A 55886-nucleotide genomic window follows, 5' to 3' on the forward strand; every position below is an offset into this window, starting at 1 on the left:
ATGGTAGTGTGGGGTCTCCCCATGCGAGAGTAGGGAACTGCCAGGCATCAAATTAGTAAAGAACGTGTTCCTTTTCCCCTGACAAGGAAAATAACAGGAACAAACAGGCATCAGCCGGTTGCTGATGCGTGTGAAAGAACCGGTGGAGCGGTAGTTCAGTTGGTTAGAATACCTGCCTGTCACGCAGGGGGTCGCGGGTTCGAGCCCCGTCCGTTCCGCCAATTATTGCATAGTCCCTGAATCGAAAGGTTCAGGGACTTTTTGCATTTGTATCCTGGTGAAAATGCCAATAAAACCTCTTATCTTTCTGGGATATATTTTATTATCTCACGGATTCACGTTTATCTGATCTGCGCTCCTTTCAGGATTTAATTCTGAGAGAGTAATTAATATTAGAAGTATTATATTTTACTTAATATGATGACTGATTGTTTGAATCCGACAGGAAATAAGGCTGGCCGGATATCGAAAAAATACTTCGTATCAACTTGAAAAATTTCGCTTTTCAGATAACTCTCCATGTATCCAAAAAACTCATAATAAACCAGCACTAAAATTCTTAATGAAGTTTACTAAGTTGTCAGATTACAGATGCAAGTTTCAATAAAATATCATAAAGTCTCAATTTGGCAGAATCACTAAGATAATCATTATGAAATTCTCACTGGATATAGTGGACTGGCGGGCTGTGGCTCCGGGAGTCGATAGTTGTGAGCACTGGATCCAGTGGGCTCGGTGCTCAGACATAAATACATTTTCCGGCGCAAACCCTAAAAGCCAGCAAATTCCCATGATGTCTGCACGACGAATGAGTATCGGCAGTCGTTTTGCTGTGGATTCCGGGCTTGCGTTGCTCGTCAATAACAACGTAGATGCTGCAATTTTTACCAGTCGTCATGGTGAACTGGAGAAAACGGGGCGAATTTTGCATTCCCTGGCCGGGGGAGAGGCTTTATCTCCGACTGAATTCTCCATGTCAGTACATAATACCGCCGCGGGTTGGCTTACCATTATTAGCAAAAATCCGTTACCGGTAACCTCGTTAACGGCCGGTAAAGACAGCTTTCATCAGGGAATGCTGGAAGCTCAGGCAATGCTGGCAACGGGGGCTTCCCGCGTTATGTTGGTTGATTTTGATGGTGAAATTCCTGATATATACAACGAATCGGTAAATTCTGAGTTTCTCCCTTACGCCGTAGCAATAATATTAACTGCTGGCGATACCTTGAAGTGTCAGCGTATTTCGTTGTCGGGTGAGGATATGAATCCAGAACTTCCGCAGAGTTTGCAATTTCTGCGTGGCTATCTTTCCTCCTCTCCTTTATTCCATATCAGTGTAGATAATCGCCATAGCTGGCAGTGGGTTCGTAATCTGTGATGAGAGAAACGTTAGTGCCCGAAGAAAAGTCTTCCGCAGCTAATTGTATCTGGCGGTGGTTAGCAACCGGATTCTTTTTCGCACTTTTCGGAATTGGCGGGCTGTTGCTTTCTATTATCTGGTTTAATCTGTTGCGACTTATCATCCGGCAACCTGAAAGATTGCACAGAATGACACTCAACAGCATTCGTAATAGTTTCAGGTTCTTCCTGAGTGGATTACGGAGGGTGGGAGTGATGGATTACCGGTTTATCGGTGATGAGAAATTTCAGCAAGATGCCGGCTGTCTGATAGTGGCGAATCATCCCAGTCTGCTTGATTATGTGATTCTGGCGTCGCGTATGCCTCGTTGTGACTGCATCGTCAAACAAGCTTTGCTGCAAAACCCATTCTTAAGCGGAGTGATAAAAGCGGCGGGTTACCTGATTAACACTGGCTCTGATGCTTTGTTGCAGGCCTGTGAAACCCGTTTGCAAGCAGGCGGTACGCTGTTAGTTTTCCCGGAAGGGACGCGTTCCTTGCCTGGAAAACCGATGATACTGCAGCGTGGTGCCGCTAACATTGCGCTGAGGGCAGGATGTGATGTCAGGATTGTCCATATTTCATGTCAGCCGCCAATGCTGACAAAAAAGGGGAAATGGTACGAAATTCCCCGGGTAAAACCTCAGTTTGTGATTACCGTTGCCGATAAGGTAAAGGCTGAAGACTTTTTAGATGAAAGCGATCTTTCACCTGCCCTGGCTGCACGGCGATTGACACAGCATTTGTGCACTGAGTTGATGCGCAGTAATACGCAAAATAACGAGAAATAAGTCATGGATTCATTAAGTAACGACATAAAAGTACTTATCATTGAGACGCTAAATCTGGAGGGGATGGCGCCAGATGAGATAGAGACACAGGCTCCGCTTTTTGGTGACGGATTAGGGCTGGATTCTATTGATGCCCTAGAGCTTGGTCTGGCGTTAAAGAAGCAATACGGTGTGATCCTTTCGGCGGAAAGTCAGGAAATGCGTGAGCATTTTTATTCTGTTGAAAGTCTGGCCAGATTTATATCAGCACAGCGTGGTTAAAGAGATTCCTATGCAGAAGCAAGAAATTTACCAGCAGATTAGCGCGTTATTAATCAAGCTATTTGAAATCAATGAAGATGATATCCGGCCGGATGCAAAGCTCTACGAGGATCTGGAATTAGACAGCATTGATGCTGTTGATCTGGTGGTTCACTTGCAGAAAATCACTGGCAGAAAAATTAAGCCTGAAATGTTTAAATCTGTTCGTACCGTTCAGGATGTCGTTGATGCCATAGATGAATTACTTAATTCCCCCGCTTCCTAATATGGGCGGATATCTTTTTTATGGATAAAACCCGGCGCTTCTCATTTCCTCTGGTTACGAAGATGGCCAGTTGGGCGATGCCAGTGGCGGTGATTGCTTATCCGCTGGTTGTATGGTGCGGTTTAAAAACGTGGGGAATTCGCATCCTGGCGCCCGTACTGATGGCGATCTTTATTCTGCGTTTACTGACTTTTCGCGGGAAGTTATCCCAGTTAACTTTTTTCGGAAAAGCGATTGCAGTTGCAGGGATTGTACTGGTCGGCACCAGCATTTTATTACGCGAAACATCGATGCTGTTGTATTACCCCGTCGCGGTAAATCTTTTATTGCTCGGATTATTTTTCAGTTCATTACGCGCCAGCCAAACGCTGGTTGAGCGTATTGCACGGCTGGATGAACCCGATTTACCGCCGGAAGGGGTGGTTTACACACGTCGTGTGACCCAGGCCTGGTGCATTTTCTTTGTGTGTAACGGAGCATTGGCTTTATATACCTGCCTGAAAGGCGATATGGCTTTATGGGCTCTTTATAACGGCGGGATCAGTTATCTGCTGATTGGCTTATTAATGGGTATTGAATGGATAGTCAGAAAGCGTCTGCGACACCCATGACGCAGCGAATGTGCGAATGGCTAAGCGCGGGAAGAGCAGACGAACATCTGGTTGCCTGGAGCGAAAGCCGGGAGTGGTGTCAGCGTGATTTCCGGCATGATGTCTTATCTCTGCTGACTCATATCAGCGCGACATCGCATTCCCGCTGGGCATTGTGCCTTGAAGATAACTATTCATTTGCCGTGGCACTGCTGGCGGTGCTTTACAGCGGTCATACACCCGTTTTACCCGGTCATTTTCGGCCCGCTGTTCTGGCCGGGCAACGTGATGAGTTCGATGCGTTAATCACCGATCTTCCTTTGCAGATTGATTGCCCTATTCTTCGTTTTCCCTTCTCAGCAGATCAACCGTTAACAGCTTTGCCCGAATGGCCGGAAAACGCCGTACTGATTTTATTCACCTCCGGTTCGACCGGTAAATCGCAAAAAATAATCAAGCCGGTTTCTTGTCTGGAACTGGAGAGTCAGTGGCTTTGCACACACTGGGGGGAGCAATGCGCAGATGCACGCTTTGTCGCCACCGTGGCGCCGCATCATATGTATGGTCTCAGTTTCGCTTTCATGTTGCCCCTGACTCTTGGGCGACCTTTTGCGGCGAAAAGGGTGGAGTATCACGAACAGTTACACTCGCTTGCCAGAGAGAATGCCTTGGTTCTGACCAGCAGCCCGGCCTTTCTTAAACGACTTGATATGGCTTTGGAGCCCGCAAATCTCCGGCATGTCTTTTCTGCCGGAGGCCCGCTGAGTCATGACACCGCGTTACGGGTGGAAAATATTTGTGGCTGCCGGCCGACTGAAATCTATGGCACGACTGAAAGCGGCATCGTCGCCTTCCGTACGCAACATCAGCCGGAAGCAGCCTGGACTCTTTTTGATAATCTCGAATTCTCACCACTGGCTGATGGCAATATCGCCCTGATTTCTCCGCTGATCCCGCAACCGGATGGCATGATCCTCAGTGATAAAATTCAGCTGTTGAATGCCGATCAACGTCAGTTTCTTCTTTTAGGCCGTAAGGATCGGATCGTTAAAATTGCAGAGCAGCGGATCTCACTGACTGAAATTGAGCAACGTTTGTGTGCGATGGATCTGTTAAGCGACGCCAGCGTACTGACGCTTGAAAAACAGGGGCGACTTTATGTTGCAGCCGTGCTGGTTTTAAGTCAGGTCGGCGAGCAGTTATTCCAGGTGCAGGGGCAGGCCGTACTGCTTGGGCAGATCCGCGGGATCTTGCGTGACTGGCTATCTCCGGTTTCTATGCCGCGATACTGGCGCTTTGCACCTGCGATTCCTCTTAACCAGCAAGGCAAACGCGCGACTGCTGAATTACAGGAAATGTTTTTATGATCCTGCCTGACATGCTGCATCGGCAACGCGCCAGCGACACCAGTCTGCTTCTCACGCTCCGGTTACCTGCGGATTTATTCTGGTTCAAAGGCCATTTCCCGTCGTCTCCGATTTTGCCTGGCGTGACACAGGTCAATTGGGTCATGGGTTACGCTGAAGAACTTCTTAGTCTGGATAAAGCATTTTCCGGCATGGAAGTGGTGAAATTCCAGCGACCGCTGTTGCCTGAAGAAATTGTGAATTTGCAGATCGACTGGCTTAAAGAAAAACAACGGCTGGTATTTCGTTACAGTGTGGGTCAGGCGATCGCCAGCAGCGGGAAAATCACCTTATGTCCATGACGCCGTCAGCCTCTTTTTCTCCCTGTCTGATTATTCCCTGTTACAACCATGGACCGATGATGGCGGGTGTGCTGGAAAGTCTCCGGCCATTCGGTTTGCCCTGCATTGTGGTTGATGACGGCAGTGACCTGCAGACAGCAGAAGAGTTGCAGCATCTGGAGAGTCTGACGCCGTGGATGAGCCTGACGCGGCTCACTGTAAACCAGGGGAAAGGCGGGGCTGTGATGGCGGCGCTGCGGCTGGCCGCCGGAAAGGGGTTTACGCACGCCTTACAGGTGGATGCCGACGGACAGCATCAGCTTTCAGACGTTCCTGCGATGCTGGCTGAAGCCAGAAGTTATCCGGATTGCCTGATCTCCGGACAGCCGGTTTACGATGACAGTGTGCCGAAATCACGCCTTTATGGCCGCTATATCACCCATTTCTGGGTGTGGATCGAGACACTGTCATTTTCAGTAAAAGACAGTATGTGTGGATTCCGCGTCTATCCCCTCAGACCCTGCCTGCAACTGATGGCAAAAAAAAACCTGGGTTTGCGGATGGATTTCGATACGGAAATTATGGTGCGTCTTTACTGGCAAGGCACACGCAGCCGCTTCCTGCCCACGCGGGTGACTTATCCTGAAGATGGCCTCTCGCATTTTGATGCCGTGAAGGACAACCTGCAGATTTCGTGGATGCACACGCGGCTGTTTTTTGGCATGTTGCGACGCATTCCTTATTTGCTGAAGCAGCGGAAAAATCGTCCCGAACACTGGTCCTCGACGCAGGAACGTAAAGGGTTGTGGGGCATTCGCCTGATGTTATCGGTTTACCGGACGCTGGGATACAACGCCTTTCGTCTGTTGCTTTATCCGGTCATCACCTATTTTTGGCTCACCGGCCACAAACAGCGCAATGCCTCTGCCCGCTGGCTGGAGCGTGTGCGCGTGACGGCTGCACATCGCCATATTCCCCTGCCTTATCCGCTGAGCACTTTCCGGCATTTCATGCGGTTTGGTGAATCTATGCTGAGCAAACTGGCGAGCTGGCAGGGCGATAAAACACTGACTGATGCGGTACTGGTCAATCCCGACATTTGCGAATCTCATATTACCTCCGGGCGAGGCACGCTGATCCTTGCCTCACATTTAGGTGACATCGAATCATGTCGGGCAATAGGTTCACTCAGTCATCGCATCACCGTAAATGCGCTGGTCTTTACAGAACATGCCGAGCGGTTCAATCAGGTAATGAAAGAGATTAATCCGCAGGCCGTGGTGAATCTGATCCAGGTTAACCAGATGGGGCCGGAGACCGCGATTTTATTGCAGGAAAAACTTGATGCCGGTGAGTGGGTGGCGATTGTCGGCGACCGCACCTCTGCCAGTCATCATCAGCGTGGTGAACATTCCCGCATGATTTACAGCGAGTTTATGGGCAAAACTGCCGCATTCCCGCAGGGACCCTTTATTCTGGCTGCTGCGCTACGCGCACCCGTTATGCTGATGTTTGGCATCATGCAGCAAAAGCGGTTGCATATTTATTGTGAGTCTTTTGCCGATCCTCTGATCCTGCCGCGTGCCAACCGCCTGCCTGCGTTACAGGCCGCAGTCGATCATTATGCCGCACGGCTTGAGCATTACAGCCTGCTGGCACCTCACGACTGGTTCAATTTTTATGATTTCTGGCAGCATCCCGCAGATGTCGCCTCTGACAGGAAACCTGAATGATATGACTTCCAAACTTGATCCGCGTTTTAACGATCCGCGATTTTCTACCTGCGTTGAAATCACGGTTCCTTTCCACGACGCAGATGCCATGGGCGTGGTCTGGCATGGCAACTATTTCCGTTATCTGGAAATTGCGCGCGAGCAGCTACTCAAGCAATTTGATTACGGTTATCGTCAGATGCAAGCATCAGGTTATGTCTGGCCGATTGTTGATACCCGCGTGAAATATATTGCGCCGCTGCTCTTTGAACAGCGTATTGCCGTTCATGCACAGCTGGAGGAAATCGAAAACCGTCTGCGCATCGGCTATCAGATTTACGATATCGAAAGCGGTAAACGTACAACGACAGGCTATACGTTGCAGGTCGCAGTGGACGCTGTCTCCAAAGAAATGTGTTTTGTCTCGCCGCAGGTTCTTTTCGATAAAACAGGAGTCAGCCTGTGAAGGTCTTACTGCTACTGGCTCTGACGATTTTCAGCGTCACAGCTAACGCTGTGACGCTGGAGGAATTACAACAGCGCTTCAGCCAGGTGCCGGTACTCCGTGCTGAGTTTGCGCAGCAAAGAACCATCAGCGGGATGGCACAACCGCTCAATTCCAGCGGGAATCTGCTGATTGCCCGGCAGCAAGGGCTGTGGTGGCAACAGGAAAAACCGTTCACCCTGACATTATTGCTGACTGAAAACCGCATGGTGCAAATCATGGCGGGGCAATCTCCGCAGGTGGTTACGGCGGACACCAATCCGCAGATGTTCCAGTTTAATTCATTGCTTAGCGCACTGTTTCACGCTGACCAACGGGCGCTCGGACAGAACTTCTCGCTTAATTTTACTGATCTGGGTAAAGGCGCCTGGACGCTTGTTCTGACACCAAAGGTCTCACCGCTGAACCGTCTGTTCCGCAGCATTACGCTCAGTGGCGAAACCTTCCTGAACAATATCGATATTAATGATATGCAGGGCGATGCCACGCATATTCGTTTCTTCAATCAGAAGACCACACCCGCCACGCTGACTGATGCAGAGAAACGCCATTTTGCCTCCTGATCTTCATCGAAAACTGGCGCAAAGCTGGCTGCTGATTATTGCGCTGCTGGTTGCAGCGCTGTTCTGGTTGTTACCACGCAGCCAGATTAACAGCAGCGTGCTGGCGCTGTTGCCGCAGCAACAGGAAACCCCTATTCCACAGGCATTGTCTGACGGCTTTACTCAGCGGCTGGATCGCCAGCTGATGTGGCTGGTCAGCCCTCCGCCGGGTGCCGGTATTCAGCCCGCCGCTGACTGGCTGAAGCAGTTGCAGGCGCTGCCAGAACTGAGTCAGGTGCAGGGACCGATGGACGTTCAGCGTCAGCAGGAGTGGGGGACTTTCTTCTTCAGGCATCGTAACGCCTTGCTTGATGATGCCACCCGTCAGCGTCTGACGGCAGGCGCGGAGACACAAAGTCAGTGGATCCTCGGTCAGGTGTATTCCGCCTTTTCCGGCGTCAGCGGCAAAGAGCTGGCGAATGATCCGTTATTGCTGGTTCGTGCCTCGCAGATGGCACAGCAGCAGAACAGCGGCGGCATGATGCTGGAACAAGGTTGGCTGATGGCCCGCGATCAACATGGCCGTAACTGGTTCATGGTACATGGCGAGCTGAAAGCATCTTCCTATGACATCACGTCGGCTAAACAAACCGTGGCGGCTCTTGGTGCGGCGAAAGAGGCTTTTGAAGCACGCTGGCCGGGTGCAAAAGTGCTTGAGCGCGGCACGATTTTCTACAGCAATTATGCCAGCCAGCAGGCTGAGCACGATCTTTCCACGATTGGTGCGGCGTCAGTCACCGGCGTGTTTATACTGATCTTACTGATGTTCCGTTCGGTCCTGCCGATGCTGCTCAGTTTACTTTCAATCGCCATCGGTGCACTGTCAGGCACGGTATTGACCCTGTGGGTATTTGGTGAAATCCACGTGATGACACTGGTGCTCAGCACCAGCATTGTCGGTATTTCTGCAGACTACACACTTTACTTCCTGACCGAACGTCGGGTGCATGGCGACTCCTGCACACCGCTGGAAAGTCTGAAAAAACTGTTCCCTGCATTATCAATGGCGCTGCTTACCACGGTGGTGGCCTATCTGATGTTACTGATTGCACCATTTCCGGGTTTGCAACAGCTGGCAGTTTTTGCCGCTGCCGGGTTGAGCGCCGCCTGTATCACCGTGATGTGCTGGTATCCGTATCTGTCGAAGCGTTTACCGGTCGGCCCCGCACCTGGGCTGGCGATTATCATGCGCTGGTTGCTGGCATGGCGCAGCCGCAAAGCGGTACGCATCGGTCTGCCATTACTGATATTAGTGCTGGTAGCGGCCGGAATTTCACGGCTGAAAATCAACGATGACATTGCGGATCTTCAATCTCTTCCGGCCGGTTTACAACAGCAGGAACAGCAGATTGCTGCACTGACCGGACAAACTAACGATCAGAAATGGCTGGTGGTCTACGGTGACAGCGCCGAGCAGACGCTGCAACGACTTGAAACATTGCGGCCCGCGCTCATCCAGGCGAGAGATAAAGGCGTAATTGACGGTTTCCGGGCGATAAATCTGTCTTCGCAAGCCCGGCAGCAGCGGGATTTATCTCTGCTACGCCTGCGTGCGCCGCAAATTATTGCACAGTTGCAGCAGGCGGGGATCACGGTGGCGGAACCGGATCTCAGTGCGCAGACGGTTGATGTGCCGGAATGGCTTAATAGCACAGTCAGTGAAGGCTGGCGTTTATTGTGGTTGTCCTTACCGGACGGGCGCAGCGCCACCCTTATTCCGGTGAATGGTGTGCATGACAGCGCCGCCATGGTGGCGCTGTCGGCGTCTGTACCGGGAACCGGCTGGATCGATCGCAAAACTGAATTCAGCGGTCTCTTCTCTCAGTACCGTATTTATCTGACCGGGTTGCTGGCCCTCGCCGTGGCGGTCATTGCGATCATTTATCTCTGGCGTTTTCGCCTGCCCCACGGGTTTATTTGTCTGATTCCGACCTTACTTTCCCTCGGGATGGGTGTCGCGGCGCTGGGCTTTAGTGGCCATAATCTTAATCTGTTCTCCCTGCTGGCACTGATTCTGGTTCTGGGGATCGGCATCAATTACACCCTGTTTTTCACCAATCCACGCGGCACACCGACGACGTCCATGTTTGCCATTTTTATGGCCGCCGTTACCACGCTGCTGACTTTCGGTATGCTGGTTTTCAGTTCAACACAAGCCATCAGTAGTTTCGGCATCGTACTAAGCTTTGGCATATTAACGGCATTTCTGTTGTCACCCCTGACTCTGCCGGCCAAAAAACGAGGACGTAAAAAATGACCCGGTTTAGGCTGCCTGCGCTGGCCCTGTTGATTTTTATGCTGGGCGGGTGTGTGACAAATCCCCCTTCAGATACACAGCCACAAGCCTGGCTGAAACGCGGCGTGCAGGTGAAATTACCCGCACCCACCCTGGATAAACCGGTCAGTCAGCAGCAGTTACTGACGGCCACGGTGAAAGGTAAACAACAGTCCTTGCTGGTCCTGCTCAATGCTGACGGAAAATCGTTACAGCTTGCCGGGCTTTCTCCTCTGGGGATCCGGCTGTTCAAAGTGGTCTACGATCAGACAGGGATCCACACTGAACAGACGATGAAAATTGATGGTTTACCTCCAGCAAATCAGGTTCTTGCCGATATTATGTTGAGCTACTGGCCGGCGCAGAGATGGCAACCCCTGTTGCCAGCAGGCTGGAAACTTGACGATCAGCCGCTGCGCCGCACGTTACTGGATAACGAAGGCAACACGATCACCCGCATTGACTATCTGCCACAGGGCCGCGGACGTCGGCCGGTGTCGATCACGCAGATGGCGTTTCACTATCAGATAACTATCCGGAATGTGGGTGACTAACATGATTTACTTTTCGGCCGTCGGCATGGTGAACGCGCTGGGAAACAACAATGCGCAAATCGCTGCCAGCCTGAAATCAGGCTTTGCGCCGGGAATGTCGTTGCAGGAAGGCTGGCTGACAGAGGAACGGCCCGTCTGGCTCGGTGCGGTGACCGGCGAACTGCCTGCGATCCCCGGCTCTTTGTCAGCGCACCACAGCCGCAACAACCAGTTGCTGTTGGCTGCGCTGGCGCAGATTGACCCCCAGGTGCAGGCGGCTGTCAGCCGGTACGGACGCGATCGCGTCGCGGTCATTATGGGTACCAGTACATCGGGCATTGCTGAAGGCGAAAACGCGGTGCGTCATCTTCACCGGCATGGGAAATTCCCGCAGGGCTACGATTACCAGCAACAGGAGCTGGGCGATCCTTCACAGTTTATGGCGGAACTGCTGGATCTCAGTGGTCCGGCTTATACCTTATCCACGGCCTGCTCATCCAGCGCGAGAGCGATTATCAGCGGGAAGCGCCTGATCGACGCCGGGCTGGCCGACGCCGCCCTGGTGGGTGGCGCTGACAGCCTGTGCCGGATGCCAGTGAACGGCTTCAACAGCCTGGAATCTTTATCCCGCGGGCGCTGTACGCCGTTCGGGCAAGACCGGGATGGCATTAATATTGGTGAAGCCTCGGCGCTGATCCTGCTGACCCGTGAGCCCGCAGACGTCGCTTTACTGGGCACGGGCGAGTCGTCCGATGCGTGGCATATGTCTGCACCGCATCCGGAAGGCCTCGGGGCTGAACGGGCAATTCATATGGCACTGGCGCAGGCCGGGCTGAGTGCGGCAGACATCGGTTATATTAACGCCCACGGTACCGCGACACCTCTTAACGATCAGGCGGAAGCCGCCGTCATACATCGGTTATTTGGCAACCAGACACCGTGCAGTTCGACCAAGCATCTCACCGGCCATACGCTGGGTGCGGCTGGCGCGACAGAGGCGGCGCTGGGCTGGCTGATCCTGACACAAAATCTCAAACTGCCGTCACAGGATTTCAGCCTTACACCACGCGATAGCCGTTTGCCGGATATACGGCTGGTACAAAAAGACGAAGCGCTGGCGAAGCCCGTTATCCTTTCAAACTCGTTTGCCTTTGGCGGGAATAATGCCTGCATTCTGATCGGGAGGCCGTCATGAGCATGCTCAGCGCGGGCCAATATCTGCCGCATGAATCACCCATGGTCTTACTGGATAAGGTCATTAGTGTCACAGCAGAGACCGCGCTGTGCAGCGTTGTGGTGTCCGAAAACAGTGTGCTGGCACCGTTTCTTAATGAGCGGGGCGCATTGCCCGCGTGGTATGCGATCGAACTGATCGCGCAAACTGTCGGTGTCTGGAGCGGCTGGCACGGCGCGCAAAGTGGCGAACCGCCGCAGGTGGGCATGTTGTTGGGCGGCAGGGCTTTGAAAACCAGCGTGCCGGAATTCGCGGCAGGCAGTGAATTATTCATCAGCGTCTTAATGGTGTTGTGCGATGAAAAACTCGCCAGCTTCGAAGGCGTGATCTGCATTAAACAAGAAAAAGATAACCTGCAGGTTGCAAAAGGAAGGCTGAATACCTACCAGCCAGACAAGGACGAACTCATTAAATTAATACAGGGGAAACAGGAATGATGCGTTCGGTATTAGTGACCGGTGCCAGCAAAGGGATCGGCAAAGCCATTGCGAGTCAGTTAGCCGCTGATGGTTTTTTTGTTGTCATTCATTACCACAGCGATAAAGCAGGGGCAGAAAATACCCTGCAAAACATCACTGACAACGGCGGCAGGGGGCGAATTGTGCAGTTTGATATCAGCAACCGCCAGCAGTGTCGGGACGTGATTGACGCTGATATTGAGGCGCATGGCGCGTACTACGGCGTGATCAATAATGCCGGGATCACCCGTGACGCGGCATTCCCGGCACTGACCGACGAGGACTGGGACGGTGTGATCCACACTAATCTCGACAGTTTCTACAATGTCTTACAGCCCTGTGTGATGCCGATGATCGGCTTGCGTCAGGGCGGGCGTATTATCGCGCTTTCCTCGGTTTCCGGCATTACGGGGAATCGTGGACAGGTTAACTACAGTGCGGCCAAAGCCGGTATTATCGGTGCCTGCAAAGCATTGTCACTGGAACTGGCGAAACGCAAAATCACCGTAAACTGCATTGCGCCGGGCTTGATCGACACCGGCATGCCTGACATGGAAAAACCGGCGCTCGATGCCGCAATGAGCATGATTCCGCTCAGGCGGATGGGCCGGGCGGAAGAAGTCGCCGGACTGGCAAGCTATCTGATGTCAGATATCGCCGGTTATGTGACCCGTCAGGTGATCTCCATCAACGGAGGCCTGATATGACCCGGCGTGTAGTCATTACCGGCATGAAAGGCATAACAGCGTTCGGTAACCATTGGGACGAGATTTCCGTCCGCCTTCAACAGGGTAAAAACGCTGTCCGCCACATGGATGAATGGCTGATTTATCAGGGGCTGAACACACATCTGGGCGCACCGGTGGATGATTTTGTTATCCCGGCGCATTACACCCGCAAGCGCATCCGTTCAATGGGGCGCGTGTCCCTGCTGTCAACCCGTGCGGTGGAGCTGGCGCTGGAGCAGGCCGGTCTGCTGGAAGACACGATTCTTACTGACGGCGAAACCGGTATTGCCTTCGGTTCATCGACCGGCAGCACCGGCCCGGTCAGCGAATTTGCAACCATGCTGACGGAAAAGCATACCAACAACATTACCGGTACGACTTACGTACAGATGATGCCGCACACCACGGCGGTGAATGCAGGCCTGTTCTTCGGCCTGAAAGGGCGCGTGATCCCGACGTCCAGCGCCTGTACGTCGGGCAGCCAGGCCATCGGTTATGCCTATGAGGCCATTAAACACGGTTATCAGACGGTGATGGTGGCTGGCGGTGCGGAAGAACTTTGCCCGTCAGAAGCTGCCGTGTTTGATACGCTGTTTGCCACCAGTCAGCAAAACGAACACCCTGAACTGTCGCCGCGCCCGTTTGATATGCAGCGTGATGGCCTGGTGATCGGCGAAGGTGCCGGGGCGTTGATCCTCGAGTCACTGGAGCATGCACAGGCGCGCGGCGCGAAGATTTACGCCGAGATTGTGGGTTTTGCTACCAACTGCGATGCGGCGCATATCACTCAGCCGCAGCAATCAACGATGCAGATTTGTATTGAAAAAGCGCTGAAAAATGCCGGTATTCCTGCTTCCGAAATCGGGTATATCAGTGCGCATGGTACGGCCACCGATCGCGGTGATATTGCGGAAAGCCATGCGACTGCTGCGGTGTTTGGCAATCAGACACCTATTTCGTCGCTGAAAAGCTACTTTGGCCATACGCTCGGTGCCTGCGGCGCGCTGGAAGCGTGGATGTCGCTCGAAATGATGCGCGAAGACCGCTTCGTACCGACCATAAATCTGACGCAACCGGATCCGCTTTGCGGTGAACTCGACTACGTGATGGGCGAATCGCGCCATATTCAGACTGAATTTATTCAGTCGAATAACTTTGCCTTCGGCGGAATTAATACCTCTTTAGTTTTCCGTCGCTGGCCTTAACGATGAACCGGGCGCAGCTCATTACGGCGTCGCTGGATGACAACTTTTCATTGTCACGTGTGCCCGCGCAATGGCTAATGAAAAGTGAAGGAATGAATCCTGCCCGCCGCCAGCAATGGTGCGCGGGCCGGGCGCTTCTGGCCGAAGCGCTGTCAGTTTTCAGTGGTTGTGACAACTTACCCGCCATGCAGATTTCCGCGCAGGGAAAACCGTATTTTGCGGACGCCTCCCTGCCACACTTTTCTCTCAGCCACAGTAAACATCATCTGCAACTGCTGCTGTGTCCGGCGGGCGAAGACGGCGGCGATGTGGAGCAAATTCGCCCGCGCCGGCGTTATCTTGACGTGGCACGCGCAGCATTCAGTGATATCGAATGTCAGTGGCTGGTGGAACAGGCCGACCCGCAGACGGCGTTCTGGCAGTTGTGGTGTCTGCGTGAGGCATGGCTCAAACAGCAGGGTGGAAGTGTGTGGCAGATGGGCCGGATCCGCCTCGAACCGGGCCATCAGCGTTTTACTGCTGAATCTTCAGCGGACTGCCGTTTATGGTTCGCTGCGGATGGAAACGTGATGCGGGCGCTGGCGTTGCCTGCGGGCGTTTCTGAGGTAGAGGAATACAAGGTTGATGCTGCTTCCGGCGGTTTTCTCCGGCAGGTTTCACTGCCCTGGGCCCGCTTTTCCCCCTCCTGATTATTGCACTCTGGTCAAAAGTCTTCTGGCGATACGGTCGTTTTTATCCATGAATGCGCAGTCCATACTCTCTCCACGATTTATCCTCCAGAAAAATTTAAAGAGAGAACATGATGAGTATTCCTGCCTTCGGTTTGGGGACATTCCGCCTGAAAGATGAAGTGGTAAAAGCGTCTGTTGCCACCGCCGTTGAACTGGGTTATCGCGCCATTGATACCGCGCAGATTTATGACAACGAAGCTGCGGTGGGTGAGGCACTGGCTGAAAGTGGCGTTGCGCGTGAAGCGCTCTATATCACCACCAAAATCTGGATTGAAAATCTCGCTGCTGACAAACTCATCGACAGTCTGCAAGAAAGCCTGCGCAAACTGAAAACGGATTATGTTGACCTGACCCTGATCCACTGGCCGTCCCCGAATCAGGCCGTCAGCGTAGCAGAAACGATGCACGCGCTGGTTGAGGCGAAAAAGAGGGGACTGACACGTGAGATCGGTATTTCCAACTTTACCGTGGCGCTGATGCAGGAAGCGATCGACGCGGTGGGCGCGGATCAGATTGCGACCAACCAGATCGAACTGTCGCCGTTTCTGCAAAACCAGACCGTGGCAGATTACGCCCGCCGGAACGGTATCGCCGTGACATCTTATATGACGCTGGCTTATGGCGATGCGTTAAAAGATACGACGATTATCGAGATTGCCGCCCGACATCACGCAACGCCTGCTCAGATCGTTCTGGCCTGGGCATTGCAACTGGGTTACGCGGTGATCCCCTCGTCGACCCGACGCGAAAACCTGCAAAGCAACCTGCTGGCACAACAACTGACGCTGACAGAGGCCGATATGCAGCAAATTGCGGCGCTTGAACGCAATGGCCGACTGGTCAGCCCTGAGGGTCTGGCGCCTGCGTGGGATTGATGTCTTTGCTCCTTTTCCTTCACCGGGGAGGGAGCCAATGTTTAAACCCCGCGGGTTCCCAGCTTTTCACTGAGAAAATCAATAAAGCACCGGATCCGCGTGCTGACGGTTTGATCGCTGTAATACACCGCATGCAGCGGCATGGCGATGCGCATAATGTCCGGCACCAGCAGTTTCACCAGGTCACCTCGCGCCACATCTTCATCGGTCATAAAATCCGACAGACAGGCAATGCCATTACCTTGCAAACACAGCCTGCGCAGCGTTTCCCCGCTTCCTGAACTGATAAAGGGGGTGACCGTCAGTTGCTGACCATCGGCGCACAGCAGCGGCCATTTATTCAGCGCCATCACTTCGTTAAAGCCCAGGCAACGGTGATCCAGCAAATCATCGGCGCTTTGCGGTGTTCCCCATTTTTTCAGATATGCCGGCGAAGCCAGCACGCTGCGATAACTCAGCATCAGTTTGCGGGCCCGCAGGCTGGAATCTTCAAGCTCACCGACGCGGATCGCCACATCCACTTTATGATCGATCAGATTGATATTGCTCTCCGACGAGAACAGTGCCAGTGACATCTTCGGGAAACGTTCGGTAAATTCCGCCACCAGCGGCGAAATGACATGTAAAATGACCGGTGTTGCGGCATCGATGCGCAACAGCCCCTGAGGATCGTCGCGGTTCTCCAGTAAATCATCTTCAGCCGCCGCCATTTCATGCAGGATTTTTTGTACCCGGACAAAATAGCGCTCGCCTTCATGTGTCAGGCTGATCTGACGTGTGGTGCGGTTGAGCAGGGTAATGCCCAGTTTTTGCTCCAGCCGTTTCAGCGTCCGGCTGACCACGGAATTATCCTGCCCCAGTTGTTCTGCGGCACGGCTGAAACTGCCACTTTCTACCACGGTCACAAACGTAATCAGCTCTTCAGAACTGGCTCGCATTGTTGTTACTCCGGCATAAATAAATTGATACTTTGGTTATTTATGTCATTTAAGCACAAGCCGATAATAGCCGCCATCAAATCGACATTCATGTGGAGTAAAGGTTATGCCGCTTGCATTATTAGCACTGACCATCAGTGCATTTGCTATAGGAACAACAGAGTTTGTTATTGTCGGGCTGGTGCCGACTATCGCGCAACAACTGGGCGTTTCTGTCCCGTCCGCCGGTTTGCTGGTGTCCATTTATGCTCTCGGCGTGGCGACTGGCGCACCGGTTCTGACCGCGCTGACTGCCCGCGTGCCGCGTAAAGCGTTACTGATAGGCCTGATGGTGCTGTTTACGCTGGGCAACCTGCTGGCGTGGCAGTCACCGAATTACAGCACGCTGGTGATAGCCCGCCTGCTGACCGGCCTGGCGCATGGCGTTTTCTTCTCAATTGGCTCGACCATTGCCACCAGTCTGGTGGCAAAAGAAAAAGCCGCTTCTGCGATTGCGCTGATGTTTGGCGGTCTTACTGTTGCGCTGGTGACCGGTGTGCCACTGGGGACATTCATCGGCCAGCATTTTGGCTGGCGCGAAACCTTCCTCGCGGTGTCGCTGATTGGGGTTATCGCCATTATCGCCAGCGCGATCCTGGTACCGAATAACATCAAAAACAAACCGGCGGCGCGTATTGCTGATCAGGTAAAAGTGTTGATGAATCCGCGTCTGTTGCTAATTTACACGATTACCGCGCTGGGGTACGGCGGTGTATTCACCACCTTTACATTCCTTGCACCGATGATGCAGGAACAGGCTGGGTTCTCAGCCAGCATGGTGAGTTGGATCCTGCTGGCGTATGGTGTGTCAGTGGCCATCGGCAATATCTGGGGCGGCAAACTGGCTGACCGTCATGGTGCCGTTAAAGCGCTGACGATTATTTTTGCCGCCCTCACCGTGCTGTTGCTGATTTTCCAGTTCACTTCAGGTTTCGGTATTCCGGCGCTGATCACGCTGCTGGTGATGGGGGTTTTCGCCTTCGGCAACGTACCGGGATTGCAGGTTTACGTGGTGCAGAAGGCCGAAGAGGTGACGCCAAATGCCGTCGATGTGGCTTCCGGACTGAATATTGCGGCCTTTAACGTCGGTATCGCCCTGGGGTCAGTGATTGGCGGGCAGGTGGTTTCTACCCTTGGCCTGGCGCAAACGCCGTGGATCGGTGCAATCATCGTGGCGGGTGCATTGCTGTTTACCCGCCTGAGCGGGCGTCTGGACCGCAAACCTACGACTTCGCTGGCCTGATTTTTCTTACATTCTTTGTCTGCACGGCTCGCCTCTGGCGGGCCGTTTTTATGAGTTATGCTAGCCTGTAGATGTGACCAGGATGTATACCAATGTAAACAGATTTGGTCTGAGCGTCTGCGGGCGTATACTGAACTTTCGCGTGGGAATCTCTCTCATAAAGCAACGATATAACGGGTAAACAGGCGATTAGCGTGCGGAAAAAAACATATGCAATGAGGTATGTCGCAGGTCAGCCCGCAGAGCAAATCTTTCCAGGAGTCCTCGCTCATTTGGGGCCAGATTTGCCACCGGGTGCTGCGCTGCCCAATTCGAATATTTTGCGCGTGATGGTGTGGAATATCTTTAAACAACAGCGTGCTGACTGGTTGTCAGTTCTGCGTGATTACGGCAAAGATGCGCAACTGGTTTTGCTTCAGGAAGCCCAAACTACCCCTGAGCTGATTCGTTTTGCGACTTCCAATTATCTGGCCGCCGATCAGGTACCGGCATTTATGCTGCCTCAGCACCCCTCTGGCGTGATGACACTCTCTGCAGCGCATCCGGTTTACTGTTGTCCGCTGCGTGAGCGTGAGCCGCTTCTCAGGCTGTCTAAATCGGCTTTAGTGACGGTGTATCCGCTCATCGATGGCCGTTTACTGATGGTAGTGAATATTCATGCGGTGAATTTCAGTATCGGAATCGACGTCTACAGCAAACAGCTGGATCCGATTGGCGAGCAGATTGCGAACCACAAAGGGCCGGTGATCATGGCCGGGGATTTCAATGCGTGGAGCAAACAGCGTATCAATGCCCTGTTTGGCTTTGCGGGAAATATCCATCTGGAGGAGGTCCGTTTTCCTGCTGATTACCGCAAGCGGGCGTTCGGCAGGCCGCTGGACTTTATCTTCTACCGTGACCTCAGCGTCACCAGCGCGTCTGTGATGGAAACGCGCGCCTCGGACCATAATCCGCTGCGGGTTGAATTCCTGGCAGGCCAGCCTCTGGTACAGTAACGCTTATTTCGCAGGTTAAAAAATGCAGACAAAAAAAAGCACCCGGCATATTCAGGGTGCTTTTTTATTGCCGCGACCTTTCACGATCAGGTATCAGGGCTCATTTTGTTGCTCAGGAACAACGTTAACTTGTTGCCCGGTTGCAGGTTGTCGGCATTCGTATTCCAGCGCATCACATCCTTGATGTTGACGCCGTGACGCCTGGCAATGCTCGACAAAGAATCACCTTTACGTACCTGATAAGTGATACTGCCGCCATTGACACTGGTATCGCTGACGCTGTTATCCGCCACTTGCAGTGTTTGCCCAACTTTTAACGCGCCTGCTGAGCGCAAATTGTTCCAACGCTGTAAATCACGGGTCTTCACATTCAGCCGGGCTGCAATGCCAGATAAGCTGTCGCCGGAGCGAACCTTATACTGTTTTGCACCTGACGGAGTGTTGCTGGCCAGTTTGGTTTCCTGGACTGCGGCGATATCCCCATCAGCCAGTGAGTCTTTTAACTGGTCGGCATGCGCCTTCGGCAGAACAATGTAATGCGGGCCATTCGGCGCGGTCACATTTTTCTTATAGCCGGTGTTAAACGACTTGAGCTTGGTCAGGGACATGCCCGCCATCTCGGCCGCCTGTGTCAGTTGCATCTGTTGTCCGACTTCAACACGCGCCAGGGCACGGTCTTCACTCGGTTTCGGCAAGCTGATACCGTATTTCTTGCTGTGCTTGAGAATATCGCTAAGGGCTAACATTTTCGGCACATAAATCGATGTTTCACGTGGCAGCGCCAGCGCCCAGAAATCCGTTGAACGTCCCTTGGCTTTGTTCGCTTTCACCGCTTGCATGACACGGCCTTCACCGCTGTTGTACGCAGCAACGGTCAATAACCAGTCGCCACCAAACATCTTGTTCAGACGTTGCATCATATCAAGCGCAGCAGTCGTCGAAGCCACAACATCGCGGCGTCCGTCATACCACTGGTTTTGTTTCAAACCATAGTTTCGACCCGTTTGCGGCACAATCTGCCACAACCCTGCAGCGTTAGCTGATGAGGTTGCTTTGGGGTCAAAAGCGCTCTCCACTATGGGTAGCAGTACCAGTTCCATCGGCATATTACGTTTCTTAATCTGCTCGGTGATCCAGTACATGTACGGCTCTGCCCGTAATGTTACATCGTGGAGATAGCTCTTATTTTTTAAATATTTAACTCTTTGTTCGCGGATCCGGGGATTATCCGGAACCTTCATCTTCAGCTCGTCGCCTATGAAGTTCCACAAATTTTGTTGGGAGACGGCGTCGTTTCCATCCAGCCATCCCCCCGAGGCCGCACGGCCATCATCTGTGTACTGTCCTGCTTCACTTTGACTTGCTGAAGACAAACTCTGTGCATGTTGTTCCGGTACCTTCACGCCCTGCCTGGACGCCTGGCAACCTGTGAGCAACATGGAGGCGATTATTAAGATCGCGTTTGCCTTCATGTGTGTGTCATAGTTGCTTAAAAGACGAGCGATAATACTTTGCTTCGGAAAAAAACACAACCTTTGGGGCTAAAAGCTATCTTTGAGTGCCCTTAATCGGGCAAAAACCTGCCAGTCAGGTTTTAAGGGATCGTTAAGGTTTAATTTGTTTTGTAAATCAACGTCATCACATCGTAAAAAGAGATTAATTTTACGCTCAAGACCGAGGGTTGAAGGCAGGGAAGATTGTCCCTTTTCACGCATTTGTTGCACTTTGTGCTCATGAGAATGGATATCATCATCCTCAGGTAAAATAGCACGCGCAAACTTAAGATTTGAGAGAGTGTACTCGTGCGCAGCGCAGATTAATGTTTCATCGGGCAACGCCGCTAGCCGTTGAAACGACTGGTACATTTGCTCTGGCGTCCCTTCGAACAAACGGCCACATCCGGCGGAAAACATCGTGTCTCCACAAAAAAGATAAGGCGCGCTATAGTATGAAATATGACCAAGCGTATGACCTGGCGTAGCAAAGATCTGCCATTCCACACCGCCAATAACACATTTATCACCGTTTTTAAGACTAATCTGACGAAATTTATTCTCAGTTTCGTGAGGTCCGTACACTTTCAGACCCGGAAAATGGCTCGAAATCTCATCAACGCCTCCCACATGGTCGTGATGGTGATGTGTCAGAAGGATAGCTGTCGGGGTTAAATTCGCCTTTTTCAGTGCGGTTAAAACAGGGGCAGCTTCTCCGGGATCAACAATCACGCAATGTCCTTGCTGGTCATCGAGCATCCAAATGTAATTGTCCTGCAACGCAGGAATACTGATAAGATTCATGGCAACCTCTCTTTGGCAACTGCTTGAAAGAAGATAACAAACTATGCGACCAGCCCGCGCCCGTAAGACCATTGTTGCTCCGGCTTGCTGGGATGAGATCCCGTGCGGCGACTACTACCGTGCCGCGCTTGAGCAACAACTGCAACCCTGGTGGGGGAAACTCTACGGTTTCCACCTGTTGAAAATCGGCGCATTAAGTGCCGGAATCGATACGCAGGCTTGTCCAATCTCGCATCAGGTGAACTTCGCGCCCGAAGGCGAGGGGCTGCATGTGCGGGGGGATCCCTACTATTTGCCTTTCGCGGCAAAATCCGTGGATGCCTGCCTGCTCAGCCATACGCTGGCCTACGCGGACGACCCGCACCGTATTCTGCGTGAAGTCGATCGCGTACTGATTGATGATGGCTGGATGGTACTCAGCAGCTTTAATCCGCTCAGTCTGCTGGGGATAGGCAAACTGATGCCGCTCTTTCGTAAGCGTCAGCCGTACAGCAGTCGCCTGTTTACCCAAATGCGTCTGCTTGACTGGCTTTCGCTACTTAATTATGAAGTGATAGTGCACCGGCGTTTTCATGTTCTGCCGTGGAAAAAGAATGGCGGTAAATTACTGAGTACGCACCTTCCTGCACTGGGTTGCATGACGCTGATTATTGCCCGCAAACGGACCTTCCCGCTGACACCGACAGCGAAAAAAGTCACGGCGCAAAAGCAAAAAATCCCGCAGGCTGTGGGCGCGACGAAGAGTTACCGCAAAGAACACCGGGACTGACTGAGGCAGGAATTAACGAACAAGCTGAGGTCAGACAAGACGAAAACGGACGAAAAAACGCAGCTTATACCCGGTAGGTATGCATTTTATCACCGTTTTCAACCGTCCTTTTTCATCGCAGAATAGCCAGCGCGCAGCCGTTTAATTCTCCGCCTGATAGCCCACATCATCCAGGGTCGGATTTCCCGCTGCTTCTTTAGCCAGTACATCACAGCGTTCATTTTCAGGGTGTCCTGCGTGACCTTTCACCCACATCCATTTTAGTTCATGTGTCTGGATCGCGGCATCGAGACGCTTCCATAAATCGACGTTTTTTACCGGTTTCTTATCCGCGGTTTTCCAGCCACGTTTTTTCCAGTTGTGGATCCACGACGTGATCCCCTGGCGTACATACTGGCTGTCGGTGCTCAATGTCACTTCACACGGCGACGTCAGCGCTTCAAGCGCCACAATCGCCGCCATCATTTCCATACGGTTATTAGTGGTCAGACGGAAACCCGCACTGAACTCTTTTTCGTGTTGCTTGTAGCGTAAAATCGCACCAAAACCGCCGGGGCCCGGGTTACCCAGGCAGGAGCCATCGGTGAAAATCTCTACCTGTTTGGTCATTTCTGGCAGGCTCTGTCATCAAAAGTAAACGCCAAGTTTGACATAAACCGGCGTACCGGGCACAGCACTATCTTGGGGTATAACTGTCTGAAAGAGAGACGAAGAGGTGCCTTTGGTGCAGGTTATACAGGCATTCACCACTCTTTTGGCTGGAGAGCGCTGTCATTTGCAATATAATAGGAAAATGCAGAGTGCCAGTTCAAAACTCTGAGCGAGTCGAGCCTTTCATGGTTTTTTCACTGCCAATTTTTCAATGCTTTAAGGATGTCTGATGAGAAATGTAACGGTTTCTGCAACACAAATGAGCTGCAGCTGGGATCTGGAAAAGAATATTGTTAACGCCGAAAAGCTGGTTCGCCAGGCCCATAACCAGGGTGCGCAAGTTATTCTGATTCAGGAACTTTTTGCTGCGCCTTACTTCTGTATTGATCAGAGCCCTGAGCATTACAGTCTGGCGCAAGAACTGACTGACAGCCCGCTCATTCGTCATTTCTCCGCACTGGCAAAAGAACTGGAAGTGGTGCTTCCTCTGAGCTTCTTTGAGAAGTGCAATAATGCTTATTACAACTCGCTGGTCATGATTGATGCTGACGGCAGTGTGCTGGATGTCTATCGCAAAACGCATATTCCTAACGGACCGGCCTATCAGGAAAAACAATTTTTCATTCCGGGCGATACCGGTTTCAAAGTGTGGAACACCCGCTATGCGAAAATCGGCGTAGGCATCTGCTGGGATCAATGGTTCCCGGAAACCGCACGTTGCCTGGCATTGCAGGGTGCGGAAATCATCTTCTATCCGACGGCGATTGGTTCTGAACCGGCGTATCCGGAAATCGACAGCCAGCCACACTGGACCCGTGTTCAGCAGGGCCACGCTGCGGCTAACCTTGTGCCGGTGATTGCCTCTAACCGTATCGGCACGGAAAAAAGCAAATTTATTCCTGATTATGAAATGACCTTCTACGGCTCTTCCTTCATTGCTGATCAAACCGGTGCGCTGGTTGAACAAGCCAACAAAACCGACGAAGCTGTGCTGGTTCATACCTTTGATCTGGATGCTATCGCTGCACAACGCGCATCGTGGGGTCTGTTCCGCGACCGCCGTCCTGAAATGTATGGCGCCATCGCGACATCCGACGGTTCAACAAGGAAATAACTGATGTCTTCTATTGATATCAATCCTCAGGCTGAAGGTTTTGTGATGCCCGCTGAATGGGCCGCGCAGCAGGCTGTCTGGATGATCTGGCCTTACCGCACCGATAACTGGCGCTCCAACGGACGTCCGGCACAGCTGGCTTTCGCCAATGTGGCGGCAGCGATTGCGACTCAAACGCCAGTATTTATGGCGGTTCCGGCAGCAGAAATGGCCAACGCACGCGAAGTGATGCCGGCGCAGATTACCCTGGTGGAAATGGAAAGCGACGATGCCTGGATGCGTGATACCGGCCCGACGATTGTGGTCAATCCGCAAGGCGAGCGTCTGGCTATCGACTGGACATTCAATGCCTGGGGCGGCTTCAACGGCGGTCTGTATTCGAGCTGGGAACGCGATCAACGGGTTGCCCGTCAGGTGGCGAACTATCAGCACATTCCCTATGTGTCGACAGACCTGGTGCTGGAAGGGGGGTCCATTCATGTTGACGGCGAAGGCACCTTGTTGACCACCGCAGAATGCCTGCTCAATCCGAACCGTAATCCTCATCTTTCGAAAGCTGAAATAGAAGCGCAGTTGCAGAAATACCTCGGCGTGAAGCAATTTATCTGGCTGGAAGACGGCGTGTTCAATGACGAAACTGACGGGCACATCGACAACATGTGCTGCTTTGTTCGTCCGGGCGAAGTGGCGCTGCACTGGACTGACGACGAGCAAGATCCGCAATACGCGCGTTCTGCGGCGGCGTTGAAAGTGCTGGAAGCGGCGAAAGATGCTCAAGGTCGCAGCCTGAAAATCTGGAAAATGCCCTCACCTCCTGTCATGCATGCTACTGCGGAAGAAACTGTCGGCGTGTTGCCGGGCACGGCCATTGAGCGTGTGGAAGGCAACCGGCTTGCGGCGTCTTACGTCAATTACCTGATCAGCAATAACCACATCATCTTCCCGCTGCTGGATGCGACAACGGATCAGCAGGCCGGGAATTTACTGGCTGAAATGTACCCTGAGTACAAAATCACCGGCGTTCCTGCCCGTGAAATTTTGCTGGGCGGTGGTAACATCCACTGCATTACACAGCAAATCCCTGCGTAAGCTAAAGTGCCTGGCGCGAGATTTTATTTTCGTGCCGGGCAGATCGTTTCTGCAACTGACTGTCAGCGTTGGATAATGAGCCATGGATTTACAAAACACCTCTAACAGGATCGTCGTCCTCGATACCGAAACTACCGGTATGAATAAACTCGGCGTCCACTATGAAGGGCACCGGATTATCGAAATCGGTGCTGTTGAAGTGATTAACCGTCGCCTGACAGGGCGTAATTTCCATGTTTATCTCAAACCCGATCGTCTGGTGGATCCGGAGGCTTTTGGCGTTCATGGCATCAGTGATGAATTCCTCGCCGATAAACCGACGTTTGCCGACATCGCTGACGATTTTATTGAATACATTCGCGGCGGCGAATTAGTCATTCATAACGCAACGTTTGATATCGGCTTTATGGATTACGAGTTCGACATGCTCGGCCGTGACCTGCCGAAAACCGAAACGTTCTGTAAAATTACCGACAGCCTGGCGATGGCGCGTAAGCTGTTCCCCGGTAAGCGTAACAATCTCGATGCGCTGAGTGATCGCTACCTGATCGACAACAGCAAGCGTACGCTGCACGGCGCGTTGCTTGACTCCGAAATTCTTGCCGAAGTTTATCTGATGATGACCGGCGGCCAGACCAGCATTAAATTCAGCCACGAAGGCGAGCAAAATACCGGCGCGGACGGATTAGGGATCCAGCGCGTGGCGCGGCCAGCCTCCGGATTGAAAGTTATCGCTGCCACAGAGCAGGAACTGGCGTGGCATGAAGAACGTTTAGATTTAGTGGTTAAAAAGGGCGGTAACTGTTTATGGCGTTCGTAAGCCGCTTATCCGGTCTTTCGGATTGAAACGCACCAGACTGCGGAAAAACTGTGCGGTTGATTGAAAATATCAGGAAAAGCATTGACGTAAAGGCAGCCATTCCTTAATATCCGCTCCGTTCTTAACCAGAACACAGCGCGGAGCGGTAGTTCAGTTGGTTAGAATACCTGCCTGTCACGCAGGGGGTCGCGGGTTCGAGCCCCGTCCGTTCCGCCACTATTCAGAAGCCCTGAGTGAGAAATCACTCAGGGCTTCGTCGTTTCAGCCATCCTGGCTTTTTTCTTCCCTGTCGTACCGATTTATTTATTCCACCTCAGTCTTCATAAAGCGCATTTCGCCGCTGGTTGCACGGTCATGACGGGCGATATAACGGTAAAAGCCACCGGCCAGAAACGCACCGATAAACCAGCTAAAATTCGCGACCTGATGCAGGCCTGGCGTAAAGCTGATAATCAGACCGATCACCACGGCGGGCACCAGCGCGGCAATCGCTTTCGGGTTGAATCCGTTGCGATACCAATAACGACCCGAAGGCGTGGCATTAAACAGCGCATCCACATCCATATGCCCGCGCTTAATCAGGTAATAATCGGCCAGTAAAATCCCGAACAAGGGTCCGATGAACGATCCCAGTACATCCAGCGTGTAGTGAATGATTTCAGGCGACTGAAACAGGTTCCACGGTGTCAGCAGAACAGAACCGACAGCAGCGATCATCCCGCCGGTACGGAAACTGATTTTCTGCGGTGAGCAGTTAGAGAAGTCGAATGCCGGTGAAACAAAGTTCGCCACGATATTGATACCGATGGTCGCGATAATCATCGTCAGCAGGCCAAGTGCCACCGCAACGCTGTTGCCAACACGACTGACGGTTTCGATAGGATCGGTGATCATCTGCCCGAACAGGGATTGTGTCCCTGAAACGATCACGACGGTCACAATCGAGAACAGCAGGAAGTTAAACGGCAGGCCCCAGCGGTTACCGCGGCGGATTTCGCCCATGCTTTTGCCGTAACGTGAGAAGTCGCCGAAGTTCAGCAACGGACCGGAGAAGTAAGACACCACCAGCGCTGTGGCGGTCAGCATCTCCCAGCCTTGCTGGCCGGCGGTCAGGGTTTTAGTCGACAGCGTGAAAGAGATATTGCTCAGGCCGGTTTTATACAGGATCCAACCCGCCAGCAGCAGCATAACGACATACACCGCCGGGCCTGCCACATCGATAAAACGCTTAATTGCGCTCATCCCGTGCCAGAACACCATCGCCTGCAATACCCACATGATGCCGAAACATACCCATCCCAGCGCCGACAATCCCAGCCAGTGCGGGAGGGTCATTGGCGTCAGCGACGGGAAGAACTTCAGCAATACCAGCATTAACGCGTTAGCCGCCAGATAGGTCTGAATGCCGTACCAGGCGAAAGCGATCAGCCCGCGGATCACTGCCGGAATATTCGCCCCGAACACGCCAAATGCCTGACGGCAAATCACCGCGTAAGGTACACCGGCCTGCTGGCTTGGTTTCGCCACCAGATTGGCACAAATCTGCACGATACAAATCCCGCACAGCAAACACAGCAAAACCTGCCAGCTGGTCAGGCCGAGCGTAAAGAAGCTCGCGGCTACAACATAGCCGCCCATACTGTGTACATCGGACATCCAGAAAGAAAATATGTTGTACCAGCTCCAGTTTTGGTCACGCGTCGGTGCTAAATCATCGTTACACAGCTTCGGGCTGTAATAAGGTTTGATGATCCCGGCGCTCTGTTCAGATGGCGCCGTGGCGGAGGTGATTTCCTGATTTGGCATAAATCGTGCTCCTGTCATAAACAACATGTGAAAGTCGGAAGCCGGCTGCCGGCTGTCCAAAGTTAAAAAGCAGTCACAGGAGCACTGCATGAATCAGGCCAAATTTCATTTTTTGTATACAAAAAATCACTTTCATGTATACGATTAATCTCTCGAACGGTATACGGAGTAACGGCAATGACCAGTTGGAACGGGCTGAATACGGCCTATTTTACCGAGGATAAGGACGACCATATTTATAACGCGCTGGTGAAATCTATCGTGGAACACCAGCTTTTACCGGGCAGCAAATTGCCGGAAGAAGCGCTGGCAGAGGTGTTTTCAGTCAGCCGCACGGGGATCCGCCGTGTCCTGCAGCGCCTTGCCGCAGTGCAACTGGTGACGTTATTGCCCAAGCGTGGTGCGCATGTCACCACCCCGGATGCGGAAGAATCGCGCGATGTGTTCGCGACCCGTAAAATCCTGGAGTGCGCCAACCTGCCGCTGGTCATTGCTCATTGCCAGTCGCCACATCTGGTGGCGCTGAAAAAACTGGTGCAGGAAGAAAAGCGTGCTCACGATGAACGTAATGGTGCCGCTGCGATCCGCCTTTCCGCCGCGTTCCACGTTCAGCTTCAGGCCATTTCCGGTAATAAAGTACTTACTGAGTCTGTCTCGCAACTGACCCTGCGTTCCTCGCTGGCAATTGCCGCCTGGGGTGCACCGTGGCAGCAGGGTTGCCGTTGTCATGACCATGATGACCTTATTGAACTGCTGAAAAAACGCGATGTTGCCGGGCTGACCGCGAGCATGGCACACCATTTCGACAGCATCGTGGCCAGCCTGCACTTTGAGCAGCACAGCGGGCAGACACCCGATTTTGCGCAGATTTTTGCCACGCACAAACCCGTTACCGGCAAGGAATCAGGCTGATGGTCAAATCACTTTGTATACAACTGATCAACCCGAATACCAGCCAGGCGATGACCGGGATCATGGCACAAACAGCCCGTTCGGTTGCGGCGCCGGAAACAAACATTCTGGCCGTTTGCCCTGAAGAAGGTGCACCGTCAATTGAAGGGCATTTCGATGAAGCGATTGCCGTGCTCGGCGTATTACAGCAGATAAAAGCGGGGCGCGATGCCGGTGTCGACGGGCATATTATTGCCTGTTTCGGTGACCCGGGATTACTGGCCGCCCGCGAGCTGGCGCGTGCACCGGTGATCGGTATTGCCGAAGCGGCGATGCATCTGGCAACGATGCTGGCGACGCGATTTTCTATCGTGACCACTTTGCCGCGTACGCTGACAATCGCCCGGCATTTGTTGCATCAATATGGATTCGAACGCCATTGCGCGGCTTTACACGCTATCGATCTGCCGGTGCTATCGCTGGAAGACGGCAGCGGGCTGGCGCAGGAAAAAGTCCGCAGGCAGTGTATCGCGGCGAAAAAATCTGACGGCAGCGGAGCGATTGTCCTCGGTTGTGGCGGAATGGCTGATCTGGCGCAGGAACTGACACTCGAGCTGAATATGCCGGTAATCGACGGCGTCAGCGCGGCGGTCAAAATGGTCGAGTCACTGGCTGCTCTGCGTCTGACGACCGGTAAACATGGTGATCTGGATTATCCCCTTGAAAAACCCTTGTCTGGCCGCTTTGCCGGGCTGAATCTGAGAGATAATTATGTCTGATTTTGAGTACGGTTTTACGGATGCCTATCCGCGCGATTTAATCGGTTACGCCGGACGCCCGCCGCATGCCAACTGGCCGGGCAACGCCCGCATTGCGGTGCAGTTTGTTCTCAATTATGAAGAGGGTGCCGAGAACAACGTTTTGCATGGTGATGCAGGTTCCGAACAATTTTTATCGGACATCATCGGTGCCGCCAGTTTCCCTGACCGCCACATGTCGATGGATTCGCTGTACGAATACGGCTCGCGTGCCGGTTTCTGGCGCATCCACAATGAGTTTCAGAAACGCGGCTTACCGCTGACCGTTTTCGGCGTGGCGATGGCACTGGCACGCAATCCGGAAATCGTCAGCGCGATCAAGGCGGCGGATTACGACGTCGTCAGCCATGGCTGGCGCTGGATCCATTATCAGGACATGAGCAAAGCCGGGGAGGCGGAGCACATGCAAAAAGCGATTACCGTTCTGCGCGATTTGTTCGGCAAAGCACCGTCCGGCTGGTATACCGGACGCGACAGCCCGAATACGCGCCAGCTGGTGGTAGAGTCGGGTGGGTTCCAGTATGACAGCGATTATTACGGCGATGATCTGCCGTTCTGGACGCCGGTCAAACTGGAAAATGGTGAAACGAAACAGCATCTGGTGATCCCCTACACGCTGGAAACCAACGACATGCGTTTTGCCTCCCCGCAGGGGTTCAACACGGGTGAGCAGTTTTACACTTATCTGAAAGACACGTTTGACGTGTTGTACGAAGAAGGCGAAACCTCGCCGAAAATGATGTCGGTCGGGATGCACTGCCGGATATTGGGCCGCCCGGGGCGGTTTCGGGCTTTACAGCGGTTTCTCGATTACATCGGGTCACATGAGAAGGTATGGGTGTGTAAACGGCAGGACATTGCGGATCACTGGGTTAAACATTTCGGTGTTTAATCCCGAAATTCAAATTCAAATTCAAATTCAAAACCTTGGGCTCGCCGCCCAAACTGGCCTTAAGGGGCGCCTATCGCCGCACCCCTTAAGAATCCCAGGCTCTTTCACTGCGCGCTCTGCTCGTTGGCTATGTTTCATAAGCCATAGCGATAGCCGCAAAATCCCGCCGCTCCGCGGTGCCCTCCGTTCGGGTTACAACCCGCGCAAAAAGACGCGCGGTTTTCCACCTCTCCTCCGGCGCGATTTTGGAACCGGCCTCAGGCTTCAACTTCACAACCTCACTATATTTTTTTAAAAAGCCCACGGGCGATTCAGAAATCTTGCTGAACGGAGCGGCTTCGAGACCTATGGCTCGAAGACCGAGAGAAGGAACCGCAGAGCGGCAAGATTTCCAGCCTGTCACGGTGGTAACTGGAACATAGCCAGCGAGCGAAGCGCGTGTTGAAAAAGCGTAGGGAAATCCAAAAGGGGAAAAGCACTTTCCCCTTTTGGGCGGTTTCGGCGCAGCGCGATAAGTGATCGCTATTATTGAGAAACCGAAATTATCACCGTTCAGATTTCCCCTCGGTGGTAACCAAAACTCCCCTTCGGTGAAACCGGAAAAAAGTTTCCTCAGCTTTCCAAAGCTGAACCGCCCAATGGTTCGGTCAAACCATCAGACTCACATGGGCCGCCACAATCTTCCATCCACTTGGCATCTTCACCCACGTTTGCTGCTGACGGCCAATCTTGTCGCTGCCTTCCCGGCGGAATTCCGTACTGGCGACCGCCATGTCGTCGCCAAAAGTGGTGATGGTGGTATTGACCAGTTCCCGGTCTAACCCTTGTGACGATCGTGCTATGCGGAATGCGCGGATGGCGTCAATGCCGTAAAGATTTTCTCCCGCGCCGTAGCGCACGGTACGCGGGTCGTGCCAGAACAGTTCGTCGAGGACGGCGGTATCGTTAGTGATCAGCGCCTGTTCATAGCGATAAAATGCCGCGTTCATTTCGGCAAGGATCGCCGGGCGGTCGATATGTTCAGTTTTCATAGTGACTCTCTTTACTCTTTTCACTTCACCCTGGAAAACGGAGATGCAGGCTGTCAGGCGGGCATCACCGGAGAACTGCTCACTTTCACGATCCCCTGCTGCTCAAGCGCCCGGGCAGCGCGCAGGCAAAGGTCTTCGCGCCACGGTGGCGCTATCAGTTGTAATCCTATCGGCAGACCGGTTGATGTGGTGACCGGCACCGTTACCACCGGCAGGCCGAGGAACGAAATCGGCTGCGTCAGCATACCCATACTGGCGCGCGTTGGCAGATCCTGACCGTTGATGTGAAAGGTTTCCTGACCAATGAGGGTCGCCGGACACGGTGTGGCAGGCGCGATCAGAATGTCCCAATGATCGAACAAGGACAAGATTTGCTGTTGAAACTGCTGACGGAAACGCTGTGCCTGAACATACCATGCCGCCGGGATCATCGCCCCCGCCAGTAAGCGCTCGCGCGACAGCGGCTCAAACTGTTCCGGTATGCTGCGCAGTTTTGGCAAATACTGATTGCCGCCCTCCGACGCACTGATAATAAACGCAGCGGAACGCGCCAGTTCGGCCTGTGGCATTTCAATTTCTTCCTGCGCTCCCAGTGCCTGCGCGACCTGACTTACGGCTACTTTGGCGTGATCATCGCACCAGGTGGAAAAATATCCGCCCAAAACGGCACTGCGCAAACCTTCCTGCCCGCGTTTAAGCAGTGAAAATGTCCCGGTCACAGGCTTATCGGCCTGGAAGTGATCCTGCGGATCCGTGCCCTGAATGGCATCATAAACCTGCGACAAATCTTCGCTGCAACGGGCCATCGGCCCGATGTGATCGAGGCTGGCAACAAACGGCTGGCTGCCGCGACGTGAAATCCGCCCGAAGGTGGGCTTCAGGCCCAGAATACCGCTTAACGAGGACGGCACGCGGATCGAACCGTTGGTATCGCTGCCGAGGCTGAAATGTACCAGCCCGGCAGCGACGGCAGCGGCTGAACCGCCGGAAGAGCCTCCGGCCACACGCGACAGATCCCGCGGGTTACGGGTGGTGCCATAATGGCTGTTTTCCGTGGTGAAGCCGTACGCGTAAGCATCCATATTCAGCATGCCGGAAAGCATTGCACCCTGTGAGGTCAGGCGTGAAACCGTCCAGGCGTCCTGACGTGCGGCGGCATTGTTGCTGTTAAGGCTTGCGCCTGCCAGCGTCACTTCCCCGGCCACGTCCAGCAGGTTTTTCACTGCATAAGGAATACCCGCCAGCGGAGGCAATGTTGCGCCGCTGGCCCGGATTTTATCAACTTTTGCAGCTTCACTCAGCATGCGTTCACGGGTGATATGCGTATAAGCATTGATGACCGGATTCGCCTGTTCAATGGCATCAAGCGCGAAAGTGGCTATTTCCCTGGCGGAGATATCCCCCTGCGCAAGTGCCCGATGTAACTGGCTTATCGTAAAGTGATCAAGCGATTTCATGCGCGATATACCCCGGCAATCTCCAGTCGGGCATCGAGCGGTAAATCCATCAGGGGTTGCGCCATTTGGGCGATGCGGCTGAACTGCACCAGCAATTCCTGACGACGTGCGTCGTCGAGTTCCAGCGCCAGAACGGATTCCATCTGGCAGATATAGGCGGCCCAGCTGGTCGCTGCGGATGTCTCTTTCATGCTGCTTCCTTATCAATTTTCATGAGCGAACTCTGATCAAAATCCGGCTGCGCTGCCGTTGCTGCGCGGGTCGGAGGCCCCTTCAAACATGCCGTTGGTATGGCGGACGATCGCGCCAGCGTGGCCGACGGCTTCGCTGAAATCTGGCAACAGTTCGACGTCGTGACCACGCTGTCTCAGGCCCGCCAGCGTCGGATAGGCAAAACGGCTTTCCAGTTTCAGTGAATCCGAACTCTCGCCCCAGGTACGGCCAAGCAGCCAGCGCGGGCCGCTGATCGCCTGCTGTAACGATTGTCCCTGGACCACATGGCGGATAAACACGGCGGCCTGCGTCTGCGGCTGTCCGTCTCCCCCCATTGAGCCGTAAACCATCGTGCGCCCGTCATATAAGCGTGCGGCGGCAGGATTAAGGGTATGGAACGGTTGTTTGCCCGGCGCCAGCGCCAGTAAATGCCCTGCATCGAGGCTGAAGGACGCGCCACGGTTTTGCCACAACACGCCGCTGCCCGGCAGCACCACGCCACTGCCGAACTCGTGATAAATACTCTGGATAAAAGAAACAGCCAGTCCGCTGCTGTCCATCACACCCATCCAGACGGTATCGCCCGGTCCTTTACCTTTGCCCCAGTCGGCAGCGCTGTGGGGTTTGATGCGTGTGGCGAGGGCATCCAGATATTGGGGATCCAACAGGCTCTGGGCATCCTGCGTCATCATGCGCGGATCGGTGATAAAACGGTCACGCAGGCCGAACGCCAGTTTGGTGGCTTCAACAATGCTATGAATCGTCGCACTTTCATCCAGGGTTTCCAGCGGCAGGCGGTCAGTCAGGCCGAGGATCGCCAGTGAAACCAGCCCCTGCGTCGGCGGTGTCAGGTTGTATATTTCGCCTTTACTGTGTTTGAGCCGCAGCGGCACACGACGCTGAGGCTTGTAAGCCGCGAGATCAGCGCGGGTGACCGGCATGCCGAGCTTTTCCATGTCGGCGGCCATATTGTCGGCCAGCTCACCACGATAGAAACTGTTCAGCCCGTCCTCGCACAGCATCGATAATGTCTGCGCCAGCTGCGGCTGGGTAAAGCGATTTCCGGCGCGGGGGACATCGCCATTAGGCAGAAAAACGTCGGCGAAGGTGCTGAAATTTTCAAGTTCGTGTTGTTTGGCACGGGTCGCAGCTTCCTGCGAGGCCGTTACCGGAATGCCGTCAGCAGCGTAACGAATGGCATCACGCAGCAGGCGGGAGAGCGGTTTTTGCTCGCCGCCAAATTCAGCCGACACATTCAGCGCTTCCTGCCAGCCGCCGACAGTGCCTGCGACTGTCAGCGCGGCTTTCGGTCCCCGATGCGGAATATGCGTTTCACCGGCATAGAAATCGAGAGTGGCGAGGGAGCCTGCGGCACCGCTGGCATCTATTGCCACCGGGTTTCCCTGCGGTGGCACAATCAGCCAGAAGCCATCGCCGCCCAGACCGTTCATGTGCGGATAGACCACGGCAATTGTCGCGGCCGCCGCCACCATCGCCTCGATGGCATTGCCGCCTTCGCGCAATACTGCAAGCGCACTCTGGCTCGCCAGATGATGGGGTGTGACCGCCATGCCCAGCGGCGCGCTGTTACTGTTAATCATGCGATGTCCTTTTTGAAACGCTTTTTTTATGCTGCCCGCGCATGCAGGGATGTGGGCGCGTAGGGATAAAGTTAAGCAAGAGGTGTTCCACATCGGCAGAATCTTCACGCTTTCACTCATAATTTAGCTTGCATTGGCAAGCATAGTGCATGGTATGTTCCGCTGAAACATTGGTTACAAAAGGGACGGGGATGAAACAGATTGATGAACGTCTGCGTGACCATTACGCAGAGCTGACGCCGCAGGAACAGCGGGTGGCCGACTTTATTTTTGCCAGTATTGACGACCTGATGAGTTATAACAGCGCCGAACTGGCACGGCTGAGCGGCGTGTCGAAAGCCACGGTCAGCCGGCTGTTCAAGCGCCTGGGATATCCGAGTTACCGTGACATGCGCGATGAAATGCGCACCCTGCGCCAGAGCGGTATGCCGCTGACGGACAGTCGCGATGCGGTGCAGGGCAACACTTTGTTATCGCGGCATTATAAGCAGGAAATGGCCAACCTGACGCAGTGGATTAATCAGATTGATGGCGTACAGTTTGGCGCGCTGATCGCCGCCCTCAGTCAGGCGCGGCAGGTGCGCCTGCTGGGCTTTCGCAACAGTTATCCGGTGGCGCTGCATTTGCGTCAGCAACTGATTCAGGTACGCACTGGCGTGATGATGATGCCGCAACCGGGCCAGACGCTGGCTGAAGAACTGGTGGATCTGACTGTGCAGGATGTGGTGATTTTCGTTGCCTTCCGCCGCAGGCCGCGCATGGCGAAGGCAGTTCTCACGCAATTACAGACGATGGGCGTGCCGGTGTTGTTGATCTGCGAGCCGCAGGCCCAGACGCTGATCCCACTGGCAACCTGGCATCTGGCCGCGCCTCTCGACAGCGTATCGGCGTTTGACAGCTATTCTTCCGCCATGAGTCTGGCGAATTTACTCAGCAACGCATTGCTGCACGAGATGCTCACCTCAGGCCGGCAGCGCATTCATCAGATAAGCGATTTGTATAACGATCTGGATGAGCTTGAGCAGCGCTGATTCCCGTTTGCAGAACAAACTGAGCGCTTTTCTGGTGCCTTTGCACATTTTTAGTGCGTCATGATTTTCTTATTTTCAGTCCTTTTGCCCTGATTCAGGGCAAAAAAATCCCTCCTGATCGTATCCTCAATTTTCTAATTCCTTGTGGTACCGTGATTTTGTCCGCATTTTTTTCGCTGTGCTGGTTTTGGCACATTCGTTGCAGAGTTATAAATATAAGAATCTATCGTTTCAAAAACCTTTCACCGGAGATAATCTATGAACATGAACAAACGGCTGTTGATGTGGGCAGGTGCGGCAATGTTGGTGCTTCAGGCATCTGCCGTCATGGCCGATCAGTTACAGGATATTCAGAAACGCGGCGTACTGCGCGTGGCCGTTCCTCAGGATTTCCCACCGTTTGGTTCGGTGAGCAAGGACTTGCAGCCGGAAGGGTATGACATCGATATGGCACATTATCTGGCCGATAAGATGAAACTTAAGTTGCAACTGGTGCCGGTCACCAGCGCCAACCGCGTACCTTATCTGCAAACGGATAAAGTCGATCTGGTGATTTCAAGCCTGGGTAAAAATCCTGAGCGCGAAAAAGTCATCGATTTCAGCAATGCCTACGCACCGTTCTTCCTCGGCGTGTTTGGTGCGCAGGGGGACAAACTGTCCGACCTGAAAGCGCTGTCCGGTAAAACCATCGGCGTGACCCGTGGTGCAGTGGAAGATCTGGCACTGACAGACGTGGCGCCGAAAGATGCCAAAATTCAGCGCTATGAAGACAACAACACTACGCTGTCTGCATACCTGTCCGGTCAGGTGGAATACATCGCCACCGGTAACCTGGTGGTGGCAGCCATTGCCCGCATGAATCCGGCCAAGGCACCGGTTTCCAAAGTGATGCTGAAAGATTCGCCGTGCTACGTGGGTCTGCGTAAAGACGAACCTGCGCTGAAAGACAAAGTGAATGCACTGATCGCCGAAGGCATCAAAGACAAGACGCTGAATACGCTGTCTGAAAAATGGATGAAGGCACCGCTGCCTGCTTCCATCGGCGCGTAATCAGGGTTTGACGGAGATCTTTCATGACCTATCAGCTTAACTTTAGCGCGCTATGGCCTTATATGCCGGAACTGCTGGCCGGTTTATGGACCACCATTGAGCTGACGGTAATGGCAACGGTTGGCGGTGTCGCAATCGGCATTTGCGGCGCGGCCATCCGCTGCGGCAACCATAAAACCCTGCGTGCGGTATGGGGCGTGTATGTCGAAGCCATCCGTAATACGCCGTTTGTGGTGCAGTTATTTTTCATTGTCTTTGGCCTGCCGGCTATCGGCCTGAAAATGACCGCCGGTGAAGCGGCACTGCTGGCGATGCTGATTAACCTCGGTGCGTACAGCACGGAGATTATCCGCGCCGGTATTCAGGTGACGCCGAAAGGCCAGTGGGAAGCCGGACGTGTGCTGGGATTAACCCGCAGCCAGACGTTCCTGCGTATCGTGCTGCCGCCGTCGCTGAAACGCATTTATCCGTCGCTGGTCAGCCAGTGCATTATCGTGATGCTCGGGTCTTCTGTGGTCTCGCAGGTGTCCTATGAAGAACTGACGTTTGCCGCCAACTTAATTCAGTCGCGTACATTCCTCAGTTTTGAAGTGTATCTGGTCACCACGTTGTTCTATTTGATGCTGTCCGTCGCAATGCGTCAGTTGCTGCTGCTGGCCGGACGCCGTGTCTTTGGGAGTGAAAACTCATGATGACCTTTACCGACTGGGACATTGTGCGCAATCTCCTGCTGGCGGCGCGCTGGACATTGTTGCTGTCGCTGACTGCCTTTATTGGCGGCACGCTGGTGACGTTGCCGTTGCTGCTACTGCGTCTCACCAAACGCCGCTGGCCCGGAAGGTTTGTGCGTCTTTATGCCGAGCTGTTTCAGGGCACGCCGTTGCTGATGCAGTTGTTCCTGGCTTTCTTCGGGCTGGGTTTGTTCGGGATCAACGTCAGCCCGTGGACTGCTGCCGCGCTGGCGCTGACGCTGTATACCAGCGCTTATCTGGTGGATATCTGGAGCGGCAGTATTGCGGCGTTGCCGAAAGGCCAGTGGGAAGCGTCGCGCTGTCTCGGGTTGAATTTTGGCCAGACGCTATGGCGCGTCATCACCCCGCAGGCGCTGCGCATTGCTATTGCGCCGACGGTCGGATTTTCAGTGCAGGTGGTGAAAGGTACCGCGCTGGCCTCGATTATTGGTTTTGTCGAACTGACCAAAGCCGGAACCATGCTCAATAACGTGACCTATCAGCCATTCAAAGTGTTTGGATTAGTGGCGCTGGGCTACTTCCTGATGTGCTATCCGCTGTCCCGTTACAGTCAGCATTTAGAAAAATCATTGCGTGGAGAGAAACAGTAATGCCGCTGATCACCATCAATCAGGTTCAGAAATTTTACGGCCAGAACCACGTACTGAAAGGCGTGGATCTGGATATCGACAGCGGCGAAGTGATTTCGATCATCGGCCGCAGCGGTTCAGGGAAAAGCACGCTGTTACGCTGCATGAACGGGCTGGAAGGCTATCAGGAAGGCAGCATCAAACTGGGCGGAATGACCATTACCGACCGCGATTCCCAGGCGCGTGATATCAGCCGTTCCGTTGGCATGGTGTTCCAGAGTTTTAATCTTTTCCCGCACATGACCGCGCTGGAAAACGTCATGCTGGCACCACGCCGGGTGCTGAAAAAATCTGCCGCTGAGTGCCGTGAACTGGCCGCACAGATGCTGGCGAAAGTGGGCCTCGCGGATCGCATGGATTATTACCCGTCCAGCCTTTCCGGCGGTCAGCAGCAACGCGTGGCGATTGCGCGTGCGCTGGCGATGAACCCGAAAGTGCTGTTGTGTGATGAAATCACCTCAGCGCTGGATCCGGAATTAGTCGGCGAAGTATTGAAAGTGCTCGAGCAACTGGCGAAAGAAGGCATGACGCTGGTACTGGTGACGCACGAAATGAATTTTGCCCGTGAAGTGGGCGACCGCGTGGTGTTTATGCATCAGGGCACCGTGTGGGAACAGGGCGAAAGCCGGACGTTGTTTGCCAATCCGCAAACCCCCGAGCTGAGACAATTTATCGCATCCGTACGCGGCTTAAATGAGGCTGCAGCAAGCTAACATTGTAAAGGATTAACTATGTCAGATTTCATCTCTCCCGGACAAATCAACCCGCCAACCCGTCTGCTGATGGGGCCGGGACCCATCAATGCCGATCCGCGCGTGCTGCGGGCGATGGCGAGCCAGCTGGTCGGGCAATATGATCCGGTGATGACCGGCTACATGAACGAAGTTATGGCGCTGTACCGTGCGCTGTATAAAACCGACAATCAGTGGACGTTCCTGATCGACGGCACCTCACGCGCCGGTATTGAAGCCGTGCTGCTTTCCGGTATCCGTCCGGGCGACAAAGTACTGGTGCCGGTATTTGGCCGCTTCGGTCATTTGCTGTGCGAGATTGCCCGCCGCTGCCGCGCCGAAGTGCACACCCTCGAAGCGCCGTGGGGCGAAGTGTTTGACCCGCAGCAAATCGAAGATGCGATTAAATCGGTGAAACCGCGCTGGCTGCTGACCGTGCAGGGCGACACCTCCACCACCATGTTGCAGCCGCTGGAACAACTGGGTGAAATCTGCCGCCGTCACGGCGTGCTGTTCTACTCCGATGCCACGGCGTCCTTTGGTGGTAACCCGCTGGAAACCGATGCCTGGGGGCTGGACGCCGTTTCTGCCGGTTTGCAAAAATGCCTCGGCGGCCCGTCAGGCAGCTCACCGGTCACCATCAGCCCGCGCTTTGAAGAACAAATCCGCCGCCGTAAATGCGTCGAGCAGGGCATCCGTACGGCGGATCATGCTGACGGTGACGAAGAGATGATTTACTCCAACTATTTCGATCTGGGCATGATCATGGATTACTGGGGGCCGGAGCGTCTGAATCACCATACCGAAGCCACCAGCATGTTGTTCGCAGCCCGCGAATGCGCACGCATTATTCTGGAAGAGGGGCTGGATACCGGTATCGCACGCCACAAGTTGCACGGTGGCGCATTACTGGCCGGCATTCAGGGCATGGGACTGGAAGTGTTCGGTGACCTGAATAACCGCATGAGCAACGTGCTCGGCGTGGTCATTCCGCCGGGCGTTCATGGCGAACAGGTTCGCCAGATCATGCTTAATGACTTCGGCATTGAAATCGGTACGTCATTTGGCCCACTGGCCGGAAAAATCTGGCGCATCGGCACCATGGGCTACAACGCCCGTAAAGACTGTGTGCTGCAGACGCTGGTGGCGCTGGAAGCGGTGCTTAACCGTCTGGGCTTTGCGTCGAAATACGGCGCAGGGGCGCAGGCCGCCTGGGACCACTACGCGGGAGGTCAGTAATGGCTGAAGCCTTTACGCTGGCTGCGGTTTCAGAAAGCGCAAAGCTTGCCGCTGAAAGGGTGATGGCGCGTTGCGACGCACTGGCCGCCATCAGCGAAACGCCGGGGCAACTGACCCGCGTGTATCTTTCGCCGGAGCATTTGCAAGCCAACCGTCTGGTGGGCGAATGGATGAGCGCCGCCGGGATGCGCGTCTGGCAGGACAGCGTCGGCAATATCTGCGGGCGTTATGAAGGGCTGGATGCGTCGGCACCGGCCATTTTGTTGGGATCACATCTTGACAGCGTGCGTAATGCCGGCCGTTATGACGGCCCGCTCGGCGTGCTGACCGCGCTGGAAGTGGTGGCGCATTTGCATCAGAACGCCATCCGTTTACCGATGGCGGTGGAAATCGTCGGGTTCTGCGATGAGGAGGGCACACGTTTTGGCATCACGCTGCTTGGCAGTCGCGGACTGACCGGCACCTGGCCCGCCGACTGGCTGGAACGTCAGGACGCGCAGGGTATTACGGTTGCTCAGGCGATGCGTCACGTCGGGCTGGATCCGCTGAATATCGGCGCATCACAGCGTGCGGTCAGCGATTTTTGCGCCTATCTGGAATTGCATATTGAGCAGGGCCCGTGCCTGCAAACGGCGGACGTGCCGCTCGGCGTGGTCACGGCGATTAATGGCGCGCGTCGCCTTAATTGTGAATTCACCGGTCATGCGGGTCATGCCGGCACCGTACCAATGGGGCAGCGTCAGGACGCGCTGACTGCGGCAGCCGAATGGACACTGGCCATCGAAAGCATCACCACCGCCACCGGTCGCAATACGGTGGCAACCGTGGGTACGCTGGAATGTCTGCCGGGCGCGGTGAATGTCATTCCGGGGCAGGTGAAATTGTCGCTGGATGTGCGCGGACCACGTGATGGCGATGTATCTGCATTGCTTGAAACACTGCTGGCGAAGGGCCGTGAGATTGCTACACGTCGCGGGCTGACGTTTGCCTGCGAACAGTTTTACAGCATCAGCGCGACGGAATGTCACGCCGGTTTACAGCATCGTCTCAGCCAGAGCGTTTTACACTTGCAGGGACAGGCGATGTCGCTGCCAAGCGGCGCAGGGCACGACGCGATTGCTATCGCCGAATGCTGGCCGGTCGGCATGTTGTTTGTGCGCTGCAAAGACGGCATCAGCCATCATCCCGATGAGTCTGTTACCTCCGGTGACGTGGCATTCGCGGTGCAGGCATATATTAATACTGTGCTGAGTTTTGGTGAGGGGCATTTATGACACCGGAAGCGTTCAATGGGTTATCCGAAACCGAAGCCATTTCCCTGTTGCGCCCGCTGGTCAGTATTCCGGCCTGGGCGAAAACGGTCAGTGAGGCGCGGCCTTATTCTTCTGTGGAAGATGTGCTGCGCTGTGCCGAAGCGGCCTGTGACAACTGGACGCAGGAAGACATTGCCCGCGCGCTGTCTGCGCATCCGCGCATCGGTGAACGGGCCAGCGGCACCGGCAAAGAAGCGCAGCTTTCCCGTGGCGAACAGGCGACGCTCAATATCAGCCAGCAGGCAGTGATTGATGCGTTGCATGACGGTAATCTGCGTTATGAACAGCGCTTCGGACGGGTATTTTTGATCCGCGCCAAAGGGCGCAGCGCAGAGCAGATTCTGGATAATCTGCAACGGCGGCTACAGAATTTACCGGACGATGAAGATCGCGAAACGGCGCAACAACTCAAAGAAATTACCTTGCTGCGTTTAAAGGAGATATTTCAGTCATGACCTCTGTTTCTAAAACGAAAGTCACCACCCATATTCTCGATACGTCGTCAGGGCAGCCTGCGGCCAATGTGCGCGTCTGGCTGGAAAGGGTGGAAGGGCACAACATCACGCTTGTCAGCGAAACCCAAACGGATGCCGATGGTCGTGCCGCAAAATTAACACCGGAACCGGTCGCCTCAGGGCATTACCGCTTGTGTGCGGATATCGGCGCGTATTTTGCCGCCACCGGTCGTGAGACGCTTTATCACTCGGCGATCATTGATGTGGTGATCGCCGGTGAACAGGATCATTACCATCTGCCGCTCCTGATCAGCCCTTATTCCTGCTCCACCTATCGCGGCAGTTAGACGGCGTCGTCATCAGCCCATCAGCCTGTGCGGATGTTTTAAACGCACGCTTTTGGTCAGTGCGGCGTGACTGACATCGCGGTCACGGTTGCACTGACGCACCTGTTGCAGAAACGCCATCAGCAGCGGATTGGGCCGCTCGCGTCGTGACGTCAGCTCCGGTTGCCCCTGAACGCCTATAAAGAACGGATGATTGTTCAGCTCAACAGCCTGCGCCTGTTCACCACTTTCGTCATACCCTGAAACGTTCAGCCCCGCGCTTTCAAGCTCCGCCAGTAAATGCGGATTCAGATAGCGGCGCTGGTTGTAGCGCAGCAAAAATTCATTGCCCGTTTTATTGGCCAGCAGGGTGCCGCGGCGGGTGATGACCGGGTGATTTCCCAGACGGGGCTGGGTGTGTTCGGCCAGCGGTAAACCGGTTTGCAGGCTGCCGAGCGTTGACGGCCCGTGCATGACTACACGTTCCTGTCCGAGCACTTTCTGCCCCAGCGCAGTGATCATCTGATGCATGCCCTGATTAATCCCTAACACCGGGGTCTGGTTTTCCAGTGCCCAGGTGGCGGTTGCCAGCGGTCCGGCCTGCGCATCGCTGCGGGTGATCGTTGCGCCCGGGAAGATAATGCCGTCGACGTCAGCCAGTGTGCAATCAAGCTGGCTGCCCAGTAACGTGGATGTCACATAGACAACATCAATGTTCATTGCCAGTGCATCGGCGGCGTCTCCCAGTGCAGCGAGCATTGCCGGATAACTGTCGCGCTGCTCGCTAACATCCCCCACCAGTGCCACGCGCAGGGTTTTTCCTGCCCGCATGACCGGCTGTGAAACCGAACCTAATGCCCAGCGGCCAAAGGCATCGCGTCCCCAGCCGTTACTGCGAATTTTGCCGGTGATGCAGTCTTCCAGCTGGAATTTATCCTGATTGCGCACCACGGTTAATGATTCAGTTTCAATGCCCTGTGCTGTAATGAATGCGTTCAACTCTGCGGATAACGGTTCACGCAAGGGCACGACGATATCTTCTTTAAGTGCCCGATAAATCAGGGATTCAATGCCGGATTCCTCACCCGCATCACGCCCGGTCAGGCGCTCCAGCCACACCAGCCCGCTGGTTATTGCCTGTCCCTGCGCCGTCACGTGCTGGCGCGCATTCGGGTAACGTTGCGCATCATGACTGACGGGAAAATGACACAGCGGCAAAGCGCGTAGCTCAGCAAGTATCGCTGCCATCGCGCCGTACAACGCGGGTTCGGGCGTGGAGTGTGCAATAAAGGTGATGGTCATCAGGGGTCCTCTGTCAGATGTTTTTGCGGGAGTAGGAAATGCAAGAATTGATCCACCCGGGGTTGTTTTTACATGCGCTGACAAAAAGAGCGGCGCACGTCGCAAACCTGACGTTCCGCCATCCTTCACTGCTATAAAACGTCACGCTGTTCAGACCGGAACGCGCTAAGGTAGCGCCGGTTGTTCTAAGTTGTTCTAACCCGTCATTCACTGAGGAAGCATCATGTCAGCATCGCTTTATGGCAGTACAGCGGCACAGTTTGTTCGTGGTTTACAGAATCTTTCAGCATTACTGGAAAAGGGCGAGGCATGGGCAAAGGAAAACGGCAAATCAGAAGAAGAAGTCCTGAATACCCGTCTGGCAGAAGATATGTATCCGCTGGCGCGTCAGGTGCAGATCACCAGTGATATGTCGAAAGGCGCGGTTGCCCGTCTGGCCGGTATTACCGCGCCGGCGATGGAAGACAACGAAGTGACGTTTGCCCAATTGCAGGAACGTATCGCCAACACACTGCGTTTTATCGAAAGCGTGGACGCACAGCAACTGGAAGGCGATGAATCCCGTGAGATCGTGGTGAAAGGCAGAAACCGTGAAATGAAATTTACTGCACACAGCTACGTGACAGTATTTGCCATACCTAACTTTTATTTCCATATCACCACGGCGTATAACATTCTGCGCCATCTGGGCGTGAATATTGGTAAAGCGGACTTTATCGGCGGAAATTAACCGCGGCGGCCACCCAACAGAACGGTATAAAGTAAAAATGCCCCGGCAGAGACGTCCGGGGCATTTTTTTGTGAAGGCTGTTTAAGCGCTAAACCTTCTTAATCATGAAGCAAAAAAGTATCGGCATCACGCCAGGCCGGGAAGGTTTCGCGGTAATCCTGTAGCGCTTCAAGCGACAACTCGGCATCGATAATCATCGCTGAGCCCGGCTCAGCACGCGCCAGTTCTTCACCCTGCGGATTAAAAATCAGGCTGTCACCGCTGTAGTAATGGCCGTTGTCATCGTGGCCGACACGGTTGCAACCGGCAACATAAGCCTGATTTTCAATCGCACGGGCGGCAAGCAATGTCTGCCAGTGGCGGCTGCGCGGTGCCGGCCAGTTGGCGACGTAAAGTGCCAGATCGTAATCCTGCCGGTTGCGTGAATACACCGGGAAACGCAGGTCATAGCAGACTTGCGGCAGAATACGCCAGCCGCGCCATTCCACGATTTCACGACGTTTTCCCGGCACATAATAATTGTGTTCACCCGCCATACGGAACAGGTGGCGTTTATCGTAAAAATGCACTTTACCCTGCGGTTCGACCAGCAGAAAACGATTCACTGCGCCTTCCGTGGTGCTCAATGCCACGCTGCCTCCGATCATTGCACCGAGCTGTTTCGCCCACTGTTGCAGCCATTGCACGACACGCGATTCAGGCAATGCGCTGCCCGGTGCCTGCATGGCGAAACCGGTGGTGAACATTTCCGGCAAGACAATCAGGTCGCGTGCGGTCAGTGCACCGAGCAGGCCGTCGAAGTGTGCGAGGTTAGCCTCGCCGTCCAGCCACACCAATGGCTGTTGCAATACGGACAGTTTTAAAGTTGACACAGGCGCTCCGAAGCCGCGTCCAGTGTAGCTTCCTGTTTGGCGAAGCACAGCCGGATCAGTTTATGTGGGAAAGGCGCGGCGCAGAAAACCGACATCGGAATGGCCGCCACACCGGCATGTTCAGTCAGCCAGTGGCAGAATGCAACATCATCTAAATCGGAAACGTCACTGTAATCGGCCAGCAGGAAATAGGTGCCCTGACCCGGCAAGACCTTCAGACGGCTGTTAGCCAGCCCCTGCGCGAGACGGTCACGTTTAGCCTGATAAAAGGCCGGTAATTCCTGCCAGTGTTCCGGCGCTTCACGCAGCATATCCGCCAGCGCCAGCTGAACCGGCGTGGTGATGGAGAAGGTGAGGTACTGGTGAACCTTGCGCAGTTCAGCGCTGATTATCGCCGGTGCCACGCAATAGCCCACACGCCAGCCGGTCATGTGATACGTCTTACCGAACGACGACACGGCAATGGCGCGCTGACGCAGTTCCGGATGACGCAGCACACTGGCGTGACCTTCCGGCGCAAAACAGATGTGCTCATACACTTCATCGCTCAGCACGAAAATGTGCTTATCCGCAATGCTCTGCCAGAGCTGCTCAATGTCGCTGTGGCTCCAGACGGTGGCCGACGGATTATGCGGCGTGTTGATGATCACAAGCTTTGTGCGATCAGTGATGTGATCCGCGAATTCCGCCCAGTTAACTTTGAATTCCGGTGGCTGCAACTGAATACGTTTCATTACGCCGCCCGCCAGTTCTACCGCCGGAGCATAGCAGTCATAGCTCGGATCGAAAGCAATCACTTCGTCACCTTCCGATACCAGCGCGGTGATGGCGATATACAGCGATTCTGTCGCACCCGCCGTGATGGTGATGTCGGTGGTGGCATCCGGTGCATAGCCGTAAATCTGTTCGGTTTTGGTGGCAATTGCCTCACGCAGCTGTGCCGTGCCGGTCATCGGGGCGTACTGGTTCGCGCCCTGGCTGACGTGATAAGCCAGACGGTTTTTCAGGTATTCGGGGCCGTCGAAATCAGGGAAACCCTGCGACAGGTTAATGGCATTGTGTTTCTGCGCCAGTGCACTCATTTGGGTAAAAATGGTAGTGCCTAAAGCAGGAAGTTTACTTTCGGGGATCAGTGCTGCTGTGCTCATGGCGGGTCAGTACTCCTGGACCGTTGACCTGACAGGCGTCAGGTGTGCAAATAGCGATGTTGCTCACAATATAACACGATGTTAATATTTGGCAATCGAGACGCTTAGATGGCTAAATGCCAATTCGGTCTAAGCCGCATAACATTGAATATATCGTCAGTTTCATCCCGAACTTCGTCCCTCAACCCACAGCTTTTCAGGAATACGATGACAGAGAATTTGCAATTGGGCGCGCTGCTGGCGGCCTGTCACTGGATTGGACAGAAGGGCTGGAGCCCGGCGACGGGCGGCAATATGTCCGTGCGCGAAGGCGATGCCCATTGCCTGATCACTGAATCGGGAAAAGACAAGGGATCACTGACCGCAGAAGATTTCCTGCGGGTGGAACTCGACAGTGGCCTGGCACCCGGCGGACGTCGTCCTTCAGCGGAAACCGGGCTGCACACCATGCTGTATTCCCGCTATCCTGAAACAGGTGCGGTGCTGCATACCCATTCGGTCAATTCGACGGTGTTATCCCGGGCAGAACGCAGTGGTGCGCTGGTGCTGGAAGGTTATGAGATGCAGAAATCGCTCAGCGGCCAGACCTCGCACCTTGATCAGGTGGTGATCCCGATTTTCGACAACAGCCAGGATATTGCTGCGCTGGCGCAGAAGATCATGACGTCAGCGGAGCACACACCGTTGCAGTATGGTTTTTTGCTGCGTGGCCATGGGCTGACGTGCTGGGGGCGGGATGTGGCCGAAGCGCGCCGCCATCTGGAGGGGCTGGAGTTTTTATTCCAGTGTGAACTGCAACGTCGCCTGCTGGAGGCTAAATGATCCGCGCTATTGTCACTGATATTGAAGGCACCACCACGGATATCCGTTTTGTACACCAGGTGTTATTCCCCTATGCCCGGCAGCGTCTCGCCGACTTCCTGCGCCATGAGCACGAACAGCCGGACGTCGCCGCTGCCCTGGACGCTTTACGCGCTGAAATCGACCGGCCACAGGCCAGCGTCGAGGCGCTGATCGAACAGCTCTTTACGTATATGGATAACGACGTGAAATCGACGTCGCTGAAAGTATTGCAGGGCATCATCTGGCGTACCGGCTATGAAAACGGTGATTTTCGCGGACATCTGTATGCCGATGTCGCGCCGCAGCTGGAAGCGTGGAAAGCGGAGGGGCTGCAACTTTGCGTGTATTCCTCAGGTTCGGTAGACGCGCAAAAGTTATTGTTTGGCTACAGTGATGCCGGTGATTTAACGCCGCTGTTCAGCAGATATTTCGATACCCGCGTCGGTGCCAAGCGTGAAACGGAATCGTATCAGAACATCGCTGAACAACTGATATTGCCGCCGCAGGATTTACTGTTTTTATCGGACATTCGTCAGGAGCTGGACGCCGCGCGTTTAGCGGGCTGGAATACCTGTCAGCTGATCCGCGATGACGCTGATGAACTCAGCGATCATCTGCAGGTTAATCGTTTTGATCAGATAGCCTTAGAAACATTCTTATAAGAGGGTTGACCATGAGTGCATTAACGATTTTTAGTGACCAGGATCCTTCCGCACCGTTGTGGGAAAGCCGAGACGGAGACGCGATCGCCGCCGAACTGAGCAAAATTGATGTACGTTTCGAACGCTGGCAGGCTGACCGCGATTTAGGCGCAAACCCGCAGCCGCAGGACGTGATTGCCGCTTATCAGCATGAAATCGACAAACTGGTCGAAGAGAAGGGGTATCAGAGCTGGGACGTGATCAGCATGCGTCCGGACAACGAGCAACGCGAGGTGCTGCGCACTAAATTCCTTTCCGAACATACGCACGGTGAAGACGAAGTGCGTTTCTTCGTCGAAGGCGCAGGGCTGTTTTGTCTGCACCTGAACGGCAAGATTTTCCAGATCCTGTGCGAGAAAAACGATCTGATTTCCGTACCGGCCAACACCCGCCACTGGTTTGATATGGGCGGCTCTCCGTCGTTCACGGCAATCCGCGTTTTCGATAATCCCGAAGGGTGGGTGGCGCATTTTACCGGCGATAAGATTGCCGATTCGTACCCGAGAATGGGTGAATAAGATTTGCGTACTGCAGAAACAAAAAAACCACCAGAAGGTGGTTTTTTTGTGCTGGTCAGGTTAGCGGCCTTTCCAGCGGGCTTCGTTACTGATGTAACGCAAGCGCAACCCAGCCACAACATAGTCTGCTTTCTGAACAATTTTGTCAAGTTGGTCGACAACAAGTGTATGATTATGGCGGCCCTTTACGCCGTCTTAGCAAACGGGCACCGGTTTCAGAAAAGGATGTCCAATGACCGTCAACGCAGGCGCAACCCAGCGCTTGTTTTCACGGAGATATCACCGGTGGTGTTGACGTGAAGCGGTCTTTGCAAGGACCGCACAATGAAACGGTACATCTGTATCTTTATCGTTGTCACCGGAGCGGCAATGTTTCAGGGCAAAGGAAGTTGGAGTATCTCCAATAATTCTCTCTCTGTGACAATTGACGCATCGGGCAAGTAAGCCAGAAAGCCGTCTCGTAAGGGGCGGCTTTCTTTAGGCCTTTATCGCATTGCCTGCTTAGCGTAATTCGGTGAGCGCGGGCCATACAGCAGGCCGTCGGTCTGAGATGCACTCAGCAGACGGTCGCTGGTGAGCCCGGCGATATCATGACCTTTGTCGGAAATCGTGCTGGAGATTTGCTTCACGGCAGCCTGAACCAACATGCCGATGATCCCACCGTTATTGTTGTTGTCATTTTCGCTGTCAGAAGCGGTGGCGTTACCGGTCCACAACACTTTGCCATTGCGTAAATCCACCAGTTTGGCATTAGCGGTCACACGGGTTTCGCTGGAAACCACCATGTAAGTGCTGCCGTAGCGGGTTATATCAATGTAAAGCGCGGCATCCGCACCGAAAATTTCACGCAGTTTGGCGGCGCTGACGGCACGAATATCTTCCGCACCGGTTATGCCGTTCTGCTTGAAAGTTTCCTCAACGACTGCCACCGGGAAGACATAGAAGCCGTCTTCAGCCAGCGGTGCGGTGACGGTAGAAAGCATGCTGTGACTGGCATTCACATCCGGAGAATGGTTCACCGGCGGGAGCACCAGAATCGATCTCGGTTTGCTCTCTTTAAACGCGGTGTAATCGTAGGACGCTTTTTTCGCACAACCCGTCAGCAGTAACGTCAGCACTACGCCGGTCAGCAGGAATAAACGTTTCATTTAACACTCCCTTTATTTTTCAGCAGGAAATCCATATAGGTTGCTGACTCCGGAAATAAACTTTTCTCAGTATTGAATTCCTGAAATGCCAGGTCGGTGTGGCCCGTATTGGCATAAAGCAATCCCAGTTGCGCGTGCAGGCCAGGTGGTACGGCTTTATTGGTGGCGCGGGATTTTTCAATCGATTCTTTTAATGACGCGATTTGTTCTTCAGGACCCACTTTGTCACCCTGATAATACTGGTATACCGTAGACTGGTATTTGTCCCAATTATAAAGTGACTTATCCGCCTGCTTTGCACAGCCCGCTAATAATAACGTCAAGGTAATAAGGCCACCCTTTATCACGGCGCTTTGGTTTTTACATATTGTCATTTTATAATATCCGTATTATTAATTAGCCGGACGCCATGCGCCGCTTTCGATTCCATTGACCAGATTATTCACCGCTTCGCGGATAGCTAAATCCAGCACTTTACCGTTTAAGGTTGAGTCATAACTGGCGGTGCCGCCGAAACCAATAATTTCGCGGTTAGACAGGGAATATTCGCCCGCACCTTGTGAGGAGTACACCACTTCTGAGGTCTGTACATTAACGACATTCAGGCTGACTTTAGCGTAAGCGATTTGTTGCTTGCCGCGTCCCAGGATGCCCCACAGCTGGTTATCGCCGACTTCTTTGCGGCCAAACTCAGTGACATCGCCGGTGATGACATAGTTCGCGCCTTTCAGAGTTTGTGCCTGGCCTTTGATACCCGCTTCTTCTTTAATTTCCGCCATATTCGTGCGGTCTAATACATTGAAGCGACCCGTTTGTTGCAGGTCAGTGACCAGAATGGTTTTAGACTGATTGCCCAGACGATCGACACCATCGGAGAAAATGCCACTCATATAACTGGAGCGGTTATCGAATTTACCGACAGAAATCGGGCTGCGCGGACCATTATATTGCGTGTTATAAGAAGCCACTTTCTGAACTTCTACCGTGCGTGATGATTCTGTTGCGCACCCTGATAATGTGCCTGCCGCAATAATTGCCGACAAAACGAAAACTGATTTCCTCATGTTACTATTCCTTGTCCATTTAATGTCTTATTAACGGGTAATAGCTGCCCGTTCCAAATTAAAATAATTTGACTTAATGTCATCTCAATATGATGAAATTGATATTTCACTTAAAGGCGCGAATTATCTCAATAGCCAGATTTTCTATTTACGGCATCGAAAACCGGTGCAGAAAAGGGATAAATTTAAATTGGCTAAGAATAATCCTAACAGATATTGGTTTTCGATTTCCTTACATTTGTGAGTTTTTCTTATCAGTAGCTTAAAAAAACAGCGCCCGCAGGCGCTGTATTGCAGGCAGGCTGTTTTAACTTAATGCCTGACGGAAGATACCATCCTGTACCTGATCCGGTGTCACCACCCCCACATCCAGCACCCAGCCGCTGATCAATTCTGCCGGTGTGACATCAAATGCCGGGTTATAAACCTGCGCGTTGAACGGTGCCCATTGCACGGCCCCGAAACTGCCGGAAACGCCGGTGACTTCAGTCGCTGTCCGTTGTTCGATCGGGATGGCGGCACCGTTCCGGCACTGCGGATCATGTGTGGTATGCGGCGCGGCAACGTAGAACGGAATGCCGTGATATTTCGCCAGTACCGCCAGGCTGTAAGTGCCAATTTTGTTCGCGACATCGCCATTGGCGGCAATGCGGTCAGCGCCAACCCAGATAGCATCGACGCGTTTTTGTGCCATCAGGCTGGCGGCCATCGAATCACAAATCAGCTGATACGGAATGTTAAGTTCGCCAAGTTCCCAGGCAGTGAGGCGGCCGCCCTGTAACAGCGGACGGGTTTCATCCACCCATACCTGTTCCACATTGCCCTGTTCATGGGCACGGCGGATCACCCCGATGGCTGTGCCGATGCCTGCCGTTGCCAGACCGCCGGTGTTGCAATGGGTGAGCAGGCGACTGCCGGGCGTCACCAGCGTCGAGCCGTGTGTGGCAATGCTGTCACATAATGCTTTGTCTTCATCCACCAGACGGAGAGCTTCTTCAGTCAGCGCTTTCACGTAATCCGCCTGCTGCAATGCAGCCTTCATGCGGTCAAGATTGTTCATCAGATTCACTGCCGTCGGACGCGAAGCACGCAAGGTTTCCAGCGCGTGATGCAATTCATCCTGCGCCATGCCCTGTTCAGCCAGCAATGCCAGCAGCAGGCTGGCGGACAAACCAATCAGCGGCGCACCACGCACGCGCAGGGTCCGGATGTGATCCACCAGTTCACTGACGTCGCGGCATTCGCGCCAGTCTGAACGTTGCGGCAGAGCTTGCTGGTCGAGGATCCACAGCTGGTTTTCACGAATACGTAAACTGGTGGTTGTGAGGCTTTGCATTGTTGGTTAAATCCTTGTTGCCCGGTTGCATCTGTTCACTTATTCTGCCAACATGCTTCACGGATGTATAGACGTCTAAACGCTTTAAAGGCTAAAAAAGAATTCGAGAGGTCAGGATGTCACGTTACTACACCTTTACCGCCCAAGATGCCGTTGAATATGCCCGTCAGTTTGGTGGCGTGGCGGATCCGCAATCTCTGGTCACGGCCGATGAAATCGGTGACGGAAACCTGAACCTGGTGTTTAAGATCCGCGATACGGCGGGAAAAAGCCGGGTGATTGTGAAACAGGCTCTCCCTTATGTGCGGTGTGTGGGGGAATCCTGGCCGCTGACGTTAGATCGTGCGCGCATTGAAGCCGAAACCCTGATCATCCACGGTCAGTATTGCCCGCAGCACACGGTTAACGTGTTGCATCACGACGCTGAACTGGCCGTGATGGTGCAGGAAGATTTGTCGGATCATCATATCTGGCGCAGTGAACTGGTGCTGGGAAAACATTACCCGCAGGCAGCAACCCAGTTGGGCGAATATCTGGCTCAGACGCTGTTCCATACTTCCGATTTCTACCAGAATGCGCAGGCCAAAAAAGCCGAAGTCTCCCGTTTTACTAACCCTGAATTATGTCAGATCACCGAAGATCTGTTCTTCACCGATCCGTATGTTGATCATGAGCGCAATAATTTTGAGCCGGTATTGCAGCCGGCGGTGGAGGTGCTGCGTCAGGATAAACCGCTGCGTCTGGCCGTCGCCGCGCTGAAACACCGTTTCCTGAGCAAGGCGCAGGCGCTGCTGCATGGTGATATCCACAGCGGTTCGATTTTCGTTGCCGAAGGCAAACTGAAAGCCATCGACGCGGAGTTCGGTTATTACGGCCCGATGGGCTTTGATCCCGGTTCGGCTCTCGGCAACCTGCTACTGAACTATTGTGGTCTGCCGGGGCTGGTTGGGGTGCGCGAAGCGGCGGATGGCCGCGAGCAGCGCCTGCAAGATGTGCGCGAACTGTGGCTGAGTTTCTCAGCGCGTTTTCTGCAACTGGCGCGGGATAAATCCCAAGATCCGACGCTGGCGGAGCCGGGTTATGCAGAACTCTTCCTGCAGGAGGTCTGGCACGACGCGGTCGGTTACTGCGGCGCGGAGTTGATTCGCCGTACGGTCGGCCTGGCGCATGTTGCTGATCTCGATACCATTAAAGATGATGCCATGCGCGCTGATTGCCAGCGCCATGCGCTGAGCCTCGGGCAAAAACTGATCCTCACTGCGCAACAAATCGGCGATGTGGAGTCACTTATTGCACGGATCCGTCAGTTCAGCTAATCCTGTAAGTTTCTTGTATAATGCCCGCCTTCGAGGTGCGTAGGGGTAAACCCGGTGGCATTTCCTCGGTTTACTTTTAACAGGAATACAGAATTATGATGCATAACCATGTCTTACGCAGCGTGCGCTACATGTTGGATTTAAGTGAAGGCCAGCTGATCGAGATCCTTAAAACCACCGGTACGCCTGTCAGCCCCGACGTGATGTCGCGTTATCTGAAAAAAGAAGACGAAGAAGGTTACATGGAAGTGCCGGACGAAGTGATGGCAAACTTCCTTAATGGCCTGATCACTTTTAAACGCGGCAAAGACGATCGCTTCCCGGCACCGGAAGTGGAAAAACGCCTGACCAACAACATTATGCTGAAAAAGCTGCGTGTGGCGTTTGAGCTGAAAACCGAAGATATGATTTCTGTCCTGACCGCGGCTGATTTCAAAGTGTCTGAAGGCGAACTGAGCGCGTTCTTCCGTAAAGAAGGCCACAAAAATTACCGTCCGTGTGGCGATCAGGTGATGCGTTATTTCCTGAAAGGGCTGACGGCGAAAGTTCGTCCTAAAAAAGGCTAAGATATAAAATATTCGCCAGCTTAATATATCTGATGGTGTGTATTATAAATAATAATTAGCGGGGTGCTTTTATGAAAAAAGCGCCCCGTTTTACGTTTATTGGTTTTTCAGTGATGTAATTTCGTTATTACAGTTTTACTTCACGTTTCCCCGCTTTTATTTTTGACAGATTATTCCTTCGAAAACTATCTTCTGTTCTCATTATGAAACCTCCGGGCATTATTTTAATAAAAATGAAATGACACCGTTTATTTTAAAATGGCGAATTTAATTTGTATTGAAAGGACATCTTAATTATGAGAAAGATTACAACTTTGGCTTTATTAGTCGGGCTGGCTGTGTCTGCTCCCGCACTGGCAGCGAGTTCATCAGCCAGTCTGGAAGCCCGTATGGCGCAGCTTGAAAAGCGTCTTCAGCAGGCAGAAGCGCGCGCGGAAACGGCGGAAAAACAGATCCAGCAACTGACGAAGCAGGATGTGAAACGTGAGCAGCAAATAGCCAGCGTGAAAGAAGCCACGCCGGTAGAAGTTAAACAAGATGGAATATCGAAAGACAAATTGTTAACACTTAATGGATTTGATAATTTAAAACTATACGGCGATGTGGAATTTAATGTCGACGGCGCAAGCCGTAGCGGTCAATTAACCTCTGTCAGAACGCAGGATAATAAAAACTGGAAACCGGGAACCCATGAACGCTGGGATGTTAACGGACGGTTATTAATCGGGCTGGATGGTTATCGTCGTAATGATAACGGGCAATTCTCTGGATTTTCTGTACAGCCGACGGCTGACCTGAACGGTTCAATGACGCTTGATGATGCCGCCTTCTTCTTCGGCGAAGAAAAAGACTGGATGGCAAAAATCGGCCGTTTCGAAGCTTATGATATGTTCCCGCTTAATCAGGATACTTTTGTCGAGTACTCCGGTAATACCGCCAATGATCTGTACGCTGACGGCTACGGCTATGTCTATATGATGAAAGAAGGGCGCGGGCGCAGTGACAGCGGCGGCAACATCATGTTGAATAAAAACATCGGCAACTGGTATTTCGAGCTCAATACCTTACTGGAAGATGGTTCCGCGCTGTTTGCCGAGCAAAATTACCATGGCAATGAGCTTGAAAATGATAAAAACGTTGCGTATCTGCGCCCGATTATTGCCTGGAAAGCTGATGCATTCTCGGTGGCAGCCGCAATGGAAACCAATGTGGTGAATAATGCTTACGGTTACACCAACGATAAAGGCGATTTCGTTGACCAGTCCAAACGTAATGGTTACGGCATGACCATGACCTGGGACGGGCAGAAAGCTGACCCTGAAAATGGCGTGGTGGCTAACCTGAGCACTGCCTACATGGATGCATCGGATGAGAAAGATTTTACCGTCGGCGCCAATGCGTTGTGGAAACGCTTCGAACTGGGCTATATCTATGCGCATAACAAAATTGAAGATTTCAACATTAATGGCGTTCGTGCATCCGATTACGACGATGACTGGTTCGATGAGCCGGGCAGCTATGACATTCATACCATTCACGCCAGTTATCTGATCCCGAACGTCATGAACATGGAAAACTTTAACGTGTACCTGGGTGCCTACGTCTCAATGCTGGAAGCAGATAAAGCTGACAGTGCCGATGATGACAGTGATGAGCGTTACGGTGCGCGCGTGCGCTTCAAATACTACTTCTAAATTACCCGTTATATTTCGCGTCACAGGTGCGTTGGCTGCACATGCTCGCCCGAATCACTTACCTGAGTAAGCTCATCGGGACTCGCTTGTCTGCCGCGTTACTCGTCAAAGCCTCGCCCCTTCGGGGCCAGCTTGAGCGCTGTTCAAAGGCTAAAGCCTTTGTCCTGGGACAGGAACTCGTTAGGGTAATAGGTATGTATTTTCACAAATAACAAAAAGCCTGAGTGCGTAACACTCAGGCTTTTTTATCGGCTAACGGTTCACTCAGGCAGCTTCGGTGTGGCGGGGTTTCGCCTCATCCTTTTTTTCGTCGTTTTTCTCCGCGGCTGGTTTTTGCGCGGCCAGGGCATCCGGCTCGAACTCATCAACGTTAATCGAACGCAGACGGCTTTCTTCTGCACGGCTGAGAATACGGGCGTCATCAGCACTCAGATGACCGGCATCCAGACCTTTTTGCGCCAGCATATCCAGACGGGTAAATGGCAGTTTTTTACCCATCGCCTCACATAAACGTTTATGTACCGGCTCTGCCGCCAGAATATCCTGCAATGCTTCTTCCAGCAGGCCAACCGGGTTGTGCTCGCTTGGCGTCAGATACTGACCGCGG

The 55886-nt window shown here is 53.5% G+C and carries 60 protein-coding genes and 2 tRNA genes (1 of these 62 running past the window's edge); 45 read left to right on the forward strand and 17 right to left on the reverse strand.

The window, feature by feature from the left end:
• Window positions 1-144: 144 nt before the first annotated feature.
• The 19 genes from EVX52_RS23670 (at window position 145) to dkgB (ending at window position 15851) form a co-directional block, all read left to right on the forward strand.
• Window positions 145-221, forward strand: a tRNA-Asp gene (locus EVX52_RS23670).
• Between the two features lie 431 nt (window positions 222-652).
• Complete coding sequence (locus tag EVX52_RS23675) at window positions 653-1378, forward strand: beta-ketoacyl synthase chain length factor (protein ID WP_129992254.1); 726 nt, start codon at window positions 653-655, stop codon at window positions 1376-1378.
• Window positions 1378-2190 carry a 1-acyl-sn-glycerol-3-phosphate acyltransferase gene (locus EVX52_RS23680; protein WP_129955138.1) on the forward strand — a complete coding sequence of 271 codons (813 nt, stop codon included), beginning with the start codon at window positions 1378-1380 and terminating at the stop codon, window positions 2188-2190. The genes EVX52_RS23675 and EVX52_RS23680 overlap by 1 nt, the downstream gene beginning before the upstream one ends.
• 3 nt (window positions 2191-2193) lie before the next feature.
• Window positions 2194-2451, forward strand: a complete 258-nt coding sequence (locus EVX52_RS23685; protein ID WP_129955009.1) for a phosphopantetheine-binding protein — start codon at window positions 2194-2196, stop codon at window positions 2449-2451.
• A 10-nt stretch (window positions 2452-2461) separates the two neighbouring features.
• Window positions 2462-2716: an acyl carrier protein gene (locus tag EVX52_RS23690; protein WP_129955010.1), complete on the forward strand. Its 255-nt coding sequence runs from the start codon at window positions 2462-2464 to the stop codon at window positions 2714-2716.
• A 20-nt stretch (window positions 2717-2736) separates the two neighbouring features.
• Window positions 2737-3327 (forward strand): hypothetical protein, encoded by a 591-nt coding sequence (locus EVX52_RS23695; protein ID WP_129955011.1) that lies wholly within the window; start codon window positions 2737-2739, stop codon window positions 3325-3327.
• Window positions 3294-4673, forward strand: a complete 1380-nt coding sequence (locus EVX52_RS23700; protein WP_238486003.1) for an AMP-binding protein — start codon at window positions 3294-3296, stop codon at window positions 4671-4673. The genes EVX52_RS23695 and EVX52_RS23700 overlap by 34 nt, the downstream gene beginning before the upstream one ends.
• Window positions 4670-5014 carry a hydroxymyristoyl-ACP dehydratase gene (locus tag EVX52_RS23705; protein ID WP_129955012.1) on the forward strand — a complete coding sequence of 115 codons (345 nt, stop codon included), beginning with the start codon at window positions 4670-4672 and terminating at the stop codon, window positions 5012-5014. Before EVX52_RS23700 ends, EVX52_RS23705 begins: the two co-directional genes overlap by 4 nt.
• Complete coding sequence (locus EVX52_RS23710) at window positions 5011-6726, forward strand: glycosyltransferase (protein WP_129955140.1); 1716 nt, start codon at window positions 5011-5013, stop codon at window positions 6724-6726. Before EVX52_RS23705 ends, EVX52_RS23710 begins: the two co-directional genes overlap by 4 nt.
• Window position 6727: 1 nt before the next feature.
• Window positions 6728-7171, forward strand: a complete 444-nt coding sequence (locus EVX52_RS23715; RefSeq protein ID WP_129955013.1) for a thioesterase family protein — start codon at window positions 6728-6730, stop codon at window positions 7169-7171.
• Window positions 7168-7773 (forward strand): outer membrane lipoprotein carrier protein LolA, encoded by a 606-nt coding sequence (locus EVX52_RS23720; protein WP_129955014.1) that lies wholly within the window; start codon window positions 7168-7170, stop codon window positions 7771-7773. The genes EVX52_RS23715 and EVX52_RS23720 overlap by 4 nt, the downstream gene beginning before the upstream one ends.
• On the forward strand, window positions 7763-10069 hold the full coding sequence (locus tag EVX52_RS23725; protein ID WP_129992255.1) for an MMPL family transporter: 2307 nt from the start codon (window positions 7763-7765) through the stop codon (window positions 10067-10069). Before EVX52_RS23720 ends, EVX52_RS23725 begins: the two co-directional genes overlap by 11 nt.
• Window positions 10066-10641, forward strand: a complete 576-nt coding sequence (locus EVX52_RS23730) for a DUF3261 domain-containing protein (protein WP_129955016.1) — start codon at window positions 10066-10068, stop codon at window positions 10639-10641. The genes EVX52_RS23725 and EVX52_RS23730 overlap by 4 nt, the downstream gene beginning before the upstream one ends.
• 1 nt (window position 10642) lies before the next feature.
• Window positions 10643-11815, forward strand: a complete 1173-nt coding sequence (locus tag EVX52_RS23735) for a beta-ketoacyl-[acyl-carrier-protein] synthase family protein (RefSeq protein ID WP_129992274.1) — start codon at window positions 10643-10645, stop codon at window positions 11813-11815.
• Window positions 11812-12291: a hotdog family protein gene (locus EVX52_RS23740; RefSeq protein ID WP_129955017.1), complete on the forward strand. Its 480-nt coding sequence runs from the start codon at window positions 11812-11814 to the stop codon at window positions 12289-12291. Before EVX52_RS23735 ends, EVX52_RS23740 begins: the two co-directional genes overlap by 4 nt.
• Window positions 12288-13019 carry a 3-ketoacyl-ACP reductase FabG2 gene (locus tag EVX52_RS23745; protein ID WP_129955018.1) on the forward strand — a complete coding sequence of 244 codons (732 nt, stop codon included), beginning with the start codon at window positions 12288-12290 and terminating at the stop codon, window positions 13017-13019. Before EVX52_RS23740 ends, EVX52_RS23745 begins: the two co-directional genes overlap by 4 nt.
• The gene (locus tag EVX52_RS23750; protein ID WP_129955019.1) at window positions 13016-14245 is read left to right on the forward strand and encodes a beta-ketoacyl-ACP synthase; all 1230 of its coding nucleotides are present in this window, start codon (window positions 13016-13018) and stop codon (window positions 14243-14245) included. The genes EVX52_RS23745 and EVX52_RS23750 overlap by 4 nt, the downstream gene beginning before the upstream one ends.
• A gap of 2 nt (window positions 14246-14247) precedes the next feature.
• Window positions 14248-14934, forward strand: coding sequence for a 4'-phosphopantetheinyl transferase superfamily protein (locus EVX52_RS23755; protein ID WP_129955020.1), 687 nt, complete (start codon window positions 14248-14250; stop codon window positions 14932-14934).
• Window positions 14935-15047: 113 nt separating this feature from the next.
• Window positions 15048-15851 carry a 2,5-didehydrogluconate reductase DkgB gene (gene dkgB / locus EVX52_RS23760; protein WP_129955142.1) on the forward strand — a complete coding sequence of 268 codons (804 nt, stop codon included), beginning with the start codon at window positions 15048-15050 and terminating at the stop codon, window positions 15849-15851.
• A 41-nt stretch (window positions 15852-15892) separates the two neighbouring features.
• On the opposite strand, the gene yafC is transcribed toward dkgB, so the two are convergent.
• Entirely contained in the window at window positions 15893-16789 is an 897-nt protein-coding gene (gene yafC / locus EVX52_RS23765; protein WP_129992256.1) for a DNA-binding transcriptional regulator YafC, read from the reverse strand.
• Between the two features lie 106 nt (window positions 16790-16895).
• Between yafC and EVX52_RS23770 the strand changes: the two genes are divergently transcribed.
• Window positions 16896-18071 carry an MFS transporter gene (locus EVX52_RS23770; protein WP_129955022.1) on the forward strand — a complete coding sequence of 392 codons (1176 nt, stop codon included), beginning with the start codon at window positions 16896-16898 and terminating at the stop codon, window positions 18069-18071.
• 194 nt (window positions 18072-18265) lie between these two features.
• The gene (locus EVX52_RS23775) at window positions 18266-19066 is read left to right on the forward strand and encodes an endonuclease/exonuclease/phosphatase family protein (protein WP_129955023.1); all 801 of its coding nucleotides are present in this window, start codon (window positions 18266-18268) and stop codon (window positions 19064-19066) included.
• A gap of 86 nt (window positions 19067-19152) precedes the next feature.
• Here the strand turns inward: EVX52_RS23775 and mltD are convergent, their stop codons facing one another.
• Window positions 19153-20538: a murein transglycosylase D gene (gene mltD / locus EVX52_RS23780; protein ID WP_129955024.1), complete on the reverse strand. Its 1386-nt coding sequence runs from the start codon at window positions 20536-20538 to the stop codon at window positions 19153-19155.
• A gap of 69 nt (window positions 20539-20607) precedes the next feature.
• Complete coding sequence (gloB, locus tag EVX52_RS23785) at window positions 20608-21363, reverse strand: hydroxyacylglutathione hydrolase (RefSeq protein ID WP_129955025.1); 756 nt, start codon at window positions 21361-21363, stop codon at window positions 20608-20610.
• Between the two features lie 43 nt (window positions 21364-21406).
• Between gloB and EVX52_RS23790 the strand changes: the two genes are divergently transcribed.
• A complete protein-coding gene (locus EVX52_RS23790; protein WP_129955026.1) occupies window positions 21407-22132 on the forward strand; it encodes a class I SAM-dependent methyltransferase in 726 nt (241 codons plus the stop codon).
• A gap of 141 nt (window positions 22133-22273) precedes the next feature.
• On the opposite strand, the gene rnhA is transcribed toward EVX52_RS23790, so the two are convergent.
• On the reverse strand, window positions 22274-22741 hold the full coding sequence (gene rnhA / locus EVX52_RS23795) for a ribonuclease HI (protein WP_129955027.1): 468 nt from the start codon (window positions 22739-22741) through the stop codon (window positions 22274-22276).
• 271 nt (window positions 22742-23012) lie between these two features.
• On the opposite strand from rnhA, the gene aguB reads away from it, so the two are divergent.
• The 4 genes from aguB (at window position 23013) to EVX52_RS23815 (ending at window position 26022) form a co-directional block, all read left to right on the forward strand.
• On the forward strand, window positions 23013-23897 hold the full coding sequence (aguB, locus tag EVX52_RS23800; protein WP_129955028.1) for an N-carbamoylputrescine amidase: 885 nt from the start codon (window positions 23013-23015) through the stop codon (window positions 23895-23897).
• Between the two features lie 3 nt (window positions 23898-23900).
• Window positions 23901-24986: an agmatine deiminase gene (aguA, locus tag EVX52_RS23805; RefSeq protein ID WP_129955029.1), complete on the forward strand. Its 1086-nt coding sequence runs from the start codon at window positions 23901-23903 to the stop codon at window positions 24984-24986.
• Window positions 24987-25068: 82 nt separating this feature from the next.
• A complete protein-coding gene (gene dnaQ / locus EVX52_RS23810; protein ID WP_129955030.1) occupies window positions 25069-25806 on the forward strand; it encodes a DNA polymerase III subunit epsilon in 738 nt (245 codons plus the stop codon).
• Window positions 25807-25945: 139 nt separating this feature from the next.
• Window positions 25946-26022 (forward strand) — tRNA-Asp (locus EVX52_RS23815).
• A gap of 87 nt (window positions 26023-26109) precedes the next feature.
• Here the strand turns inward: EVX52_RS23815 and EVX52_RS23820 are convergent.
• Window positions 26110-27612 (reverse strand): NCS1 family nucleobase:cation symporter-1, encoded by a 1503-nt coding sequence (locus EVX52_RS23820; protein ID WP_129955031.1) that lies wholly within the window; start codon window positions 27610-27612, stop codon window positions 26110-26112.
• 177 nt (window positions 27613-27789) lie between these two features.
• Between EVX52_RS23820 and EVX52_RS23825 the strand changes: the two genes are divergently transcribed.
• Genes EVX52_RS23825 through puuE form a run of 3 tightly spaced genes read left to right on the forward strand, consistent with a single transcriptional unit; the run spans window position 27790 to window position 30213 of the window.
• Complete coding sequence (locus EVX52_RS23825) at window positions 27790-28524, forward strand: GntR family transcriptional regulator (RefSeq protein ID WP_129955032.1); 735 nt, start codon at window positions 27790-27792, stop codon at window positions 28522-28524.
• Entirely contained in the window at window positions 28524-29282 is a 759-nt protein-coding gene (locus tag EVX52_RS23830; RefSeq protein ID WP_129955033.1) for an aspartate/glutamate racemase family protein, read from the forward strand. Before EVX52_RS23825 ends, EVX52_RS23830 begins: the two co-directional genes overlap by 1 nt.
• Window positions 29275-30213, forward strand: a complete 939-nt coding sequence (gene puuE, locus EVX52_RS23835) for an allantoinase PuuE (protein ID WP_129955034.1) — start codon at window positions 29275-29277, stop codon at window positions 30211-30213. The genes EVX52_RS23830 and puuE overlap by 8 nt, the downstream gene beginning before the upstream one ends.
• A gap of 647 nt (window positions 30214-30860) precedes the next feature.
• On the opposite strand, the gene hpxZ is transcribed toward puuE, so the two are convergent.
• From hpxZ to EVX52_RS23855, 4 genes are read right to left on the reverse strand one after another with little or no spacing between them, the layout of a single operon-like run.
• Window positions 30861-31244, reverse strand: a complete 384-nt coding sequence (gene hpxZ / locus EVX52_RS23840) for an oxalurate catabolism protein HpxZ (RefSeq protein WP_129955035.1) — start codon at window positions 31242-31244, stop codon at window positions 30861-30863.
• A gap of 53 nt (window positions 31245-31297) precedes the next feature.
• Entirely contained in the window at window positions 31298-32701 is a 1404-nt protein-coding gene (locus EVX52_RS23845; protein WP_129955036.1) for an AtzE family amidohydrolase, read from the reverse strand.
• Window positions 32698-32892 carry an oxalurate catabolism protein HpxX gene (gene hpxX, locus EVX52_RS23850; protein ID WP_129955037.1) on the reverse strand — a complete coding sequence of 65 codons (195 nt, stop codon included), beginning with the start codon at window positions 32890-32892 and terminating at the stop codon, window positions 32698-32700. The genes EVX52_RS23845 and hpxX overlap by 4 nt, the downstream gene beginning before the upstream one ends.
• 36 nt (window positions 32893-32928) lie before the next feature.
• The gene (locus tag EVX52_RS23855; RefSeq protein ID WP_129955038.1) at window positions 32929-34515 is read right to left on the reverse strand and encodes a gamma-glutamyltransferase family protein; all 1587 of its coding nucleotides are present in this window, start codon (window positions 34513-34515) and stop codon (window positions 32929-32931) included.
• A gap of 191 nt (window positions 34516-34706) precedes the next feature.
• Between EVX52_RS23855 and EVX52_RS23860 the strand changes: the two genes are divergently transcribed.
• The 9 genes from EVX52_RS23860 to uraH all read left to right on the forward strand — a co-directional run bounded on the left by EVX52_RS23860 (window position 34707) and on the right by uraH (window position 42062).
• On the forward strand, window positions 34707-35546 hold the full coding sequence (locus EVX52_RS23860) for a MurR/RpiR family transcriptional regulator (protein ID WP_129955039.1): 840 nt from the start codon (window positions 34707-34709) through the stop codon (window positions 35544-35546).
• 258 nt (window positions 35547-35804) lie between these two features.
• The gene (locus EVX52_RS23865) at window positions 35805-36596 is read left to right on the forward strand and encodes a transporter substrate-binding domain-containing protein (RefSeq protein ID WP_129955040.1); all 792 of its coding nucleotides are present in this window, start codon (window positions 35805-35807) and stop codon (window positions 36594-36596) included.
• A 23-nt stretch (window positions 36597-36619) separates the two neighbouring features.
• A complete protein-coding gene (locus EVX52_RS23870) occupies window positions 36620-37288 on the forward strand; it encodes an amino acid ABC transporter permease (protein WP_129955041.1) in 669 nt (222 codons plus the stop codon).
• Window positions 37285-37938: an amino acid ABC transporter permease gene (locus EVX52_RS23875; protein ID WP_165383764.1), complete on the forward strand. Its 654-nt coding sequence runs from the start codon at window positions 37285-37287 to the stop codon at window positions 37936-37938. The genes EVX52_RS23870 and EVX52_RS23875 overlap by 4 nt, the downstream gene beginning before the upstream one ends.
• A complete protein-coding gene (locus EVX52_RS23880) occupies window positions 37938-38690 on the forward strand; it encodes an amino acid ABC transporter ATP-binding protein (protein WP_129955042.1) in 753 nt (250 codons plus the stop codon). The genes EVX52_RS23875 and EVX52_RS23880 overlap by 1 nt, the downstream gene beginning before the upstream one ends.
• Window positions 38691-38708: 18 nt before the next feature.
• The gene (locus EVX52_RS23885; RefSeq protein ID WP_129992257.1) at window positions 38709-39947 is read left to right on the forward strand and encodes an alanine--glyoxylate aminotransferase family protein; all 1239 of its coding nucleotides are present in this window, start codon (window positions 38709-38711) and stop codon (window positions 39945-39947) included.
• Window positions 39947-41221, forward strand: a complete 1275-nt coding sequence (gene hpxK / locus EVX52_RS23890; protein ID WP_129992258.1) for an allantoate amidohydrolase — start codon at window positions 39947-39949, stop codon at window positions 41219-41221. Before EVX52_RS23885 ends, hpxK begins: the two co-directional genes overlap by 1 nt.
• Window positions 41218-41715: a 2-oxo-4-hydroxy-4-carboxy-5-ureidoimidazoline decarboxylase gene (uraD, locus tag EVX52_RS23895; RefSeq protein WP_129992259.1), complete on the forward strand. Its 498-nt coding sequence runs from the start codon at window positions 41218-41220 to the stop codon at window positions 41713-41715. The genes hpxK and uraD overlap by 4 nt, the downstream gene beginning before the upstream one ends.
• On the forward strand, window positions 41712-42062 hold the full coding sequence (gene uraH, locus EVX52_RS23900) for a hydroxyisourate hydrolase (protein WP_129955046.1): 351 nt from the start codon (window positions 41712-41714) through the stop codon (window positions 42060-42062). The genes uraD and uraH overlap by 4 nt, the downstream gene beginning before the upstream one ends.
• Before the next feature lie 12 nt (window positions 42063-42074).
• Here uraH and EVX52_RS23905 read toward each other — a convergent pair whose 3' ends face one another.
• The gene (locus EVX52_RS23905) at window positions 42075-43343 is read right to left on the reverse strand and encodes a glutamine amidotransferase (RefSeq protein WP_129955047.1); all 1269 of its coding nucleotides are present in this window, start codon (window positions 43341-43343) and stop codon (window positions 42075-42077) included.
• A gap of 223 nt (window positions 43344-43566) precedes the next feature.
• On the opposite strand from EVX52_RS23905, the gene EVX52_RS23910 reads away from it, so the two are divergent.
• Complete coding sequence (locus tag EVX52_RS23910) at window positions 43567-44073, forward strand: DUF1993 family protein (RefSeq protein ID WP_129955048.1); 507 nt, start codon at window positions 43567-43569, stop codon at window positions 44071-44073.
• 98 nt (window positions 44074-44171) lie between these two features.
• On the opposite strand, the gene EVX52_RS23915 is transcribed toward EVX52_RS23910, so the two are convergent.
• Window positions 44172-44945, reverse strand: coding sequence for an amidohydrolase (locus EVX52_RS23915; protein WP_129955049.1), 774 nt, complete (start codon window positions 44943-44945; stop codon window positions 44172-44174).
• Complete coding sequence (locus EVX52_RS23920) at window positions 44933-46093, reverse strand: pyridoxal phosphate-dependent aminotransferase (protein ID WP_129955050.1); 1161 nt, start codon at window positions 46091-46093, stop codon at window positions 44933-44935. The genes EVX52_RS23915 and EVX52_RS23920 overlap by 13 nt, the downstream gene beginning before the upstream one ends.
• Before the next feature lie 207 nt (window positions 46094-46300).
• Here EVX52_RS23920 and EVX52_RS23925 point away from each other — a divergent pair, with 207 nt between their 5' ends.
• The 3 genes from EVX52_RS23925 to EVX52_RS23935 are packed head-to-tail and all read left to right on the forward strand — an operon-like array spanning window position 46301 to window position 48155.
• Window positions 46301-46915, forward strand: a complete 615-nt coding sequence (locus tag EVX52_RS23925) for a methylthioribulose 1-phosphate dehydratase (RefSeq protein WP_129992260.1) — start codon at window positions 46301-46303, stop codon at window positions 46913-46915.
• A complete protein-coding gene (gene mtnC / locus EVX52_RS23930) occupies window positions 46912-47598 on the forward strand; it encodes an acireductone synthase (protein WP_129955052.1) in 687 nt (228 codons plus the stop codon). Before EVX52_RS23925 ends, mtnC begins: the two co-directional genes overlap by 4 nt.
• An 11-nt stretch (window positions 47599-47609) precedes the next feature.
• Window positions 47610-48155: an acireductone dioxygenase gene (locus tag EVX52_RS23935; protein ID WP_129992261.1), complete on the forward strand. Its 546-nt coding sequence runs from the start codon at window positions 47610-47612 to the stop codon at window positions 48153-48155.
• 485 nt (window positions 48156-48640) lie between these two features.
• On the opposite strand, the gene EVX52_RS23940 is transcribed toward EVX52_RS23935, so the two are convergent.
• The 4 genes from EVX52_RS23940 to mtnA form a co-directional block, all read right to left on the reverse strand.
• Window positions 48641-49303 carry a DUF799 domain-containing protein gene (locus EVX52_RS23940; protein ID WP_129955054.1) on the reverse strand — a complete coding sequence of 221 codons (663 nt, stop codon included), beginning with the start codon at window positions 49301-49303 and terminating at the stop codon, window positions 48641-48643.
• Entirely contained in the window at window positions 49300-49677 is a 378-nt protein-coding gene (locus EVX52_RS23945) for a DUF4810 domain-containing protein (protein WP_129992262.1), read from the reverse strand. The genes EVX52_RS23940 and EVX52_RS23945 overlap by 4 nt, the downstream gene beginning before the upstream one ends.
• An 18-nt stretch (window positions 49678-49695) precedes the next feature.
• Window positions 49696-50367: a CsgG/HfaB family protein gene (locus EVX52_RS23950; protein ID WP_015696171.1), complete on the reverse strand. Its 672-nt coding sequence runs from the start codon at window positions 50365-50367 to the stop codon at window positions 49696-49698.
• A gap of 307 nt (window positions 50368-50674) precedes the next feature.
• On the reverse strand, window positions 50675-51703 hold the full coding sequence (mtnA, locus tag EVX52_RS23955; RefSeq protein WP_129992263.1) for an S-methyl-5-thioribose-1-phosphate isomerase: 1029 nt from the start codon (window positions 51701-51703) through the stop codon (window positions 50675-50677).
• 116 nt (window positions 51704-51819) lie between these two features.
• Between mtnA and mtnK the strand changes: the two genes are divergently transcribed.
• From mtnK to EVX52_RS23970, 3 genes are all read left to right on the forward strand, one after another.
• A complete protein-coding gene (mtnK, locus tag EVX52_RS23960; protein WP_129992264.1) occupies window positions 51820-53019 on the forward strand; it encodes an S-methyl-5-thioribose kinase in 1200 nt (399 codons plus the stop codon).
• Window positions 53020-53114: 95 nt separating this feature from the next.
• Complete coding sequence (locus EVX52_RS23965) at window positions 53115-53585, forward strand: DUF1456 family protein (RefSeq protein WP_015696175.1); 471 nt, start codon at window positions 53115-53117, stop codon at window positions 53583-53585.
• Between the two features lie 296 nt (window positions 53586-53881).
• On the forward strand, window positions 53882-55279 hold the full coding sequence (locus EVX52_RS23970) for a carbohydrate porin (protein WP_129992265.1): 1398 nt from the start codon (window positions 53882-53884) through the stop codon (window positions 55277-55279).
• Window positions 55280-55543: 264 nt separating this feature from the next.
• On the opposite strand, the gene fadE is transcribed toward EVX52_RS23970, so the two are convergent.
• Window positions 55544-55886, reverse strand: the final stretch of a protein-coding gene (fadE, locus tag EVX52_RS23975; RefSeq protein ID WP_129992266.1) for an acyl-CoA dehydrogenase FadE. The gene runs 2126 nt beyond the window's last position; the window shows 343 of its 2469 coding nt (coding positions 2127-2469); the start codon falls outside the window, past its right edge — the gene reads right to left on this strand; its stop codon occupies window positions 55544-55546.

Origin of the sequence: Rahnella sp. CFA14(1/10) (assembly GCF_004195095.1) — a bacterium.
GTDB lineage: Bacteria > Pseudomonadota > Gammaproteobacteria > Enterobacterales > Enterobacteriaceae > Rahnella > Rahnella perminowiae.

Excerpts from the sequence above, each read along its gene's own strand:
- EVX52_RS23675 (WP_129992254.1), top strand. The coding sequence starts at position 653 with ATGAAATTCTCACTGGATATAGTGGACTGGCGGGCTGTGGCTCCGGGA.
- EVX52_RS23680 (WP_129955138.1), top strand. The coding sequence starts at position 1,378 with ATGAGAGAAACGTTAGTGCCCGAAGAAAAGTCTTCCGCAGCTAATTGT.
- EVX52_RS23685 (WP_129955009.1), top strand. The coding sequence starts at position 2,194 with ATGGATTCATTAAGTAACGACATAAAAGTACTTATCATTGAGACGCTA.
- EVX52_RS23690 (WP_129955010.1), top strand. The coding sequence starts at position 2,462 with ATGCAGAAGCAAGAAATTTACCAGCAGATTAGCGCGTTATTAATCAAG.
- EVX52_RS23695 (WP_129955011.1), top strand. The coding sequence starts at position 2,737 with ATGGATAAAACCCGGCGCTTCTCATTTCCTCTGGTTACGAAGATGGCC.
- EVX52_RS23700 (WP_238486003.1), top strand. The coding sequence starts at position 3,294 with ATGGATAGTCAGAAAGCGTCTGCGACACCCATGACGCAGCGAATGTGC.
- EVX52_RS23705 (WP_129955012.1), top strand. The coding sequence starts at position 4,670 with ATGATCCTGCCTGACATGCTGCATCGGCAACGCGCCAGCGACACCAGT.
- EVX52_RS23710 (WP_129955140.1), top strand. The coding sequence starts at position 5,011 with ATGACGCCGTCAGCCTCTTTTTCTCCCTGTCTGATTATTCCCTGTTAC.
- EVX52_RS23715 (WP_129955013.1), top strand. The coding sequence starts at position 6,728 with ATGACTTCCAAACTTGATCCGCGTTTTAACGATCCGCGATTTTCTACC.
- EVX52_RS23730 (WP_129955016.1), top strand. The coding sequence starts at position 10,066 with ATGACCCGGTTTAGGCTGCCTGCGCTGGCCCTGTTGATTTTTATGCTG.
- EVX52_RS23735 (WP_129992274.1), top strand. The coding sequence starts at position 10,643 with ATGATTTACTTTTCGGCCGTCGGCATGGTGAACGCGCTGGGAAACAAC.
- EVX52_RS23740 (WP_129955017.1), top strand. The coding sequence starts at position 11,812 with ATGAGCATGCTCAGCGCGGGCCAATATCTGCCGCATGAATCACCCATG.
- EVX52_RS23745 (WP_129955018.1), top strand. The coding sequence starts at position 12,288 with ATGATGCGTTCGGTATTAGTGACCGGTGCCAGCAAAGGGATCGGCAAA.
- EVX52_RS23750 (WP_129955019.1), top strand. The coding sequence starts at position 13,016 with ATGACCCGGCGTGTAGTCATTACCGGCATGAAAGGCATAACAGCGTTC.
- EVX52_RS23755 (WP_129955020.1), top strand. The coding sequence starts at position 14,248 with ATGAACCGGGCGCAGCTCATTACGGCGTCGCTGGATGACAACTTTTCA.
- dkgB (WP_129955142.1), top strand. The coding sequence starts at position 15,048 with ATGAGTATTCCTGCCTTCGGTTTGGGGACATTCCGCCTGAAAGATGAA.
- yafC (WP_129992256.1), bottom strand. The coding sequence starts at position 16,789 with ATGCGAGCCAGTTCTGAAGAGCTGATTACGTTTGTGACCGTGGTAGAA.
- EVX52_RS23770 (WP_129955022.1), top strand. The coding sequence starts at position 16,896 with ATGCCGCTTGCATTATTAGCACTGACCATCAGTGCATTTGCTATAGGA.
- mltD (WP_129955024.1), bottom strand. The coding sequence starts at position 20,538 with ATGAAGGCAAACGCGATCTTAATAATCGCCTCCATGTTGCTCACAGGT.
- gloB (WP_129955025.1), bottom strand. The coding sequence starts at position 21,363 with ATGAATCTTATCAGTATTCCTGCGTTGCAGGACAATTACATTTGGATG.
- EVX52_RS23790 (WP_129955026.1), top strand. The coding sequence starts at position 21,407 with ATGCGACCAGCCCGCGCCCGTAAGACCATTGTTGCTCCGGCTTGCTGG.
- rnhA (WP_129955027.1), bottom strand. The coding sequence starts at position 22,741 with ATGACCAAACAGGTAGAGATTTTCACCGATGGCTCCTGCCTGGGTAAC.
- aguB (WP_129955028.1), top strand. The coding sequence starts at position 23,013 with ATGAGAAATGTAACGGTTTCTGCAACACAAATGAGCTGCAGCTGGGAT.
- aguA (WP_129955029.1), top strand. The coding sequence starts at position 23,901 with ATGTCTTCTATTGATATCAATCCTCAGGCTGAAGGTTTTGTGATGCCC.
- dnaQ (WP_129955030.1), top strand. The coding sequence starts at position 25,069 with ATGGATTTACAAAACACCTCTAACAGGATCGTCGTCCTCGATACCGAA.
- EVX52_RS23820 (WP_129955031.1), bottom strand. The coding sequence starts at position 27,612 with ATGCCAAATCAGGAAATCACCTCCGCCACGGCGCCATCTGAACAGAGC.
- EVX52_RS23825 (WP_129955032.1), top strand. The coding sequence starts at position 27,790 with ATGACCAGTTGGAACGGGCTGAATACGGCCTATTTTACCGAGGATAAG.
- EVX52_RS23830 (WP_129955033.1), top strand. The coding sequence starts at position 28,524 with ATGGTCAAATCACTTTGTATACAACTGATCAACCCGAATACCAGCCAG.
- puuE (WP_129955034.1), top strand. The coding sequence starts at position 29,275 with ATGTCTGATTTTGAGTACGGTTTTACGGATGCCTATCCGCGCGATTTA.
- hpxZ (WP_129955035.1), bottom strand. The coding sequence starts at position 31,244 with ATGAAAACTGAACATATCGACCGCCCGGCGATCCTTGCCGAAATGAAC.
- EVX52_RS23845 (WP_129955036.1), bottom strand. The coding sequence starts at position 32,701 with ATGAAATCGCTTGATCACTTTACGATAAGCCAGTTACATCGGGCACTT.
- hpxX (WP_129955037.1), bottom strand. The coding sequence starts at position 32,892 with ATGAAAGAGACATCCGCAGCGACCAGCTGGGCCGCCTATATCTGCCAG.
- EVX52_RS23855 (WP_129955038.1), bottom strand. The coding sequence starts at position 34,515 with ATGATTAACAGTAACAGCGCGCCGCTGGGCATGGCGGTCACACCCCAT.
- EVX52_RS23860 (WP_129955039.1), top strand. The coding sequence starts at position 34,707 with ATGAAACAGATTGATGAACGTCTGCGTGACCATTACGCAGAGCTGACG.
- EVX52_RS23865 (WP_129955040.1), top strand. The coding sequence starts at position 35,805 with ATGAACATGAACAAACGGCTGTTGATGTGGGCAGGTGCGGCAATGTTG.
- EVX52_RS23870 (WP_129955041.1), top strand. The coding sequence starts at position 36,620 with ATGACCTATCAGCTTAACTTTAGCGCGCTATGGCCTTATATGCCGGAA.
- EVX52_RS23875 (WP_165383764.1), top strand. The coding sequence starts at position 37,285 with ATGATGACCTTTACCGACTGGGACATTGTGCGCAATCTCCTGCTGGCG.
- EVX52_RS23880 (WP_129955042.1), top strand. The coding sequence starts at position 37,938 with ATGCCGCTGATCACCATCAATCAGGTTCAGAAATTTTACGGCCAGAAC.
- EVX52_RS23885 (WP_129992257.1), top strand. The coding sequence starts at position 38,709 with ATGTCAGATTTCATCTCTCCCGGACAAATCAACCCGCCAACCCGTCTG.
- hpxK (WP_129992258.1), top strand. The coding sequence starts at position 39,947 with ATGGCTGAAGCCTTTACGCTGGCTGCGGTTTCAGAAAGCGCAAAGCTT.
- uraD (WP_129992259.1), top strand. The coding sequence starts at position 41,218 with ATGACACCGGAAGCGTTCAATGGGTTATCCGAAACCGAAGCCATTTCC.
- uraH (WP_129955046.1), top strand. The coding sequence starts at position 41,712 with ATGACCTCTGTTTCTAAAACGAAAGTCACCACCCATATTCTCGATACG.
- EVX52_RS23905 (WP_129955047.1), bottom strand. The coding sequence starts at position 43,343 with ATGACCATCACCTTTATTGCACACTCCACGCCCGAACCCGCGTTGTAC.
- EVX52_RS23910 (WP_129955048.1), top strand. The coding sequence starts at position 43,567 with ATGTCAGCATCGCTTTATGGCAGTACAGCGGCACAGTTTGTTCGTGGT.
- EVX52_RS23920 (WP_129955050.1), bottom strand. The coding sequence starts at position 46,093 with ATGAGCACAGCAGCACTGATCCCCGAAAGTAAACTTCCTGCTTTAGGC.
- EVX52_RS23925 (WP_129992260.1), top strand. The coding sequence starts at position 46,301 with ATGACAGAGAATTTGCAATTGGGCGCGCTGCTGGCGGCCTGTCACTGG.
- mtnC (WP_129955052.1), top strand. The coding sequence starts at position 46,912 with ATGATCCGCGCTATTGTCACTGATATTGAAGGCACCACCACGGATATC.
- EVX52_RS23935 (WP_129992261.1), top strand. The coding sequence starts at position 47,610 with ATGAGTGCATTAACGATTTTTAGTGACCAGGATCCTTCCGCACCGTTG.
- EVX52_RS23940 (WP_129955054.1), bottom strand. The coding sequence starts at position 49,303 with ATGAAACGTTTATTCCTGCTGACCGGCGTAGTGCTGACGTTACTGCTG.
- EVX52_RS23945 (WP_129992262.1), bottom strand. The coding sequence starts at position 49,677 with ATGACAATATGTAAAAACCAAAGCGCCGTGATAAAGGGTGGCCTTATT.
- EVX52_RS23950 (WP_015696171.1), bottom strand. The coding sequence starts at position 50,367 with ATGAGGAAATCAGTTTTCGTTTTGTCGGCAATTATTGCGGCAGGCACA.
- mtnA (WP_129992263.1), bottom strand. The coding sequence starts at position 51,703 with ATGCAAAGCCTCACAACCACCAGTTTACGTATTCGTGAAAACCAGCTG.
- mtnK (WP_129992264.1), top strand. The coding sequence starts at position 51,820 with ATGTCACGTTACTACACCTTTACCGCCCAAGATGCCGTTGAATATGCC.
- EVX52_RS23965 (WP_015696175.1), top strand. The coding sequence starts at position 53,115 with ATGATGCATAACCATGTCTTACGCAGCGTGCGCTACATGTTGGATTTA.
- EVX52_RS23970 (WP_129992265.1), top strand. The coding sequence starts at position 53,882 with ATGAGAAAGATTACAACTTTGGCTTTATTAGTCGGGCTGGCTGTGTCT.